We start from the raw sequence: 57671 nt of genomic DNA on the forward strand, positions 1-57671 counted from the left end.
GTGGAGGCGCATTATAGGGAGTTATTTCAGGCTGACAAGGGGAAAATACAAAAAACTTATCAACCGATTACTTTTGCATCAAAACCAGTAATGGAAAGTTATTTTCGCCTGGTTTTTAAACAAAAACGGGCCCTGCAGGGCCCGTTTTTAGTATTTTGTGACTTACTGCACTGCCACAATGCGATCGTCATTCACTTCCAGACGAATCGTTTTGCCAGGAACCAGCTCACCCGACAGGATTTGCTGGGCCAGCGGGTTTTCGATCTGTTGCTGGATAGCACGTTTCAATGGACGCGCCCCGTAGACAGGATCGTACCCATTCGCGCTCAGCAGTTTAAGCGCCTCGTCAGAGATGTGGATTTCATAGCCACGATCTTCCAGACGTTTGTACAGACGCTGCAGCTGGATCTGGGCAATAGACGCAATGTGTTGTTCACCCAACGGATGGAAGACAACAACTTCATCTATACGGTTAATGAATTCCGGACGGAAGTTTTGACTGACCACGCCCAGCACCATGTCTTTCATGTGTCCGTAGTCCAGGTCGCCAAAACGTTCCTGAATGAGATCGGACCCCAGGTTAGAAGTCATGATGACCACCGTATTACGGAAGTCGACCGTTCTCCCCTGCCCGTCAGTCAGTCGACCGTCATCCAGCACCTGCAACAGAATGTTGAACACATCCGGATGCGCCTTTTCCACTTCATCCAGCAGGATGACGGAATAAGGGCGACGACGCACCGCTTCTGTCAGGTAGCCGCCCTCTTCATAGCCAACGTATCCCGGGGGCGCACCGACCAGACGAGAGACAGAGTGTTTCTCCATAAACTCAGACATATCGATACGAACCATCGCGTCGTCGCTGTCGAACATAAAGTTAGCCAGCGCTTTACACAGTTCGGTTTTACCGACACCGGTTGGCCCAAGGAACAAGAACGAACCGATCGGACGATTCGGATCGGACAACCCTGCACGGCTACGGCGAATCGCGTTGGATACCGCTTCCACCGCTTCGTTCTGACCAATGACGCGGTTATGCAGATCCTGCTCCATACGCAGCAGTTTTTCACGCTCGCCTTCCAGCATGCGGGCAACAGGGATCCCCGTCCAACGTGCCAGTACTTCGGCGATTTCCGCATCCGTCACTTTATTACGCAACAGGCGCATGGTTTTGCCTTCAGACTGAGTGGCTGCTTCCAGCTGTTTTTCCAGCTCAGGAATTTTGCCGTACTGCAGCTCAGACATCCGCGCCAGATCACCCACCCGACGAGCCTGTTCGATAGCGATTTTCGCCTGCTCCAGTTCAGCCTTAATCGTCTGCGTGCCGGAAAGTGACGCTTTTTCCGCTTTCCACTCTTCTTCGAGCTCAGAATACTGACGCTCTTTGTCATCCAGCTCTTCATTAAGCATATCGAGGCGCTTTTTACTCGCCTCGTCAGACTCTTTCATTAACGCCTGCTGTTCCAGTTTGAGCTGGATGATTCGGCGATCGAGTCGGTCCAGTTCTTCCGGCTTGGAGTCAATCTGCATACGAATGCTGGACGCCGCTTCATCGATAAGATCGATGGCTTTGTCCGGTAACTGACGGTCAGCAATGTAACGATGAGATAGCGTCGCTGCCGCGACAATTGCCGGGTCAGTGATCTGCACGTGGTGGTGCAGCTCATAGCGTTCTTTCAACCCACGCAAAATGGCGATGGTGTCTTCCACGCTCGGCTCGGCAACAAACACTTTCTGGAAACGACGTTCCAGTGCCGCATCTTTTTCGATGTACTGGCGGTACTCATCAAGTGTTGTAGCCCCTACACAGTGCAGTTCGCCACGAGCCAGTGCCGGTTTCAACATGTTCCCGGCATCCATGGCACCATCGGCTTTACCTGCGCCAACCATAGTATGCAGCTCATCGATAAACAGAATGACATTGCCTTCCTGTTTCGACAGATCGTTCAGCACACCTTTTAAACGTTCTTCAAATTCACCGCGATATTTCGCCCCGGCCACCAACGCGCCCATATCCAGCGCCAGTACACGGCGGCCTTTTAAACCCTCCGGCACTTCGCCATTAATAATGCGCTGCGCAAGCCCTTCAACAATGGCCGTTTTACCGACACCAGGCTCACCAATTAATACCGGATTGTTTTTAGTACGGCGTTGCAGCACCTGAATGGTGCGACGAATTTCTTCATCACGACCGATAACCGGATCGAGCTTACCCTGCTCGGCACGTTCCGTCAGGTCGACGGTGTATTTTTTCAAGGCCTGACGTTGGTCTTCAGCCCCTTGGTCGTTCACGCTTTCACCTCCACGCATCTGTTCAATTGCCTGAGTGATATTAGCGGTCGTCGCCCCCGCTGATTTTAATAAATCGGTCAGCGTACCGCGTGACTCAAGCGCCGCCAGAACGAACAGTTCCGACGAAATAAAATTGTCCCCACGTTTTTGCGCCAGCTTGTCGCAAAGATTCAGTACACGCACCAGCTCCTGAGAAGGCTGCACATCACCGCCGGTGCCTTCTACCTGCGGCAAGCGGCTCAATGCCTGATCAATGGCTGTGCGTAACTGGCCGGCGTTAATGCCAGCAGACGTTAACAAAGGACGGACCGATCCCCCTTCCTGATTAAGCAGGGCGCTCATTAGATGAAGTGGTTCGATAAACTGGTTGTCGTGCCCCAGTGCGAGTGACTGGGCATCGGCGAGTGCAAGCTGGAATTTATTAGTAAGACGATCCAGACGCATAACTCCTCCCATAACAGGTCAAAATTGCTACTGGAGATTAAATGAGGTCATCCCTCAATTATTCAAGGTGAATGACCTGAATTATGTGAAAAGAAAATTACGCGTACCGGATCGTCTTGATTCTTTAGGTTATATCAGCCAAATAAAACTTGCCATACGACCGGTGGTTTTGTCGCGACGATAAGAGAAGAAAGTCTCACTTTCGCTGAACGTACAGCGGTCACCGCCGTAGAGGTTCTCAACCCCAACATGTGCCAGACGCTGGCGAGCAAGCTGATAAATATCTGCCAGGTACTTTTCACCACGTGGCACAAATGCGCTGTCTGCTTGTGGATCTTTGACCATAAACGCGTCACGCACTTCAGGCCCCACTTCAAATGCACGGGGACCAATTGCCGGGCCTAACCAGGCAATAATGTTTTCGGGTTTATCAGCAAAACACGCAACGGTCTCTTCAAGCACGCCTGCACATAACCCGCGCCAGCCCGCATGAGCCGCCGCGACTTCCGTGCCAGCACGATTACAAAATAACACGGGCAAACAGTCTGCCGTCATCACTGCACACACGGTGCCCGGCGTATTGCTGTAGGACGCATCCGCACGCTTAGAAGAATAAGGCTCGCCGGTAAGTTTCAGAACATCTTTACCGTGCACCTGTTCGAGCCAGACCGGTTTTGAAGGCAGATTGCCCGCAGCAAAGAGTCGTTTGCGGTTCTCTTCAACATGTTCCAGGTTATCGCCGCAATGGGCCCCCAGATTCAGCGAATCGTACGGCGGCAAACTGACGCCACCAATACGGGTAGAACTACAGGCCGCGACGCCTTGCGGCAGCGGCCACTGCGGGACAATTAGCTTACTCATAGCCAGGCCACATCATCCTTATGCTCTTCGAAATCGGCACGCATCACGGCAATCAGATCAACCATATCTTGCGGAATTGGCGCATGCCATTCCATTTCGATACCTGTGATTGGGTGATACAAGCGCAGCATGGTGGCATGCAGCGCCTGGCGGTCGAACTTACGCAGCGTAGAAATAAATTCATCCGACGCGCCTTTCGGTGGACGTGGACGGCCGCCGTAGACCTGGTCGCCCACCAGCGGATGGGTAATATGCGCCATGTGCACACGGATCTGGTGCGTACGTCCGGTTTCCAGACGCAGCCTAAGGCGCGTGTGTACACGGAAGTGCTCCATAATGCGGTAATGCGTCACCGCAGGTTTCCCCATGGGATGCACGGACATATGCGTACGTTTGGTGGGATGACGGCTGATAGGCTCTTCTACAGTGCCACCGGCTGTCATATGACCAATCGCTACGGCTTCGTACTCACGCGTAATTTCACGCAGCTGTAGCGACTCGACCAAACGCGTTTGCGCCGGAACCGTTTTTGCTACCACCATTAATCCGGTGGTGTCTTTATCCAGACGGTGCACGATACCTGCACGAGGAACATCCGCAATCGGCGGGTAGTAATGCAGTAACGCATTCAATACCGTGCCATCAGGATTACCGGCACCCGGATGTACCACGAAATCACGTGGTTTGTTGATGACCAGAATATCGTCATCTTCATAGACGATATCTAGCGGGATATCTTGCGCTTCAAAACGAATTTCTTCGTCAATTTCAGCATTGATGGAGACACGTTCTCCACCCAAAACTTTTTCTTTCGGTTTATCGCAAAGATTCCCGTTTACCAGCACGCGCTGATCGAGGATCCATTCTTTTATGCGAGAACGCGAATAATCAGGGAACAATTCGGCCAAAGCCTGATCTAAGCGTTGACCGAGCTGATTATCGGAGACTGTTGCGGTGAGTTCTACTCGTTGTGCCATAAACTGCTTCTTCGTTTAACGTTGGGTTTTACGGCTTTGCCGTTTAATATAGTGTGCTATTGTAGCTGGTCTTAACCGGGAGCAGGAACAGAGAATCTCCCGTAAAACATTTTGAGGAAAGTCAAAACGTCATGACGCGCATGAAATACCTGGTGGCAGCAGCCACGTTGAGCCTGTTTTTGGCGGGTTGCTCTGGTTCAAAGGAAGAGGTGCCCGATAACCCACCAAATGAAATCTACGCGACTGCTCAGCAAAAGCTGCAGGACGGTAACTGGAAACAGGCAATAACGCAATTGGAAGCGTTGGATAATCGCTATCCATTTGGACCTTATTCTCAGCAGGTGCAATTAGATCTCATCTACGCCTACTACAAAAATGCCGATCTGCCGCTCGCTCAGGCCGCCATCGATCGTTTTATCCGTCTGAACCCGACACACCCTAACATTGATTATGTCATGTATATGCGTGGCCTGACCAATATGGCGTTGGATGATAGCGCACTGCAAGGATTCTTTGGTGTTGATCGCAGCGATCGCGATCCACAGCACGCCCGAGCTGCGTTTAATGACTTTTCCAAACTGGTACGTGGCTACCCGAATAGCCAGTACACAACGGACGCCACCAAGCGCCTGGTATTCCTGAAAGATCGCCTGGCGAAATATGAGTACTCCGTTGCTGAGTACTACACCGCACGCGGCGCGTGGGTTGCTGTGGTGAACCGCGTAGAAGGTATGCTGCGTGACTTCCCGGATACCCAGGCAACACGTGATGCCTTACCGCTGATGGAAAACGCCTATCGCCAGATGCAGATGACTGCACAGGCCGAAAAAGTGGCGAAAATTATTGCCGCCAACAGCAGTAATACCTGATTCCTCGCTGAATGCAAAACGGCAGCCCTCGGGCTGCCGTTTTTTTATCCGTTTACGCCGTAACTGAAGCGGTTTAGCTGCAACGCATCCTATCAAATATGGCCTGCTTTCAGGTATTCCTCAAGTAAAAGATCGCCTGTTCCTGCGGTGCCTCACAAAAAGGTTTTCTTGACAAAAAGCGACAAAATAATGTGATTTAGATCACGCATTTTGACATTAGGAAAGGTATGCTGGAATCACCAAGACGGGAAAGACAAGAGGTAAAATTTATGACAATGAACATTACCAGTAAACAAATGGAAATTACTCCGGCAATTCGCCAGCATGTCGCAGACCGTCTCGCCAAACTTGAAAAATGGCAAACTCATCTGATTAATCCACATATCATTCTGTCCAAGGAGCCACAGGGTTTCACTGCTGACGCCACCATCAATACACCGAACGGACATTTGGTTGCCAGCGCTAAGCACGAAGATATGTACACCGCTATTAACGATTTGATCAACAAGCTGGAACGGCAGCTCAATAAAGTGCAGCACAAAGGCGAAGCCCGTCGTGCAACAACTTCAGTAAAAGACGCCAACTTCGTCGAAGCAGAAGAAGAGTAGTCCCTTACATTGAGTGTATCGCCAACGCGCCTTCGGGCGCGTTTTTTGTTGACAGGGTGAAAACAGTACAGGTACTTTAACTGACGTAGCCAAAGGAAATTGACATGAAACTTATTCCGTTCTTCTTCGCATTCTTTTTTACCTTCCCCTGAATGGGAGGCGTTTCGTCGTGTGATAAATAATGCGAAGACGAACAATAAGGCCTCCCACAACGGGGGGCCTTTTTTATTGATAATAAAAAAGGCAACACTATGACATCGGAAAACCCATTACTGGCGCTGCGCGATAAGATAAGCTCGCTGGATGAAAAATTACTGGCCCTGCTGGCTGAGCGTCGTGGTCTGGCCGTCGAAGTCGGTAAAGCAAAACTGCTTTCTCATCGTCCGGTGCGCGATATTGACCGCGAGCGCGATCTGCTGGACCGACTGATCCAGTTGGGTAAAGTGCATCACCTCGATGCCCACTACATCACACGCCTGTTCCAGCTCATTATCGAAGATTCCGTTCTCACCCAGCAGGCGCTCCTGCAGCAGCATCTGAATAAAATCAATCCGCACTCCGCCCGCGTCGCGTTTCTGGGGCCAAAAGGTTCGTATTCGCACCTCGCTGCGCGTCAGTATGCCGCTCGCCATTTTGAGCAATTTATTGAAAGCGGTTGCGCCAAGTTTGCCGATATCTTTAATCAGGTCGAAACCGGACAGGCGGACTACGCGGTCGTGCCGATTGAGAACACCAGCTCTGGCGCGATCAACGATGTTTACGACTTGCTGCAGCACACCAGCCTCTCCATCGTCGGCGAGATGACCATTATTATCGACCACTGCGTGCTGGTTTCCGGTACTACGGACCTGAATAGCATCGAAACCGTGTACAGCCATCCGCAACCGTTCCAGCAATGCAGCAAATTCCTCAATCGTTATCCGCACTGGAAGATCGAATATACCGAAAGCACCTCGGCGGCAATGGAAAAGGTTGCCCAGGCGAACTCACCGCACGTGGCAGCCTTGGGCAGCGAAGCCGGTGGCGTGCTGCACGGTCTGCAGGTACTTGAACATATTGAAGCGAATCAGACGCAAAACATTACCCGTTTTGTCGTGCTGGCACGCAAGGCTATTAATGTTTCCGACCAGGTTCCGGCGAAAACCACGCTGTTGATAGCGACAGGGCAACAGGCGGGTGCGCTGGTTGAAGCGCTGCTGGTGCTACGCAACCATAATCTGATTATGACCAAGCTGGAATCGCGCCCGATTCACGGTAATCCGTGGGAAGAGATGTTTTATCTCGATATCCAGGCCAACCTGGAATCGCCGGAAATGCAAAAAGCATTGAAGGAGTTGGGTGAAATTACGCGTTCGATGAAGGTACTGGGATGTTACCCAAGTGAGAACGTGGTGCCAGTCGATCCGAGCTAACGTATGACAATACCGGATGGCGTAGGCATCGCCATCCGGTATCGACGCTACTGGCGGCTATCGTTGGCCTGACGCAGTAGCGTACGGCTTTCGCTCTGGAAGCGTTTGGCATAATCGCCAAACCAGTGCTCAACCTTACGGAAGCTGTCGATAAACGCCTGCTTATCGCCCTGCTCCAGTAAACCAATCGCTTCACCAAAACGCTGATAATACCGTTTGATCAACGCGAGATTACTTTCTGACGACATAATAATGTCGGCATACAGCTGCGGATCCTGGGCAAACAGGCGTCCGACCATGGCCAGCTCAAGACGGTAAATCGGCGAAGAGAGCGCCAGTAACTGTTCAAGTTGGACATTCTCTTCTGCTAAGTGCAACCCGTAAGCAAAAGTCGCGAAGTGACGTAATGCCTGGATAAACGCCATGTTCTGATCGTGCTCGACGGCACTGATCCGATGCAGCCGCGCCCCCCAGACCTGAATCTGTTCCAGGAACCATTGATAGGCTTCCGGCTGGCGTCCATCGCACCAGACAACCACCTGCTTTGCCAGACTGCCGCTATCCGGACCAAACATCGGATGCAATCCAACTACCGGGCCATCGTGCGCCGCCAGCATCGCCTGTAATGGGCCGTTTTTCACCGAGGCCAGATCGACCAGGATACAGTCAGCAGGCAAGCGCGGTAATTTCGCGATCACCTGCTCGGTAACGTGAATCGGCACGCTAACGATCACCATTCCGGCATCCGCCACGATCTCCTCGGCACGATCCCAGTCCTGCTGTTCAAGAATACGCACCTGATAACCCGACAGCGTAAGCATCTTCTCGAATAGCCGTCCCATCTGACCGCCACCGCCGACAATCACCACCGGGCGTAACGTTGGACAGAGCGTTTTAAATCCTTTGTCATTCTCGCTAGAGTACGACTCACGCATTACCCGACGTAATACATCTTCAATCAGATCAGGCGGTACGCCCAGCGCTTCCGCCTCTGCACGGCGAGAAGCCAGCATAGACGCCTCCCGCTCAGGCACGTAAATCGGTAACCCAAAGCGGCTTTTTACTTCACCAACCTCGGCAACCAGTTCAAGACGGCGCGCCAGCAAATCCAGCAACGCCTTATCCACTTCATCAATTTGATCGCGTAATGCGGTCAATTCAGCCACCATAACCCACCTCTTAAGCCAGGCGCGTCGCCAGCTGGCCGTTCAAGTCTTTATTAATTTCACGCAACAACGCATCCGTCATTTCCCAGCTAATGCAGGCATCTGTTACGGACACGCCGTATTTCATTGCACTGCGCGGCTGCTCAGAGGACTGGTTGCCTTCGTGAATATTGCTTTCAATCATCAGGCCGATGATTGAACGGTTGCCATCTTTAATTTGTGCAACCACTGACTCTGCCACGGCAGGCTGGCGACGGTAATCTTTGTTGGAGTTACCATGACTGCAATCTACCATCAGTGACGGTCGCAGTCCCGCCTGCTCCATTTCTTTTTCGCACTGAGCGACATCTGCCGGACTGTAATTCGGTGCTTTACCGCCGCGCAGGATCACATGACCGTCCGGATTACCCTGCGTTTGCAGCAGTGCCACCTGTCCTGCCTGGTTAATACCCACAAAGCGGTGAGACTGAGCTGCTGCGCGCATAGCGTTAATCGCTGTCGCCAGGCTGCCGTCAGTGCCATTTTTAAAACCAACCGGCATCGACAGACCCGACGCCATTTCACGGTGAGTCTGCGATTCAGTCGTACGCGCACCGATAGCGGACCAGCTAAACAGATCGCCCAGGTACTGCGGGCTGTTGGGATCCAATGCTTCTGTCGCCAGCGGCAGCCCCATATTCACCAGTTCAAGCAACAGCTGACGCGCAATTTTCAGACCTGCTTCAACATCAAAAGAGCCATCCATATGAGGATCGTTAATTAGCCCTTTCCAGCCGACGGTGGTACGGGGTTTTTCAAAATAGACACGCATCACCAGATAGAGGCTATCGCTGACCTCTGCGGCAAGGGTTTTAAATCGACGGGCATATTCCAGCGCCATTTCAGGATCATGAATAGAGCAAGGACCACACACTACCAGCAAACGCGGATCGCGACCGGCGATGATGTCAGAAATGGTTTTGCGCGACTGCGCAATTTGCGCCTCTTGCGCCAGACTCAACGGGAATTGCATTTTAAGTTGTTCCGGAGTCATCAGAACCTGTTCATCAGTAATGTGTACGTTGTTCAGCGCGTCTTTTTGCATGGTGGTGATCCTGTTTAGCTCGTTTGCGATAGTTGTTCCTCAGCGAGGAGGTAATTACGATAACACAACGGGTAAAGATTTCAATCCAAGTTGCGTAAATTTTTATTTACAGCCAGTATAAACAGGCCTAACTGGCGCGGAATGTCGTAAATTTAAATTTACACACGCCATTTAAGAGATCCGCTATGCTTTAAAAAAACCAGGGAGTATCAGCAATGAAGCGACTTATCAACACGGTACTGGTGTTACTGCTAAGCGGATGTCAGATAGATCCCTATACCCATGCCCCCACCTGGACCGGCACCGACTGGTACGATGCCGGGATCCAGGATGCTATTTCAGGGTATGTCATTAAAGATAATGAAACTCTTGCCGACAACTACAATGACCCCGAAATCGATCGTACGGAATATCTTAAGGGTTACGCTGAAGGACAACGTAAAACCTGCCAGCAGGATTTTGTTTACGCCAGGGGACTGGCCGGGAAAACCTTCCCTCCAAGCTGTGATACCGTTGAAAATGTCGACCAATTACACAGTGCCTGGCAAAAAGGTTCAAATGAAGGCGCAGCCTCTATAAGATTAAATTAAACAAGAAGTTATATCCGATAAATCAATAAGATTTAACTTAAATCGATAATGTTATTCATCCAGATATAATGACGCTCTGATAAAATAATGTTACTTTGTTGCGAACAATCGTGAGTGTATTTCGACGTATTACGGCTAACGCTGGTAGGTACCTTTTCATGAGCTTTTCTTATCGACTCATACTTCTACTGGCACTGCTATTGTCCGGATTACCGCTGTATGCCCAAAACGCTACGGAAGAGGCGAAATCCGTACGCGCCATGGTTTCCGGCATCGTCAGCTATACGCGCTGGCCAGCGCTTTCCGGTCCGCCCAAACTGTGTATCTTCTCTTCATCACGTTTTACCAGTGTGCTGCAGGATACCCATGCCGGAGCGTTACCCTATCTTCCCGTCATCGTTCATACGCAACAAGACAGTGTCGTAGCTCAGTGTGACGGTTTTTATTTTGGCACTGAATCCCCAACATTTCAGGTGGAATTAAAGAGTCAATTTCCAACTAAGGCATTGTTATTAATTGCCGAACAGAATACCGAATGCGTTATTGGTAGCGCTTTTTGCCTCATCATAAATAATGAAGAAGTGAGGTTTTCGGTAAATATGGATTCCCTGTCACGCAGTGGTGTAAGGGTCAGTCCAGACGTATTGATGCTTGCACGGAATAATAAGGATGGATAAGGGTATTTCTCCCATAACACGCCCAACGTTCAAACGGACACTACGGCGTATCAGCATCGTCAGCGTTCTGGTCACTATGACGCTGATCTGGCTGCTGCTGAGCATTTCTTCCGTGCTGGCACTCAAACAATATGCGCAAAAAAACCTCGATCTGACCGCCGCGACCATGACCCGATCGCTTGAAGCCTCGCTGGTGTTTTCTGATAGCGTTGCAGCAAACGAAACGTTGGCTGCGCTAGGGCAACAGGGGCAATTCTCCGTTGCCGAAGTACGCAATAAAAATCAAAAGGTGATCGCCACCTGGCGCTATGACGCCCAGGATACAACAGAAAAGATTAGCGGTCTGATCAGTCACTGGCTATTCCCACAGCCGGTGACAAAGCCTATTTTGCACAATGGCAACGTCATTGGGGAAGTGCGCCTGACAGCCCGCGACAGCGTCATTAGCCATTTCATCTATCTGTCACTGGCTGTGCTTACCGGATGCATTTTACTGGCCTCCGGTATTGCATTAATGCTCACCCGCTATTTGCACAATGGCGTTGTTGAAGCGCTGCAAAATATTACCGAGGTGGTGCACGACGTTCGCACCAACCGCAACTTCTCACGCCGCGTGTCTGAAGAACGCATTGAAGAGTTTCATCTGTTTGCCCAGGACTTTAATAGTCTGCTGGATGAGATGGAAGAGTGGCAACTGCGCCTGCAAGCCAAAAATGCTCAGTTGTTGCGCACCGCGCTGCACGATCCCCTGACCGGACTTGCTAATCGCGCCGCATTTCGTAGCAGCATTAACGCGTTGATGAACGACGAATCCGCTCACAGCAGCTCGGCGTTGTTATTCCTTGATGGCGATAATTTTAAATTTATTAATGATACCTGGGGGCATGCAGCAGGAGACCGGGTATTGATTGAAGTTGCTAAAAGGCTGGCCGAGTTTGGTGGCAATCACCATCAACCGTACCGGCTCGGAGGCGATGAGTTTGCGATGGTGCTATACAGCGTGCATTCGGAGAATGAAGTTCAGCGTATCTGCGCGGCACTATCGCAAGAGTTTAACCGTCCATTTGACCTTCACAATGGTCATCTGGCAAGCATGACGCTAAGCATTGGGTTTGCGCTGACGTGGGAACATGCCTCTGCCGAGAAATTACAAGAACTCGCCGATCACAATATGTATCAGGCTAAACATTTGCGTTCTGAACGCATTATTAAAAAATAAGGAATTACACACATGCTGAAACGTCTATTATCGCCATTTATTCTTATCATACTGATTCTGGCTGGCTGTCAGGCCCCTCAGGGTAAATTCACCCCTGAGCAAGTTGCAGCCATGAAATCATACGGCTTTACCGAAGCATCTGGCGACTGGTCGCTGGGTCTGTCTGATACCATTTTGTTTGATAAAAATGACTATAAGCTGCGTCCTGAAAGTGAAAAACAGATCCAAGAAATGGCAGCTAAACTGGCGGCTACCGGCCTGAATCATGCGCGTCTGGATGGTCACACCGATAACTACGGCGAAGACAGCTATAACGAAGCACTGTCGCTTAAGCGAGCTAACGTCGTGGCAGATGCCTGGGCTCAAGGTGCCAACATCCCACGCACCAATCTGACAACTCAGGGATTAGGCAAAAAATACCCGATTGCCAGTAACCAGAGCTCAAAAGGCCGTGCCGAAAACCGCCGCGTTGCGGTCGTCATCAGCACGCCTTAATGTCTTACTCGGCTGACTGCGCCAACAGATTTTGCGACATTTTGTACCAGCGCAGCCAGTCAATCATCATAAACAGCAGCAGGCTTACGCCCGCTACCGGCATCGCCATCCCCAGCACGCCAGCCACTACCAGCACCGCACATCGCCCCTTCCCACGTATCGCCAATATCATAACAAAGCAGACCTGCACGACGACACATAGGTATCTGATACAGTTAAGGGAAGTAGTGTTAGACGAATACCGTCAGGCACAACCGCATTTTTACTACAGCAACAACACGCCATACATCCAAAAGATCAGTGTAATAACACGAGCCATGCCTTGGCGTTGATTATCTGGCTGAGAAATAGCATTATTCTCCACTGTTTCTCCAGCTATAATTAACAATTGTGAATTAATAGTTAATAATTAATAATTAATAATTAATAATTAATAATTAATAATTAATAATTAATAATTAATAATAGAAGCATTTACTTACCACAAAGATTCCCAAGTATACGCGTTTTTTGAAGCACACATTGAGTCGACATGAAAGGGGAGGACGGGCTAATCGACTAGAGAAAAAAGTGATAACGCGAAAATCTCTCCACAGAAGAGATATACAAAACTGCATAACAAAAAACGACGAGATACATCTGACAACCGACATAAACATCTATTGGGGGTGGTTTGCCGTCCAAGAAAGTAACGATGCTGCTATGGATATTTTGCTAAGGCCAATTAAACGATGAGCATCAATGTAGTGCTACAGTATAAAATTTACTAACACATCAATTTATAATATAATAACCAGACATTTAACTATAGAGCAAAAAACCATGATTAACTTGAAAAGTAAAAAAAGAAATTTATGTATGAAGTTATTCTTTATCGCATCCTCATTTATATTTTCAGGATGTGGTGAGCAGCACTCAGAAAAATTCAACTCGCTACCAGACAATTATAAAAGTATAGATTGTGCCGGAGGAATAGAAACAATTAACGCTAAGAGAATTTCATCATCTACATCAATAGGTAACAATGAAAACTTAGTTATAAATGGTTGGGCTGTTTTAAATACCAATGAGGGAATTACTTTTGATAAAGTACAAATAGCAATTACGGACTCACAAGGTAATGTTGCAAGATATAGCACTTTTAAAACAAAACGAGATGATGTATCTGCTTATTTTAAGCAAGGGCTTGATGACTCTGGATTTACAACGTTTATCCAAGCCTCCTCAGTTAAAGGGATTATTGACCTTGATGTGATAGGAATCAAGGGACAACAATATTATTTATGCAAAAACCTTCAACAACAAACCAATATACATTGAATTAAATGGGTGATAAATATATATCACCCTTTAAACTTAATACACTATTATTTTTTTTGATATCTAGATGACGATACCATCATCAATGTTGCAATAACCACAGATAATATTTGCCATATTGAATATCTAAAATCAGCTGCTGTTGCTAAGAAAAACAATGATAGATTACTCATTAATCCACTTATGCAGATTGTTGAAATTGCTATATTTGTGTAAGCATTTCCTTTAGCTGTCACCGCATTATACACACACCGAACTATAATTAAAATTGAAATAATATAATAAATATAGACCTTAAACGGTATAGTGTCCGCAACTAACGTAAAGAATCCAATCAACGTATTGGCAGTATCTTCATTAATGTGCTTAAAGTAAAAACCCTGATCATTGCTTTGTATCCCTGGATGGAATGGATAATAGGTGTGTCCATTCACCGACTTACCAGATAATACAGAAAAAACATACCATCTATGTTTAAAGTATGCCTCAGGGTTCTCTATAATGATCCGTATCCAGTCATATTTAAGTTTTCCCTGGTCCTCTGCATCAATATATGTGGAAATTACAGAAAAGACAGGAAAATTAGCCTCTCTACTGTTAGCAAGCTTCATTTCCTGAAGGAGGGTTTCTTTATTTTTCCCTTTAATCATATAATCTGGAATGACAATTTTATTTTCGTCGATGGAAATACAGGCAAAATCCCAACCAACTAGAGAACCTAAACTGGGTGTTTTTACTGCGCTACTATTAATTGCAAAAACGAATAGAATTGATGTTATTAAAAACAGCATTGCGCATATCATAGACTTTATAATACTTTTAAGGAAATTATTTTTATTTTCTATAAAGAATATTAAAAAAAGGCCCATTGAAATAAATACTGATGGAATAAATCCATTAACTCTAACTGCTGTGGCTATTAATAGAGAAATTAAGCAAAGTATTATCCAAAATCGCTTAGGCGTCCGCGAATAAGCATATATAGATATTCCAGATATTGATAATGCACACATCATTACTACATCTTTCCAGACGTTTAATGAAATTAGAAACAATGGTGGCCAAAACCCGACAAAAAATATAATAATAAGTCTTTTAGATATTTTTTTTGTTAGTACATTTGCAAGCAATGCTACTGAGCTCCAGTACAAGAACTGGAATAGGAGGAATAGTAATTCAGGCCTATCTGTCAGCTTAATAAGAAGCATCCAAAAATATGACATTATTACCGGATGGGCGGTATATACTGGAATTATTCCTGCAGCTTGCTTGTATTGTTCAAGGGTATCATACGAAATAAATCCAGGGCATAAAATATAATACACGGAGTAGGCTATAACCACGGCAACCATGTACGAAAATAGATTATTCAACTTTGCGTCGTTATCGGCGGACATCTTTATACCAATGTTCATTGACACTCCTTTTTACAATATCAACTAGTGCAATTACTTATTAAACAATTCAGTTATTGAGTTTTTTGGCTGACGTTCAATATCGGCCTGAATAAAACCCAATAAAAGCTGCATACCTAAAATAATAGGTAGCGCAGATAACATTACGGTACCACCACTAGCTAATTCATTAAATAACAGAGATTTATACCAGCCAACTAATCCATATAATATACCAAACATTGATAATAAAATGCCGAAAAAAAGCTCAATTGAGGCAACTGAAAAATCCCTCAAAAAATAATTATAAATAATTCTTTTGGTTGCATTTTTCAAATGTCCTTTCAAAAAAGGAAATATTATTTTTTTGATATGAAGGTTTGATTCCTCATCTTCATAAATAGCATCCATTGGAACATCAACAACTTTTGCGTTAATTAAATTCAATCTAAATAGCATATCTGATTCAAAAAAATATCGCTTATTTAACTTATCAAGGTTCAATTTTTTTAATGCGAATGATGAAATGGCAGTATAACCATTTGTCGGATCAAAAATATTATAATATCCAGATGAAAACTTAGTCATAAAAGAAAGTACAGTATTACCAAAAAGTCTTATCTTTGGCATAGGCTTCAAACTTTCTACATCATAAAACCGATTACCCTTAGTATAATCAGCAAGCTCCTTTGAGATAGGATTTATAAAATTACCAATTAATGATGGATCCATTTGCCCATCACCATCTAACTTGACAACAATATCTACATTATCTTCAAGGCTAGCTAGGTAGCCACTTATTACAGCCCCACCAACCCCTTGGTTCTCATGATTAAATATCACTTTAACCCTAGGGTCTGTACAATTTTTCTGTACATACTCCCCTGACAGCTCTGGACATTTATCATCTACAACATAAATAAGACACACCTCATCCCCGATGTTACTTATTACATCAAAAATATGTTTTTTAACTTTATAGCAGGGTATAACAACAGCTACTTTAATCTCTTTATGCATTGTTTTCATTAGTAAAAACCATTTTTTTTGCAAGAATAAAACTGATAAAAAACAAAATTAATTCTACCAGAACCTTACTTATAAATGTAAAACTAACATTTTCCACTCCGCTGTATATTTCTTTCGAAACCCAAAGAAAACAGCTACTTAGCGCTGTCATGAAGAGCCAGTAAATACAAAACTTAATAAAAGTCCCTGCAGATGGATTTTTATCAAAGGTATATTTTCCATTAACGAAATAGCCTATCAATGCGGCACTTCCTCTTGATAAAATATTAGCCAAAATAATATTTACACCTACTGTTGATAATATTGTGTAAATAAAGGAATCAACAGCGAACTGCAAAACTCCAAACAAGAAAAACAACCCGATTTTTTTCATTGACTATCACCAAAAACATTAACTTTTGATAATACTATATGTTACTGTTTTTTACTATAATTTTATTGATACACTCATGATAGTTAGGATGTCTGATTTTAGCCAAAATGACAATTTATCTTATCAAAAAGTGCAAAACATTTATAACCTATGTCAAAACCCGACACTTCAGCGGAGAGATAGGGTAATTTTTCTCTTAACTGATAGATGATTCACTAAGTACGATCGTTTGCTTGTAGTGTATTTACTTGACAACAACTCAACATTTTCGGATTAATTATAGACCTGAAATACAAGATGTAGTTGTTCACTTTGAAGTAAGTTAGTACAAGTAGTATGAAATGATCAATCACAAAAATATACCTGATTGTGCAATGTTGTCAGAAAAATAAGCTACGTTATTTGTATGTTTACCGATGGATTATGGAGAAATAACATAAAAAAGGGGCCAGCCTTATTGGCCAGCCCCTTCTGACAGGATGTCGCCTGAGCGATATCTTAGTTAAGACGCTCTTTGATACGAGCAGACTTACCAGTGCGCTCACGCAGGTAGTACAGTTTAGCTTTACGAACAGCACCACGACGTTTAACAGCAATGCTGTCAACTACCGGAGAGTGAGTCTGGAAGACACGCTCAACGCCTTCGCCGTTGGAGATTTTACGAACAGTGAATGCAGAGTGCAGACCGCGGTTACGAATAGCGATAACCACGCCCTCGAATGCCTGCAGACGTTTTTTGGAACCTTCAACAACCCATACTTTCACTTCCACGGTATCACCCGGACGGAAGGAAGGTACGTCCTGCTTCATCTGTTCTTGTTCAAGTTGCTTAATAATGTTGCTCATAATTTAATCTCTTATCCTGGGTAAACTGATATTGGGGGCTTACGCCTGCCCATCATGTTTATGTTGCTGTTGTGCGTGTTCCTTTTTGAACTCCGCCAGCAACCTTGCTTGCTCTTCAGTCAGAGCCAGGTTTTCCAGAAGTTCAGGTCTTCTAAGCCAGGTACGGCCCAGCGACTGCTTCAAACGCCAGCGACGTATCTCAGCGTGGTTCCCCGACAGCAAAACTGCCGGTACTTCCATCTGCTCTAACACTTCAGGTCGGGTATAGTGCGGGCAGTCCAGCAACCCATCGGCAAAGGAATCCTCCGTTGCCGATGCTTCATGACCCAGTACCCCCGGAATAAACCGGGAGACGGAATCAATCAGCGTCATCGCTGCTAATTCTCCACCGCTGAGAACGTAATCGCCGATTGACCATTCTTCATCAATTTCGGTTTGAATTACGCGCTCATCTATTCCTTCATAGCGACCGCACACCAGAATCAACTTTTGATTCGTTGCCAGTTCGCAAACGCCCGCTTGATCAAGCTTGCGTCCTTGAGGTGACAGATAAATCACCTTTGCGCCTTCACCAGCCGCAGCTTTTGCTGCATGAATGGCGTCCCGTAAAGGTTNTTACGCGCTCATCTACGCCTTCATAGCGACCACACACCAGAATCAGCTTTTGATTCGTTGCCAGTTCGCTCACGCCCGCTTGATCAAGCTTGCGTCCCTGAGGTGACAGATAAATCACCTTCGCGCCTTCACCTGCCGCGTCTTTTGCTGCATGAATGGCATCCCGTAAAGGTTGCACCATCATTAACATCCCCGGTCCGCCGCCGTAAGGACGATCGTCCACGGTACGGTGCCGGTCATGAGCAAAGTCACGAGGACTCCAGCTCTGGATGTTCAGCAGGCCATTTTTTACTGCCCGGCCAGTTACCCCGTAATCGGTAATTGCGCGGAACATTTCTGGAAACAGGCTAACGATACCTATAAACACAAGCCAATCCCCATCACGCCGACTTTTACCGTTTATCCGGTGGTTTAAAAACCAGGATCCCAATCTACTTCGATAGTACGAGTAGTGAGATCGACTTTCTTGATAACCTGCCCATCGAGGAACGGTACTAAACGTTCCTTGATACCAAACGCATCTTTCAGGTTTGCCTTGATGACGATGACGTCATTCGATCCGGTTTCCATCATATCGACGACTTTACCGAGTTCGTAGCCTTCAGTGGTCACTACCTGGCAACCCATAAGGTCTTTCCAGTAGTAAGTGCCATCATCCAGCGCTGGCAACTGCGAGGAATCTACGACAATTTCACAATTCGTCAGTACATTCGCCGCATCCCGATCCTCAATACCTTTCAGCTTGATGATCAGATCCTGATTGTGGTGCTTCCAGCTTTCCAGCTGTACTTGCTGCCACTGACCCGCCTTCTGGATAAACCAGGGCTGATAGTCAAAAATGCTTTCGGCGTCTTCAGTGGAAGAAAACACTCTGAGCCAACCACGGATACCGTAAGGAGACCCCATTTTCCCCAGAACTATGGGTTCTACGGGCGCCTGTGCGGCGAGTTGCTTGCTCATCATGACCACCGTGACAGATTAAGCTGCTTTGTTTGCTGCTTTGATCAGCGTAGCTACGCGATCAGAAATAGTCGCGCCCTGGCCAACCCAGTGAGCGATGCGATCCAGATCCAGGCGAGTGCCTTCTTCTTTTTCGCTAGCGATTGGGTTAAAGAAGCCAACGCGCTCGATGAAGCGACCGTTGCGTGCATTACGGCTGTCAGTAACAACAACCTGGTAGAACGGACGCTTTTTAGCGCCGTGACGTGCTAAACGAATAGTAACCATAACATCCTCTTGTGTGAATAAAACACCGGGCCCCATCGAGGGAAGGGACCCGGTGTCATATTAAAAGCCCGAAAATTTTACTGATTTCTGAGAAAAAAGCAATCAACATGTGATGAAGCTTGATACCAGGGCGTTACCGTTGCAGCCAGTTTGGCGTCGGCGTGCGCGCAGAAAGCGGAGCGTACACGCAGTACGTGAGCATTTCGAGCACACTCCGGCGTCAAAATGGCAAATAAGGTAGCCCGATATATTTATCTACCAGGGAATCCTGGCGGCATCATGCCCTTCATATTGCGCATCATCTTGGCCATCCCGCCCTTCTTCATTTTCTTCATCATGCGCTGCATGTCGTCGAACTGTTTCAGAAGGCGGTTAACGTCCTGTACCTGCATACCGCAGCCCTGAGCGATACGGCGCTTACGCGAACCTTTGATGATTTCCGGCTTGGCACGTTCTTTCAACGTCATCGAATTGATGATCGCTTCCATACGCACCAGCACTTTGTCATCCATCTGCGATTTCACGTTGTCAGGAATCTGACCCATGCCCGGCAGCTTGCCCATCAGGCTTGCCATGCCGCCCATGTTTTTCATTTGATTAAGCTGTTCTAAGAAGTCGTTCAGGTCAAAACCATCGCCCTTCTTCAGCTTGGTCGCCAGCTTCTCAGCCTGCGCGCGGTCAACCTTGCTTTCGATATCTTCGATCAGCGACAGTACGTCGCCCATGCCGAGGATACGCGAAGCAATCCTGTCCGGATGGAATGGCTCCAGCGCTTCGGTTTTCTCGCCAACACCGAGGAACTTAATCGGCTTACCAGTGATATGACGAATAGAGAGTGCGGCACCGCCGCGGGCATCACCGTCGACTTTCGTCAGCACGACACCGGTTAACGGCAGCGCTTCGTTGAAGGCTTTTGCGGTATTCGCGGCATCCTGACCGGTCATGGCATCGACAACAAACAGCGTTTCTACCGGATTGATAGACGCGTGGACCTGTTTGATTTCGTCCATCATCGCTTCGTCAACGTGCAGACGACCGGCGGTATCCACCAGCAGCACGTCGTAGAATTTCAGCTTCGCTTCTTTCAGCGCAGCGTTAACGATATCGACCGGCTTTTGGCCGACGTCAGACGGGAAGAAGTCGACTTCAACCTGCTCAGCCAGCGTTTCCAGCTGTTTGATCGCCGCCGGACGATAAACGTCGGCAGAGACGACCAGCACTTTCTTCTTGTGCTTCTCGCGCAGGAACTTACCCAGTTTCGCCACGCTGGTCGTTTTACCGGCACCCTGCAGACCCGCCATCAGCACCACGGCCGGTGGCTGAGCGGCCAGATTCAGGGTCTGGTTCTCTTCGCCCATCGCCGCAACCAGTTCACTGCGAACGATTTTGACGAATTCCTGACCCGGGGTCAGGCTTTTGTTAACTTCATGACCAACCGCTTTCTCTTTTACGCGATTGATAAACTCACGCACTACCGGCAGCGCAACGTCAGCTTCCAGCAGCGCCATGCGCACTTCGCGCAGCGTTTCTTTAACGTTGTCTTCAGTAAGGCGTCCACGGCCACTGATATTGCGCAGCGTGCGCGACAAACGATCGGTTAAATTATCAAACATTGTCTCTCGCCTGGGGTGGAAACGGTCGGTCGCTTGCACGACACATCAACAGAATTTTGTCGCAGTATAACATGAAGCCGCCTTTGTTGTTATGCAACGGTTGGAGCAGCGGTCACGTAACGCTATACTGCTTTTCTTTATCACTGGTCAACTGTCGACACCTATATGCCCGTTTTTGCTTTGTTCGCCCTTGTCGCCTATTCCGTCAGCCTTGCGCTGATCGTTCCCGCTCTGCTGCAAAAAAACAGCGGCTGGCGGCGTATGGCTATCCTTTCTGCGGTTATCGCGCTGGTGTGCCACGCTTTTGCCCTGGAAGCACGTATTTTGCCCGGTGGCGAGAATGGACAAAACCTGAGCCTGCTGAACGTCGGTTCTCTGGTTAGCCTGATGATCTGTACGGTAATGACCATTGTGGCCTCGCGCAATCGCGGCTGGCTGCTGCTGCCGATCGTGTATGCGTTTGCATTAATCAATCTGGCCTGCGCCACGTTTATGCCCAACGAGTACATCACCCACCTTGAAGCCACACCGGGCATGATGATCCACATCGGGCTCTCGCTGTTGTCCTATGCCACGCTGATCATTGCCGCCCTGTACGCACTGCAGCTGGCATGGATCGATTATCAGCTGAAAAACAAAAAACTGGCGTTCAACAATGAAATGCCGCCGCTGATGAGCATTGAACGCAAAATGTTTCACATCACTCAGATAGGCGTGGTTCTGCTGACGCTGACCCTGTGCACTGGCCTGTTTTACATGCACAACCTGTTCAGTACCGAAAATATTGATAAAGCCGTGCTCTCTATCGTGGCATGGTTTGTCTATATCGTTCTGCTATGGGGACATTACCATGAGGGCTGGCGCGGACGTCGTGTCGTCTGGTTTAACGTCGCAGGTGCAGGCATTCTGACGCTGGCCTATTTCGGTAGTCGCATACTGCAACAGCTTGTGAGTTAAGTCTTTAAGGAACCCTACGTGGAACACATCTCCACCACCACGCTCATTGTTACGCTTCTCATCATGGTGGTTATTTCAGCCTATTTTTCCGGTTCCGAAACCGGAATGATGACCCTGAACCGCTACCGCCTGCGCCACCGGGCCAAGCAGGGGAATCGTCAGGCAAAGCGCGTTGAAAAACTCCTGCGCAAACCGGACCGCCTGATAAGCCTGGTGCTTATCGGCAATAACCTGGTCAACATTCTCGCCTCCGCGCTTGGCACCATCGTCGGTATGCGTCTGTATGGCGATGCGGGTGTGGCGATTGCCACCGGGGTGCTGACCTTTGTGGTGCTGGTTTTTGCTGAAGTACTGCCAAAAACCATCGCCGCGCTGTATCCCGAAAAAGTCGCCTATCCCAGCAGTTTCTTACTGGCACCACTCCAAATTCTGATGATGCCGCTGGTGTGGTTACTGAACACCATTACCCGTCTGCTGATGCGTATGATGGGCATCAAAACGGATATCGTGATAAGCAGTTCCCTGAGTAAAGACGAACTGCGAACGCTGGTGAATGAATCGCGCTCGCAAATCTCGCGCCGTAATCAGGATATGCTGCTGTCGGTGTTGGATCTGGAAAAAATCAGCGTCGACGACATCATGGTGCCGCGAAACGAAATCATCGGGATTGATATCAACGACGACTGGAAATCAATCGTGCGTCAACTGTCGCACTCCCCGCACGGCCGCATTGTGCTTTACCGCGACTCGCTGGACGATACCATTAGTATGCTGCGCGTACGCGAAGCCTGGCGCCTGATGGCAGAGAAAAAAGAATTCACCAAAGAGACCATGCTGCGCGCCGCTGATGAGATCTATTACGTCCCGGAAGGCACGCCGCTCAGCACCCAGCTAATCAAATTTCAGCGCAACAAAAAGAAAGTTGGCCTGGTGGTTAACGAATATGGCGACGTTCAGGGCCTGGTGACGGTCGAAGATATCCTGGAAGAGATTGTCGGCGACTTCACCACCTCCATGTCACCTACGCTTGCCGAGGAAGTCACCCCGCAAAATGACGGTTCAGTGATAATTGACGGCAGCGCCAACGTTCGCGAAATCAACAAAGCCTTTAACTGGCACCTGCCGGAAGACGATGCGCGAACCGTAAACGGGATTATTCTTGAAGCGCTGGAAGAGATCCCGGTGGCCGGTACGCGGGTGCGTATTGGCCAGTACGATATCGATATTCTCGACGTACAGGATAATATGATTAAACAGGTGCAGGTCTTGCCGGTAAAACCGCTGCGGGAGAGCGTGGCGGACCAGGGATGATAATATCGCGGCGGGTAACGCATCTGCATTACCCGCCGCGACAGGCTGATTAGCCCTTGGCTTTCGCCACAGACACCATCGCCGCGCGGATGGTACGTCCGTTCAGGGTATAACCTTTCTGCATCACCATCAGTACGTTACCGGCCGCAACGTCGTCAGACTCAACCATGGCAATCGCCTGATGCACGTTCGGGTCCATCGGCACATCGATATCCGCAACCACCTGCACGCCAAACTTCGCCACCACATCCAGCATCGATTTACGGGTCAGTTCGATACCCTCGATCATCGCCGACATGGCATCGTTGTCTTTGTCCGCTACTTCCAGCGCACGGTCCAGGCTATCGAGCACCGGCAGCAGTTCGTTAACGAATTTTTCCAGCGCGAACTTATGCGCCTTTTCTACGTCCAGTTCGGTACGACGACGCAGGTTTTCCATTTCAGCTTTCATGCGCAACACGCTGTCACGCTCGCGCGTTTCGGCTTCAGTAAGCTGAGCTTCCAGATTCGCAATTTTTTCATCGCGCGGATCCACCTGCTCAGCAGAAGCGTCTGGTTCAACCGCCTCAACTTCTTCGTGCTGATCCATGATAATTTCTTCCGGGGCTTGCCCCTCAGGCGTTTTCTGTTCTTTACTACTCATGAATTTCTCCGCGTTTTTTCGCATTCATCTCGCTAACTTGGCTTATTATGGGGATAAGATTCAGGGATTCAAGGGAAGTACTCACATTGTCACTCATCTTCGCTACAAGGACCTCGAGAAAATGAATAAACATTTCAAGTGTATTGGCATTGTGGGGCATCCACGCCACCCCACTGCACTGACCACACATGAAATGCTTTACCGCTGGCTGTGCACCAAAGGGTATCAGGTTATCGTGGAGCAACAAATCGCCCGCGAACTGCAGCTGAAAAATGTGCAAACCGGCACGCTGGCAGAAATTGGTCAGCAGGCGGACCTCGCGGTAGTGGTGGGCGGAGATGGCAATATGCTCGGTGCTGCGCGCACTCTGGCACGCTATGACATTAAGGTCATCGGGATCAACCGTGGCAACCTGGGCTTTCTCACCGACCTTGACCCGGACAATGCCCATCAGCAGTTAGCCGATGTGCTGGAAGGCCATTACATCAGTGAAAAGCGCTTTTTACTTGAAGCCCAGGTGTGCCAGCAAGATTGCCAGAAGCGTATCAGTACCGCGATCAATGAAGTGGTGCTGCACCCGGGTAAAGTCGCGCACATGATTGAATTTGAAGTCTATATTGATGAGGTCTTTGCGTTTTCCCAGCGTTCAGACGGACTGATTATTTCCACGCCAACCGGTTCTACTGCCTACTCGCTCTCTGCCGGCGGCCCAATCCTGACGCCTTCTCTGGATGCCATTACGCTGGTACCAATGTTCCCGCACACGCTCTCAGCGCGACCGCTGGTGATCAACAGTAGCAGCACCATTCGCCTGCGCTTCTCACACCGCCGTAGCGATCTCGAAATTAGCTGCGACAGCCAGATTGCCCTGCCTATACAGGAAGGTGAAGACGTGTTGATTCGCCGCTGTGATTATCATTTAAACCTGATTCACCCTAAAGACTACAGCTATTTCAATACATTAAGCACCAAGCTCGGCTGGTCAAAAAAATTATTTTAATTTACCCCCAGCCTCTTTACTGTATAAAAAACCAGTTTATACTGTATGTAATTACAGTTATGGTTTTTCATACAGGAAAACAGCTATGTTGGCACAACTGACCATCAGCAATTTTGCTATCGTTCGTGAACTTGAGATCGATTTTCAGAGCGGAATGACCGTCATCACCGGTGAGACCGGGGCGGGTAAGTCCATTGCCATTGATGCCCTCGGTTTGTGCCTTGGCGGACGTGCCGATGCCGACATGGTGCGCGCTGGCGCTACGCGTGCCGATCTGTGTGCCCGCTTCTCCCTGAAGGACACGCCAGCGGCGCTGCAATGGCTCGAAGAAAACCAGCTTGAAGAAGGCCGTGAATGCTTGCTACGCCGCGTTATCAGTAGCGATGGGCGTTCCCGTGGCTTTATCAACGGCACCGCGGTACCACTGTCGCAGCTTCGCGAGCTCGGCCAGTTGTTAATTCAAATCCACGGCCAGCACGCGCATCAACTGCTGACGAAATCTGAACACCAAAAATCCCTGCTGGACGGCTATGCCAATGAGGCATCTCTTATTCAGGAAATGGCGACGCGCTATCAACTGTGGCATCAGAGCTGCCGCGACCTGGCACATCATCAGCAGCAAAGCCAGGAACGCGCTGCCCGGGCAGAGCTGTTGCAGTATCAGTTGAAAGAGCTAAACGAATTTAGCCCGCAGGCGGGTGAGTTTGAGCAGATCGATGAAGAGTACAAGCGCCTGGCTAACAGCGGGCAGTTGCTAACCACCAGCCAACAGGCGCTGGCTATCATGGCAGATGGCGAAGACGCTAATCTGCAAAGCCAGCTGTACACGGCAAAGCAGTTGGTCAGCGAACTGGCGGGTATGGACAATAAGCTTTCCGGTATTCTGGACATGCTTGAAGAGGCAACCATTCAACTCAGCGAAGCCAGCGACGAGCTGCGCCACTATTGTGACCGGCTGGATCTGGACCCTAACCGGTTATTCGAGCTTGAGCAGCGCATCGCAAAACAAATCTCTCTGGCGCGTAAACACCATGTCGCACCTGAAGCGCTCCCGCAGTTCTATCAGTCCCTGCTGGACGAACAGCAGCAACTTGACGATCAGGCAGATTCACTCGAAACCCTCACTCTGGCGGTGAACACTCATCACAAGCTGGCACTGGAAACAGCAAAGACGCTGCACCACCAGCGCCAACACTATGCTCAGGAGTTAGGGCAGCTCATTACAGAGAGCATGCACGCACTTTCTATGCCGCACGGACTCTTTTGCATTGAGGTGAAGTTTGATGAACACCATCTGAGTGTAGACGGTGCCGATCGCATTGAATTTAAGGTCACCACCAACCCAGGCCAGCCGTTACAGCCTATAGCAAAAGTCGCATCTGGGGGGGAACTGTCGCGTATCGCACTGGCTATTCAGGTGATCACCGCACGTAAAATGGAAACCCCGGCGCTGATTTTCGATGAGGTTGACGTCGGTATTAGCGGTCCAACAGCCGCGGTCGTCGGCAAACTACTGCGCCAGCTCGGTGAATCCACGCAGGTTATGTGCGTCACGCATCTGCCGCAGGTTGCCGGTTGCGGACATCAACACTTCTACGTCAGCAAAGAAACCGACGGCGCGATGACAGAAACACATATGCAACCACTGGATAAACGCGCGCGCCTGCAGGAGCTCGCCCGCTTACTTGGCGGTAGCGAAGTGACGCGCAATACCCTCGCAAATGCAAAAGAACTGCTGGCAGCATAAACTTTTTTCTCTTGTAACGGTCTGAGTTCAACATAAAATCGCCGTCCGACCCGACAGCAAAAGGTTTTAAAGTGGTGAAAGGTCTATTATCATCGGCATATTACATATGAGCCGCGTACTGCTCGGGCCCGAAAAGGAATCAAATCACTATGCGCTGTAAAACGCTGACTGCTGCTGCAGCAGTACTACTGATGTTGACCGCAGGCTGTTCCACTCTGGAGCGAGTGGTTTACCGTCCTGACATCAACCAGGGAAACTATCTGACCGCTAACGATGTGTCCAAAGTTCGTGTCGGTATGACGCAACAGCAGGTTGCTTATGCTCTGGGTACACCGATGATGTCCGATCCTTTTGGCACCAACACCTGGTTCTATGTGTTCCGTCAGCAACCAGGACACGAAGGCGTAACGCAGCAAACGCTGACGCTGACCTTTAACAGCAATGGCGTGTTGACCAATATTGATAACAAGCCCGCATTGACCGGTAATCAATAAGTAGGTCTTCAGATAGCAAAAAAGGTGCTCGCTGAGCACCTTTTTATTGCCTGCTATTTGTTGGCAGACTTCTCCGCCCGCTTCCTGCGCAACTCTTTTGGATCGGCAATCAATGGCCGGTAAATTTCTACCCGATCCCCATCATGCACAGCATCAGCAAGTTTTACCGGGCGGCTGTAGATCCCCACTTTGTTTTTGCTGAGGTCGATATCAGGGCGCAATTCCAGTAATCCAGACGCGCGAATGGCCTCTTCAACCGTCGCGCCCTCTTGCAGCGTCACGCGCTGTAAATATTGCTTTTCGGGTAGCGCATACGCGACTTCGACGACCATTTTAGCTGACACTGACACTGTAAACCTCTTTCGCACGCACCGTGAAGGCTTGCACCATGTTCGACGCCAGCTCTTTAAAGATACGGCCAAACGCCAGCTCAATGAGCTTATTAGTGAACTCAAAATCAAGCTGAAACTCAATACGGCACGCTTCATGACTGAGCGGCGTAAACTTCCACCCGCCAATGAGTTTTTTGAAGGGGCCATCGACCAGATGCATCAGAATGCTCTGGTTATTAGTCAACTGGTTGCGCGTGGTGAACGTTTTGCTGATCCCTGCTTTAGACACATCCACCGCTGCCGTCATCTGTCCAGGAGTCGACTCCAGTACGCGGCTTCCGGTGCAACCCGGTAAAAACTGGGGATAGGATTTCACATCATTCACTAGCTGATACATCTGTTCCGCACTGTAAGGTACTAAAGCGGTCCGGCTAATCTGAGGCATAACAATTTCCATCTATATCAATCGAGCAAATAATACCATTTATCATCCGCTAAAAAAAACGCTATAGCCCAACTCGTGCTAAGATAGCGCCTTGCGCCCCGCTGGATGAAATGGGGTGTTTTTCGATTCCAGATTACCTATACTGAGCGGCATTATGACGAAGAAAAAAGCACACAAACCTGGCTCAGCCACAATCGCGCTTAACAAGCGCGCACGACACGAATACTTTATTGAAGAAGAGTTCGAAGCTGGACTCGCTCTGCAAGGCTGGGAAGTCAAATCCCTGCGCGCGGGTAAAGCCAACATCAGCGACAGCTATGTCATTCTTAAAGACGGTGAAGCTTACCTGTTTGGTGCCAACTTTATCCCGATGGCAGTTGCCTCAACGCATGTGGTCTGCGATCCCACTCGTACCCGTAAACTGCTGTTAAACCAGCGCGAGCTCGATTCGCTGTATGGCCGAATGAACCGCGAAGGTTACACCGTCGTGGCACTGTCTCTGTACTGGAAAAACGCCTGGTGCAAAGTGAAAATTGGCGTCGCTAAAGGTAAGAAACAGCACGATAAACGTTCCGATGTGAAAGAGCGTGAGTGGCAGGTGGATAAAGCACGTATTATGAAAAATGCTGGCAGATAACACCTTTGTTTTGTGACCAGTCTCTCATTATGGGACTGGTCCTTATTATTTAGTTATTGAATCCCCCTCAATATATTCATCACACTTATAGTTTAATACTGCTGAATCGTTCAAATATCAAGTAAATCACCGTGTTATTTCATGATGTCTGTAGTCCAATAAAAATAAAACTTCAAGATTTACCTCCATCTATTTCACTTCATTTTAATAACATTATTATCACTGATGTTTATTATAAAATCATGCTGCACGCCAAAAATAAATCACTTAAAATACAATAGCATAATAAAACACATATATTTTATGTGGCGTTTACACTAACCCACCTGAAATATCGCCGTATATTTTTAACAGACAGAAGTTGCGGAATACTTTCTTTCTGACTATATCATCTAATACGAAAGAACTATTCAACGCCGAGGCCAATTTTTATTTACTAACCAAACAGACATCTCTGTGACCTAATCAATGAAACTACATGTGTAAATTCATCTTCACGATGAACGGGGCAGCTGTCTGCTCATTTTCCCAGAACGCTGTTGCGGATTAATTCCCCCGGCAAGCCATCAGGAGTGAACATATGCGTCATCTCGCCGTTGTATCAAAATTGACTGGTGTATCTACGAATGTTGAAGCCTCTGAAGTGACGCTCAGTACACCGTCCATCGTGAAATTATCCGTTTCGCGTGAAGACATCAGCCAACTGACCCGTATTAACCAGGATCTAGTGGTCACACTCCGCTCAGGTGACGTAATTACGATTAAAAACTTCTATGTCGCAAACGGCAGTGATAAAAGCCAACTCGTTCTCGAAGACAGCAACGGTGCACTGTGGTGGGTTCAGGATACTGATGGCGCATTCCACTTCCAGCATCTGGACGATCTCACACCGCTGATGGCGGCTGAAGGCAGTCATGACGGTGGCGCAGTCTGGCCGTGGGTTCTAGGCGGCGTGGCGGCGGCGGGCGGAATTGCCCTCGCGGCGGGTGGTGGTGGTGGTGGTGGTGGCGGTGGCGGTGGCGGTGGCGGTGGCGGTGGTGATAATCCCGGGAACGGGAATGGAAACGGGAATAATCCGGGAAACGGCAACGGTAATAACCCCGGCGGTGGAAATGGCGATGGCGACGGTGGAACCCCACCAACAACGCCAGCGCTCCCCGGCGTTCCCGTCATCACCAGCGTAGTCGATAACCAGGAGCTGATTACTGGCATTGTCAATCAACAGGAGTCCACCAACGACAATACCCCTACGCTTCAAGGGACGGGAACGGCTAATACCACGTTGCATATTTTCGATAATGGCAAAGAGATTGGCCAGATCACCATCGATGCCAGTGGTAACTGGTCATTTACACCATCTCCCCCTCTCGCGGATGGTACCCACCAGTTTACAGTCAGCGCGTCGAACAGCGCGGGCAGCAGTGGCATGTCAAACAGTTGGGTTATTATCATTGATACCCTCGCCCCTGATGCGCCTGCTCTCTCTCAGGAACTCGATGATGTCGGATCCATTCAAGGTTTTATCGCCAGTAACGCCGTGATCGACGATGACACGCCGACGCTCTCTGGTATCGGTGTTGCCGGCAATTTCATCAGCGTCTACGACAACGGTATCCTGATTGGCATGACGCAGGTTGATGAGAATGGTAACTGGACATTCACACCGGATACGCCGTTGAGCGAAGGCGTTCACAATCTGACGCTGACGCAAACCGACCCTGCAGGTAACGTCAGTGCAGAAACCACAGTGCCCACCTTCACTGTCGATATCACCCCGCCTCCGGCGGCAGCGATTACCAACGTCAACCCGGAAGGGACAACGGTCACCGGCAGCGCAGAGCCAGGCAGCACGGTCAGTATTATCGGCAGTAGTAATCTGCTGCTGGGTTCGGCCGTTGTAGGCCAGGACGGCACTTTCAGCATCGCGATTTCACCGTCGCAGACCCACGGTGAATCACTTACCGCAAAAATTCATGACGAAGCGGGCAACGTCGGGCCAGACACCCCATTCAACGCTCAGAACTCAGGCTATCCTGGCGTACCGGTTATCGTCAGCGTGATGGATGACGTCGCCCCGTCAACCGGGTCGTTGAGCAATAATCAGGCGACTAACGATAACAAGCCCACGCTTTCCGGTACCGCTGACGCCAACAGCACAGTGAATATTTACGACAACGGCGTAGCAGTCGACAGCGTACAGGCTGACGGCAACGGCAACTGGAGCTGGACATCAAGCTCACCGCTGGATGACGGCCCGAACGCCTTTACCGTCACCGCAACCAACCAGTCGGGTACCGGGGGAGTGTCGACCGCATTCAACATTAATATTGATACTCTGCCGCCGTCTGCGCCTGACGATCTCAACGTCTCGGCAGATGGTGCTGTCGTAACCGGGAAAACCGAGCCCGGCAATACCGTGGTGATCACCGACAGTAAAAATATCCCCATTGGCAGCGGCGTCGCCGGGCCGGATGGTTCATTTACCATTACCATCAAGCCGCCGCAGACCAATGGCGAAACGCTTACAGCCATCTCGACCGATCCCGCAGGAAACTCAAGCCCGCCAGAAACGGCAGTTGCGCCGGACATCACCGCCCCACAACCGCCCACAAACCTGGTGATTAATGGCGCGGGTAACGAGGTCACCGGCAAGGCCGAGCCTGACAGTACGGTCAATATTCTGGATCCACGCGGCAATATCATTGGCACAACGACAGCCACTGCAGATGGGGACTTCACCGCAGCGCTGGTACCGCCGCAGACGAATGGTGAGATCCTGACGGCAAACGCGACCGATGCAGCAGGTAACAAAGGGGGCAATGCCTCCGTCACCGCGCCGGATACCACGGCACCGGATGCACCGACAGATGTTATCGTCGCTGGAAATGGAGGGTCGGTGAGCGGCCACGCCGAGGCCGGAAGTACCGTCACCGTCAAAGACAGCGATGGTCATATTATTGGCAAGGGCCAGGCGGACAGCGGCGGCAACTTCACCGTGTCAATCGCACCGGCGCAAATCAACAGTGAGACGGTTACCGTCACCGCCACGGACGGCAAAGGCAACGAAAGTCTGCCAACTTCAGCAATAGCACCAGATCTTTCTGCACCCGAACAGCCGATTATTATCGCCGTCACAGACGATGTTGCGGATTACACTGGCCGCATTGATGACAATGGATTGACCAACGACGATAAACCCAAAATTGAAGGCACTGCCGAGGCCAACTCTCAGGTTAAGATTTACGATAACGGTAACCTGATCGCGACCGTCACCGCCGATCTCAACGGCAACTGGAACTATACGCCCACCACCGCGCTGGCGCAGGGTGCGCACGTTTTTACGGTGACGGCTACCGATGCCGCCAGTAACACCAGCAGTGCCGCCAGCTGGAAAATCATTGTCGACAGTATCGCCCCCACCGTACCGGCCATTACGCTTATCAACGATGACGTCGGCAGCATCACCGGTAACGTCGCGAACAACGGGGTCACCAATGACAAAACCCCCACGTTCTCGGGAACCGGCGAACCCGGCTCGCTGGTGACGCTGTATGATAATGGCCTGCAGATGATGGTTATTCTTATCGACAGAACAGGCACCTGGAGCCATAGCGTGCCAGCCAATGAGGCCCTTAGCGAAGGCACCCACCGTTTTACGCTGACCGCAACGGATGCCGCCGGTAACGTCGTCACCGCTCCCCCTGTCATCATAACGGTCGACACCAAAGCGCCCGATGCCCCCATTATTTCGAGCGCCACGGACGACGTAGGCAGTTTGCAAAGCGACCTGGCCAATGGCGGACGTTCAGACGATACCCTGCCGCTGCTGAAAGGCACCGGAGTCGCAGATTCCACGATCACAATTTACGATGGGGCTACCCCCATAGGCACTGCTACAGTGACGCCGGAAGGAAGCTGGAGTTTTCAGGTCACTCAACCGCTGAGTGAGGGTCCACACGCGCTGTCAGCTATTGCGACAGATAAAGCGGGTAACGCCAGCAGTGCCGGTAATTTCACGCTGACGATTGATACCACGCCGCCAGCCGCCCCTGTTATCACCTCGGCGGAAGGACTTATTGGCAGTGAGACAAAACTGCTTGCTAACGGCGGAAGCACCAAAAGCGACAACCCCAAGCTGTCAGGCACCGGCGAGCCGGGTGCGACAATTACCGTTTTTGATAATGACGTCCGTCTGGGTACGGCCACCGTGCAGCCAAACGGCACCTGGACCTTTACTCCAACGTTGCTTACAGACGGTCCACACAAATTCACCGCCACAGCGACAGACGTGGCTGGCAACACGGGGATCCCGTCCGCCGGCTTTACGCTGACGGTAGATAACCTGCCGCCCGCGAAGCCTGAGTCGCCAACCATAACCGATGATGCCAATCCGATAACGGGAATTATCACCAACGGCATCACCAACGATACCACGCCAACCTTCAGCGGTACCGGGAGTGCCGGAGATGTTATCGCCATCTATCTTGACGGCAGAACCGAACCGCTAGGCACGGCGACGGTCGGGGCGGATGGCACCTGGAGCTTTACGCCAACCGACCCGATTAATCCGGACAGCTATCAAGTCACCCTCACCGCCACCGATCCGGCGGGCAACGTCAGCCCGCGTTCGGATGCCGTCACCCTGGGCATCGATACGACGCCGTCCGCGCCGCCGGTTATCACCGCGGTTAATGATGACGTCGGCGACGTCAGAGGCGATCTCGCCGCCGGCGCGGTGACGGATGACACCACGCCGACCATCCGCGGAACCGGCTCCAACGGTGACATCATCACCCTGTACAATGGCAGTACGGTAATTGGCACGGCTACCGTTGCAGGCGGCGTCTGGAGTATCACGCCCAACCCGGCGCTGACCAACGGCAGCTACACGCTGACCGCCATCGCCACCGATGCGGCAGGAAATGCCAGCGACGCCTCAAACAGCGTCTCGTTTACGGTGAACAGCACAGCATTGAAGTTGCCCCAGGTCACGGATATTGAAGATGACGCTGGGGTTATTATCGGTTCGCTAACCAACAACAGCGTCACGGACGATACCACCCCGACGATCAGTGGGACCGGTACACCGGGCAGTACAGTGTTAATTTTCGATGGCAGCAATCCCGTAGCGATTGCCACGGCCACCGTCGCGGCGAACGGCAGTTGGAGTATAGATGTTCCCCTGACACCCAACGTCACTCACACGCTGACTTTCGGTGCCCAGGACGCTGCCGGTAACGTGCTGGCAGCAGGAAACCCCGTGACGTTAATCGTCGATACCTTGCCACCTGCAATGCCAACCGTCAGTGGCGTAGATCCAAACGGGACGCTGGTTAGCGGCACGGCCGAACCGGGCAGCACCGTTATCATTCGCCGCGACAACACGATTCTCGGTCAGGGTATTGCCGACGACGAGGGAAATTATTCCGTTACCCTCTCACCGGCGCAAACAACCGGTCAGGCACTGGACGCTATCGCCCAGGACCCGGCAGGTAATCAGAGCGATCCCACGCCGTTTAACGCCGCGACGTCCAGCATCCCCCACCCGCCGACGCTGGAAATTGTGGACGATGTGGCCCCGGTCATGGGCGTGATTGGCAACGGTAAAACCACCAATGACACCTTACCGCTGCTGCAAGGAACCGCCACTCCGGGGGCTACGGTAAACATTTACCAAAATGGGACCCTACTCGACACAGTGACCGCCGACGCCACCTCCGGCGCATGGAGCTATCAACTGTCCACGCCACTGACAAACGGTACCGCGTATAACTTCACCGTGTCGCAAACGGTAGGTAGTGCAGAGAGCGGTCAATCACCTAATTACACCATCACTATTGATACCGTCGCCCCGCAGGCGCCGATCATTACCAGCATTATTGACGATGTCACGCCCGGTACGGGCACGTTAGACAAAGGACAACTTACCAACGATTCCCGACCAACCTTTAACGGTACCGGCGAAGCGGGCGCAACCATCACTCTCTACGATGGCAACGGTGTCTATGCCACTACCACCGTCAACAGCAGCGGATTCTGGAGCTATACCCCAACCAATGCCCTGGGCGAAGGCCCGCATGACTTCACCGTGCGCGCGACGGACGCCGCAGGCAACCAGGGCTCTGCCTCCGACAGTTTCCGCATTATTGTCGATACCTTAGTCCCGGACGCGCCGTCCATTGTGACGGTGAAGGACAACGTCGGCACGGACCAGACGCTCACCTCCGGGCAGTCGACCAACGACAACACCCCAACACTGGAAGGCGTGACCGAGGCGAATTCGGTCGTCACTATTCTTGATAAAGGGACGGTAATCGGCACCACCACCAGCGACGCAGACGGTAACTGGAGCTTTACACCTGCCCCAGCGCTCGGTGAAGGCAATCACGCGTTAACCGCTACCGTCACCGATGGTGCGGGCAACATCAGTCCGGCAACGCCGCCGTTCTTGCTGGTTGTCGATACACTGGCGCCAGCCGCGCCAATCATCACCTCGGTGATTGACGACCAACCGGGAAATACCTCACTGACGAACGGGCAACTGACTAACGACGCGCAGCCAACGCTGAACGGCAAAGGGGAAGCCGGGGCGACTATCACGATAAAAGATAAGGGTGTCGAAATAGGTACCGCGCGGGTAGACGAATCCGGCAACTGGACCTTCACACCGGAAAACGCGCTGGGTCAGGGGCAGCATGTCTTCACCGCAACAGCCACAGACCAGGCCGGTAATACGGGTGGGGCCTCCTCCGCCTTTACCCTTGAACTGGATTCCGTTGCCCCGCTGGCGCCGGTCATCGGTAACGTACAGGACAACACGGCCCCCACCACCGGGCCAATAGGTAACGGTCAGACGACCAACGAAACCCGTCCAGCGCTGAGTGGAACGGGTGAAATCGGCGCAACGATTACTATCCTGAGCGACGGTTTACCCATTGGCACCACCACCGTCGGTGCAGGCGGCACCTGGAGCTTTACGCCAACGGACGCTCTGAGTAACGGTCCGCATACGCTGACCGCCACCGCCACCGACAGCGCGGGCAATACCAGCCCGGCCTCCAGCGGCTTTACGTTCACGGTTGATACGGTATCACCGAACACGCCGGTTATTACCCAGGTCAGCGATGATGTCGGCCCACTAACAGGAAATCTAAACAACGGTCAGGCGACAAACGATGCGCGCCCTACCCTTAACGGTACGGCGGAGGCCAATTCGACGGTCAAAATCTATGACAACGGCACGCTTATCGACACGGTTTCTGCAGACGGAAACGGCGTATGGAATTTTACACCGGGGAGTGCGCTGGGTAACGGCAATCACGTGTTGACGGTGACATCCACCGACGCGGCCGGCAACGTCAGCGTGTCGTCTGCCGGGTTTGCCCTGATTGTGGATACCGTCGCCCCGCTGGCACCCACCATTATCCAGGTCTTTGATGACGTACAACCGGGCACCGGCACGCTGTCGAGCGGTGCCTGGACCAACGATACCCGCCCCGTGCTGAGCGGTTCTGCGGAGGCCAACGCCCGGATTGCCATTTACGACAACGGCACGCTGCTGACGACAGTTACCGCAACAATAGACGGCACCTGGGAGTTTCTGTCCACTACGCTGGGTAACGGCCAGCATGTCTTTACCGCCATCGCCACGGATGCGGCCGGAAACGTCGGCCCGGCGTCAAGCGGATTTATTCTCAACGTTGATACCGTTGCGCCATCAACGCCGATCCTGACCTCGGTGGTGGATGACATCACTGGCGGCGTGTTTAATGCCGCACTGAGCAACGGGCAACTGACCAATGACGCCCGCCCTACGCTTAACGGTACCGCCGAAGCGGGCAGCACCGTCAGTATTTACGACGGCAGCACGCTGCTCGGCACCGCCGTCGCGCAAAGTAACAACAGCTGGTCGTTTACCCCAACGGCACCGTTGGGGAATGGTTCGCACACCTTTACCGTCACCGCCACCGACCCCGCGGGCAACACCAGCGGTGCAACGGCGGGCTTTACGATTAACGTGGACACCACCGCCCCCACGCTGCCGTCAATTAGCAGCATTGTTGATGATGTCGGTCCCAATACCGGGTCGATTGGCAACAACCAGCCCACCAATGACGCGCGCCCCACGTTAAACGGCACCACGGAAGCCAATGCCCGGGTTGATATTTATGACAACGGCAACTTTGTCACCAGCGTAACGGCGGATGGCAGCGGCAACTGGAACTACACCCCGTCTACCGCACTGGGTCAGGGCCCCCATTCATTTACTATTACCGCAACGGACAGCGCGGGCAATACCAGCGGCATGTCGGCTGCCGCGTCGATTGTGGTCGATACCGTCGCTCCGGGTATTCCCACCGCTCTGGCGGTTAACGCCAACGGTACTGTGCTGACCGGCGTTGCGGAAGCCAACAGCACGGTGATCGTCACGACAAGCAGCGGCACCGTGCTCGGCACCGCCACGGCCAACGCCGCCGGCAACTTCACCTTTACCCTCAACCCGCCGCAGATCAGCGGACAAACGCTGCAGGTTAGCGCGCAGGATGCCGCCGGGAATACCGGCACGCCTGGCAACGCGCTGGCCCCGTTTACCGGGGTACCACCCGCACCGATTATCGCCAGCGTTTTTGATGACATTGGTACGGTCACTGGCAATGTCGCCGCCGGAAAAACCACCAATGACACCCGTCCGATGCTCAGCGGCACGGCACAGGCTAACGCCGTCGTCAGCCTGTACAACAACGGAACATTGATGGGCACCACAACCGCGGACGGCAACGGACTGTGGAGCTTTACCCCTTCCGGCGCGCTCAGTGAAGGCAACCACGCGTTTACCGCCAGTGCGGCTAACGCCAACGGTTCCGGCGTATTGTCTGGCGCGTTTAACGTCATTGTCGATACCACGCCACCGCCGCCGCCATCAGTGCTGATCAGCGCCGATGGCGGTACGGTCAGCGGCATCGCCGAAGCAGGCAGTACGGTCACTATCTCCCTGCCCGGCGGCGGCAGCATCACGGCGGTCGCCAACAGCAGCGGGGTCTACAGCGTCACCCTGCCGGTACGCCAGATTGAGGGCCAGTCGTTGTCCGCTACTGCGACCGACGCGGCAGGCAACACCTCAACGCCGACCAGCATCCTCGCGCCAGTCTTACCGCTGCTGGCTGAAGACAACGTCACTCGTCTGGCGCTACAAACCGACTTCACGGTCACCAACGAGCACAAAAGCGATTATGGCTTCCTGCTGGTCGGTGCAGTGGATAATGTGCTGAAGGTACTGGGAGACAACACTGCACTCGTCAACTTCAACATTCAGACCGGCGGCAGCGGCACCATCACCATCAACGCGGCAGCAACCGGCATTGTGCTGTCGCTGCTGAGTACCATGGAGATTGTTATCCAGCGCTTTGACTCCACGCTCAACGCCTGGGTGACGGTGGTCGATACCGGTCAAGCCGATTTTGCCGACTTGCTGACGCTCAGCGCCTCCGGCGTGACGCTCAACTATGGCGGGCTTACTGGTGGGGACTACCGTGTCGTCAGCTACAACACCAGCCTGCTGGCGACCGGAGCCTTCACCAGTCTGGACGTGGCGGTGGTCAAAACCAGCGCCGGATCGATCACTGGTGGCACCAGCGAATCCGGCAATATCATCACCGATACCGACCCCACCAACGGGCAGGATAACGCCCCATCCGGCACGCGGGTGACGTCGATTACCGATGGCAACGGCAATGTGGTGAACATTCCGCTGGGCGGGGCTGATGTGCAGGGTAAATACGGCACCCTGCATATTAATCAGGACGGGAGTTATACCTACACCCTCACCGATAAATCCGCCTCGGTATACGGTCGCTCCGAAAGCTTCACCTATACGCTGACGCACGGTAACGACCACTCTTCGGCAAAACTGGTGGTGGCGCTGGGCCAGGGTCCGACGACCAGTACGGTAACAGCGGCAGACGATGTCGCCTCACTGACCTACGGCACCGAGGTCAGCGTGGTCGACCACGGACCATCAAAACAAACCGGCTTTACGCTCGCCAGCGTAGGCCTGGGGAATGTGCTGGACGTCAGTCTGGTCGACGGGTTAACCAACCCCATCAAATTCAACGTTGAAGATGGCGCCACCCGCACGCTGACGATTCAGGCCGACGTTCTCGGCGTAACGCTCGGCGGCTTTGATCTGTACGTCTACCGTTTTAATGACGCTATTCAGCAATACGAGCAGTATCGGGTACAACCCAACTGGGTCACGGCAGTATTGGGTGGAAAATCAAAAGATTTCACCATCACGCTGCCGGGCGGTGACTACCTGTTCCTGCTGAACGCCGGCGGCGGTCTGGCGCTGTTGACCAGCTACACCCTGAATATTCAGGCCGATCACACCTATGCGGTGGACAGTCTGAGTGCCTCAACCAACGGCAATATTCTGGCCAATGATTCCGCACCCGCCGATACGGTTATCACCGACGTGAACGGCGTCGCAGTCAATTTAACAGGCACAACCCGTATTGAGGGACAGTACGGCACACTCACTATCGATGCGAAGGGGAACTACAGCTACACGCTGAAAAGCGGACTGGGCGCGGACAGCATCAATACGCCGGACAGCTTTGTGTACACGGTCAAGGCGCCAAACGGCGATATCGGCAGCGCGTCGCTGAACATCAAGGCGACTCCGCAAGTGCTGGACGCGGTGAACGACACCAGCAGCCAGATGGCGGTCACGACGTTGCAGGATACGTCTCAGCCCTTTAGTGATACCAGCGTGGGATCGGCCAGTTGGACCACTGTGCTGGGACCCAGCTCGAAAAGTGGTACCGGAACAGTTGAAGTCGCAGCGGGTACAGCGGTGCAAAACGTGGTGCTGCATTTTAACGTGGCATCAGGGCTGACGCTGGGTGGACTAAACGTAACCTGGGCGCTGTACGACAGCAATGGCGTTAAAGTTGCCGGGGATACTTTCAACGGCGGGCTCCTGATCGGCGGCAATCTTGATATTGCCCTGAACGGACTGGTGCTGCACGCCGGGAACTATCGCCTCGACTATACCGGCAACGCGGGTGCGCTGGGGCTAGGCACCATCACCATTACCCCCAGCGTGAAAGGAACAATAGTCGATCTCGATAACTTCGAAACCGCGGGCGTCAATAGCGTAACCGGCAACATCTATGACGGTGACCATATTGCCAGCGTCCATACCCTGCTGACGGTAAACGGCGCGGGCGGCAGTACCGCCACGCTGGATCCGCTGGGCAGCAGCACCGCCAGCGCCACGATCAATGGACTGTACGGCAAACTGACAATGGGCATTGATGGGCATTACACCTATACCCTCAACAGCGATGTCTCACTGGAATCCATCAAGACCAAAGAGACATTCAACTACACCCTTAACGACCAAAAAGGACATACCGATAGCGCCACGTTGACCATCGATATGAATCCACAGGTGATCAGCACCGCGGAGGCCGATCGGGTTATCGGCAGCGCGTACGGCGATACGCTGATTTACCACCTGCTCAGCGCCAATAACGCAACCGGCGGCAACGGAACCGCGGACACCTGGAGCAACTTCTCGCTGGCGCAGGGTGACAAAATCGATATCGGCGACCTGCTGGTGGGCTGGAACGGGCAGAACGCCACGCTCGGCAATTATCTCACCGTATCCACCAGCGGTAACAACACCGTGGTGTCCATCGACCGCGACGGTACGGGCGCCACCTATCAATCAACCAGCCTTGTGACACTGGAGAACGTCCACACCACGCTCGATGAGCTGATCCAACAAAATCATATTGTGACCTGACGTGAGCACCAAAACGCCATAACAACAGCCCCGGATGCCACGACATCCGGGGCAATAACAGTCGTCACTGCCGTATTTTGAAAGGGATATACGATGAGAAATGTCGCCTCTGTTACGTTGCTGCTGGCATTCACGCTCTGTTCCTTACAGGTGAATGCCGAAGATGAACCGCAAATCATTACGCCGGAAGGGCTGGCCACCAGCCAGATGCTCCCCTCTCTGGATGGGTCGGTGGCCGAACTCCCGCTGAGCGCCGCCGCGCCCGGCAACCTGACGCTTAACGATGCGGTAAGCCGCGCCGTAAGCTGGCATCCTGCGATCCGTGAATCGATCGGCAAACTGCTCTCGCAAAATGAGCAGATCGACGTGGCGAAATCGAAATATTATCCGCAGGTCACGGCCGGGGTGAACAACGGCTACAGCAATACCTATAACGATCATGGCTTCAGCCCGTCGCTGGTGATCTCGGTCTCGCAAATGCTGTATGACTTTGGCAAAGTCGCCAGTCAGGTACGCGCCGAGACTGCGGGGGCCGCCCAGCAGCAGGCTAACGTCTTACTCAGCATTGACACCGTCGCCCACGAAACGGCCAACGCCATTGTGCAGGTACAGTCCTGGCAGCAAATGGTCGACGCCGCCGAAGCGCAACTCTCCGCCCTGAACGGCATTGGCAGGCTGACCCGACAACGTAACGATGAAGGAGCCACGTCGCTCTCTGACGTTGTACAAACCGATGCGCGTATCGAATCCGCTCGTTCGCAGCTGGCGCAGTATCAGGCGAACCTCGACAGCAGCAAGGCGACACTGATGAGCTTTCTTGGCTGGAATTCGCTCAACGGCGTCAGCAACGCGTTCCCGGTGAAACTGGACAGCAGCTGCGACATCACCAAGCCTGATGACAGGCTGGTACCTGCCGTGCTGGCAGCCTGGGCGCAGGCTAATGTCGCACAGGCCAATCTGGATTACGCCAACGCGCAGATGACGCCCACTATCTCTCTTGAACCTTCCGTGCAGCACTATCTCAATGACAAATATCCCAGCCATGAGGTGCTCGACAAAACGCAGTACTCCACGTGGGTAAAAGTCGAGATGCCGCTGTATCAAGGAGGCGGACTCACCGCCCGACGCAACGCCGCTGGTCATGCGGTAGACTCGGCACAGTATTCCATCCAGCGTACCCGCCTTGACGTGCGCCAGAAACTGCTCGAATCCCGCAGCCAGGCGATGAGTCTTGCCACCGCCCTGCAGATCCTGCGCCGCCAGCAACGACTGAGCGAACGCACGCGCGAACTGTATCAACAGCAATATCTGGATCTCGGCTCTCGTCCGCTGCTCGACGTGCTTAACGCCGAGCAGGAGGTGTATCAGGCCCGCTTTGCCGAACTGCAAACCCAAAGCCAGCTTCGTCAACTCCAGCTGAACTGCCTCTACAATACCGGCACGCTGCGCCAGGCGTTCGCCCTCAACAATCGCAGCATCCAGTCAGTGGAGATCCAGCTATGAGCCACGTCGAGCCGGGTGCAGAAGAGACGATTAGCGAGTCCGCCCTGAACCTGTGGGCGCAGGCCATTAGCCACATTGCCAGCCACTATCGCGTCACCTGCTCGCCCGGCGCGATTCAGGCCAACGCTCCGTGGTTTGCCGGAAAAAATAAACCCCTCGCCCTGACGCAGCTCGCGCGCCAGGCGGGGCTGTCGTTTCATGCGCTGGATACCACAAAACATCTGTTCAGCCAGTGGCGTTTACCGGTTGTGGCGGAGCTACGCGACGGCCAAATTATGGTAATAGAGCACTTCAACGGTGAAGATGCGCTGGATGTGTTTATCATCGCCGAAGAAGGTCAGCGCAACCGGCTGGCGATTGCCGAGCTGCTGCCGGAGATCCACACCATTACCGCGCTGCGCCCGCTGTCGGCGCTCAAAGACAGTCGGGTCGACCGCTATGTTTCGCGCTTTAAGCCGGACTGGATGCGCGACCTGGTGCTACAGGACATCCGGCCTTACCTGCCGGTGATGGTAGCCGCGTTCCTGATTAACGTTCTGTCGCTCGCCGGGATTATCTTCTCGATGCAGGTTTACGACCGGGTGATCCCGGCCCAATCGTATCCCACGCTGTATGTGCTCTCGACCGGCGTGCTGGTGGCGGTGCTGTTCGGCTTTTTACTGCGCGAAGCCCGTACCCATATCATGGATGTGCTCGGCAAGCGCGCCGACATGCGCATTTCCGATCGCGTGTTCAGCCACGCACTGCGCCTGCGTAACAGCGCCATCCCCCGCTCCACCGGCAGCTTTATTTCCCAGCTCCGCGAACTGGAGCAGGTACGGGAGATGATCACCTCCTCAACCCTGTCGACCCTTGTCGATCTGCCCTTTTTCTTTTTGTTTATCGTCGTGATGGCCTGCATCGCCCCGCAGCTGGCGTGGATAGCGCCCGTCGCTGCGATCCTGATGATCCTGCCTGGCCTTCTGTTACAGAAGAAGCTGGCTGTGCTCGCCAACCAGGCTGCACACGAGTCCACGCTGCGTAACGCGGTGCTGGTCGAAAGCGTCCAGGGGCTGGAAGACATCAAGCTGATGCAGGCGGAGAACCGCTTTTTGCAGCAGTGGAACAGCTACATCCGCATTACCGGCGAGTCCGGACTGCGCACGCGCAAGCTGACTCAAGGGCTGATTGGCTGGGGCATGTCGGTACAAAGTCTGGTCTACGCTGCGATTATTATGTTCGGTGCGCCGATGGTCATCGAAGGCACCATGACCACCGGCGCGGTCGTGGCGGCCTCAATGCTCGGCTCAAGAATGATTGCCCCGATGGCAAATCTATGCGGCGTTTTGGCGCGCTGGCAGCAGGTCAAGGCAGCGAAGACGGGGCTGGATAGCATTATGCAGCTCCCCACCGAAACCCAGCACAATGAGAACCGGGTACATCAGGAAATCTTTCGCGGGCACTATCTGTTTGAGAACGCCCACTTTCGCTACCACAGCGACGATCAACAGGTGCCGCTGCGCATCGCCCGCCTCGAGGTGATGCCAGGGGAACGCATCGCCATCCTCGGGCGTAACGGCGCGGGGAAATCCACCCTACTACAGGCCATGGCGGGCGGTGTGGAGCTGATTCAGGGCGACGTCCGGCTCGATAACCTGAGCCTGGCGCAGATCGACATGGCCGATTTACGCCGCAACATCGGCTTTCTCAGCCAAAATGCACGCCTGTTTTTTGGCACGCTGCGTGAGAACCTGACCCTCGGCGCCCCGCATGTCAGCGATGCTCAGATATTCGACGCGCTGGAAGTCAGCGGCGCAGCCACCTTTGTTAAACACCTCGCCAAAGGGCTGGGACACCCGATTATGGAAGGCGGTAACGGCCTCTCCGGCGGGCAGCGGCAATCCATTCTGCTGGCAAGAATGCTGCTGCGCTCGCCCAATATTGTGCTGCTCGACGAACCCAGCGCCTCGCTGGATGAACATACCGAGCGGGAGTTTATTCAACGGCTAAACCAATGGCTCGGCAACCGCACGCTGATCGTCGCCACCCACCGCGTACCGGTTCTGGAACTGGTCGAGCGCGTGGTGGTGTTAAAAGAAGGTCAACTGGTGATGGATGCCCCGAAAGCACAGGCGCTGAACGCGAGTCGCGCGCCTGCACAGACTCACGGTCGGGAGTGGAAAAATGAAAACCAATCCGCATGATGCCGCCATGGACGACCTCGACATCCGCCACGAACAGCGCTTTTCCGGTGCCAGCCGTATTATCCTGCTCAGCACGCTGCTGTTTGCCATCCTGGGCATCTGGGCATACTTCGGGACGCTGGATGAAGTCTCCACCGGCAGCGGCAAAGTGATCCCCAGCTCGCGCGAACAGGTGTTGCAGTCGCTTGACGGCGGGATCCTCGCCGAACTGACGGTGCGCGAAGGAGACAAAGTACAGGCCAATCAGGTAGTGGCCCGTCTCGACCCGACCCGCTCGGAATCTAACGTCGGCGAAAGCGCCGCCCGATACCGCGCCTCGCTGGCCTCCAGCGCGCGACTCAATGCCGAAGTCAACGATCTGCCGCTGACCTTTCCCGATGCACTGAACGCCTGGCCCGACCTTATCGCCTCCGAAACCCGGCTGTATAAAAGCCGTCGGGCGCAGCTTGCCGACGCGATGGTCGAACTCCAGGATGCGCTGGTCTCGGTAAATAAAGAGCTGGCAATCACCCAGCGGCTGGAGAAAAGCGGCGCCGCCAGCCATGTGGAAGTGCTGCGCCTGCAGCGACAAAAAAGCGACCTCGGACTAAAAATCACCGACCTGCGCTCGCAGTATTACGTGCAGGCGCGGGAAGCACTGTCAAAAGCCAACGCCGAAGTAGATATGCTGGCGGCCATTTTGAAAGGGCGTGAAGATTCCGTCACCCGTCTGACCGTCCGCGCCCCGATGCGCGGCATCGTGAAAAACATCCAGGTCACCACCATTGGCGGCGTGATCCCGCCCAACGGCGAGATGATGGAGATTGTACCGGTCGACGATCACCTGCTGATAGAAACGCGCCTGTCACCGCGCGATATCGCCTTTATTCACCCCGGACAGCGAGCGCTGGTGAAAATCACCGCCTACGACTACGCCATCTACGGTGGGCTGGAAGGCGTGGTCGAAACCATCTCACCGGACACCATTCAGGACAAAGTAAAGCCAGAAGTCTTCTACTACCGCGTGTTTATCCGTACCCATCAGGACTATTTGCAGAACAAACTGGGGCGTCATTTCTCCATCGTTCCGGGCATGATTGCCAGCGTGGATATCAAAACCGGTGAAAAAACCATCGTCGACTATTTAATCAAACCGTTTAATCGCGCAAAAGAAGCGCTACGGGAGCGCTAAATCGTTGAGGATAAGGGGTTGCAGGGGCTGGTCACGCGTGTCACAAGTCTGGTATACTTGCCATAACACATTGGGGCTGATTCTGGATTCGACGGGATTTGCGAAACCCAAGGTGCATGCCGAGGGGCGGTTGGCCTCGTAAAAAGCCGCAAAAAAATAGTCGCAAACGACGAAAACTACGCTTTAGCAGCTTAATAACCTGCTAAGAGCCCTCTCTCCCTAGCTTCCGCTCTTAAGACGGGGATAAAGAGAGGTCAAACCCAAAAGAGATCGCGCGGATGTCCTGCCTGGGGCTGAAGTGCTAAAACTAATCAGGCTAGTTCGTTAGTGGCGTGTCTGTCCGCAGCTGGCGTGCGAATGTAAAGACTGACTAAGCATGTAGTGCCGAGGATGTAGGAATTTCGGACGCGGGTTCAACTCCCGCCAGCTCCACCAAAATTCTCCATCGGTGATTACCAGAGTCATCCGATGAAGTCCTAAGAGCCCGCACGGCGCAAGCCCTGCGGGCTTTTTTGTGCCCTCAAATTGTCCCGCGAAGTCCGAAGAGAACTAATTAAATCCGAACCTTTTAGGCACCTTGTTAGGCACCTCATAAAGCTTTATTGTTTTTGAGGTGCCTAAAACTATGGAAACCCGGCAATGGCAAGACAAACCAAACCTCTATCCGTTAAAGAAATCGAATCCGCCAACCCCAAAGAAGCGGACTACGTTCTCTATGATGGTGATGGCCTTGAGCTACTCATCAAATCCAGCGGAAGTAAAATCTGGCAGTTTCGCTACATTCGCCCTGTCACTAAGAAACGTGCGAAGAAGAGCATAGGTCCCTACCCGTCAGTTACCCTTGCCGATGCCCGAAACTATCGGGCAGAGTCCCGCTCTCTTCTGGCGAAACAAATTGATCCCCAGGAACATCAGCAGGAACAACTGCGCAGTTCAATTGAAGCCAAAACCAATACTTTCCAGCTCGTAGCTGAACGTTGGTGGAATGTGAAGAAAGCAAGCGTGACAGCGGACTATGCAGAAGATATCTGGCGCTCTCTTGAGAGAGATGTCTTTCCTGCAATTGGGGACGTTAGCGTTACAGATATTAAAGCTCACACACTGGTTCAGGCCGTTCAACCTGTTCAGGCCAGAGGAGCACTGGAAACCGTTCGTCGACTGTGCCAACGCATTAATGAGGTCATGATCTATGCCCAAAACACAGGGCTGATTGATGCTGTTCCCAGCGTTAATATCGGTAAAGCCTTCGAGAAGCCTCAGAAAAAGAACATGCCCAGCATTCGACCGGACCAGCTACCTCAACTGATGCAGACAATGCGAACAGCCAGCATTAGCCTTTCCACACGCTGCCTGTTCATGTGGCAACTTCTTACTATTACCCGCCCTGCCGAAGCGGCTGAAGCTCGCTGGGAAGAGGTAGACATAGAAGCGCGAGAGTGGAAGATTCCTGCAGCACGCATGAAAATGAACCGCGACCATACTGTTCCATTGTCAGATGAAGCAATTGCGATACTGGAGATGATGAAGCCGTTAAGTGGTAATCGAGAATTTATCTTTCCCAGTCGCATTAAGCCTACCCAGCCGATGAACAGCCAGACAGTGAATGCTGCACTCAAGCGTGCTGGCTTAGGAGGCATACTCGTATCACACGGTTTACGTTCTATCGCTAGTACGGCACTCAATGAGGAAGGATTTCTGCCTGATGTCATTGAAGCAGCACTGGCTCATGTAGACAAAAATGAGGTACGTCGCGCTTATAACCGCAGTGATTACCTTGAGCAACGGCGACCGATGATGCAATGGTGGGCTGATTTTGTTATGGCTGCTGATCGCGGAAGTATGATTGAGGGAGGTATGAGGGGAGAGCGTTTAGCGGGATGACGGATAATTAATGACAGTTCCCACTTTAGTAGTGGGCCAGATGAGAATTTATATTTCAAGCGAAAGCTAATAGTTTTAGAAATAAAGCTAATTAGCATAATATCTCTTAATTGAAGGGATATGGAGCCGCAGAAATAAATGAAGACACGGCAGTATGCGCAAAAATCAATCTTCGATCTGGAAGCAATCTTCGAGCAGTCCAGCAACAATGTTAGCGAACTTGAACAGTTGTTGAGCGAGCTGACCTTTCGCAACACTGCCAGGGCGCGGACGCTGACGGCTAAAATCGAGCAATCTCTATTTGCACTTAGCGGCCACAGCGTGGTCGCCATGTCGGCTTCCAGCCCATCAACACGCCATCCCGATTCGGTGTCCATTCAATCTTCTCGAGTTGTGCCCCACAATTCGCCTGCTGCGGAAGAGCAACTGCAACTGAAGGCCATCCCAGACTCTGCCATACGAGAGCAATTCGACAAAGACCAAATCGACCTTGGTCCGATCCCGTCTTTTTCTCCATCAGGTAAGGCGAATGATGCGCGAGCAATACTGGCAGCATGGACAGCCCTCGAAGCACTGTCGCCTCAAGGTTATAAACGCCCAGAGGATATGGCAACCGGCGACCGCTCTAGGGTTGCTCTATTGGAGCGAGGTGTTCCATGGGGACCAAATGCCCGCAGCAAGCCCAGTTATAAGCTTTATTTCGAGGTCGTCCTCGGCTCCATCGCTCTCGACAAGGCGACGGACGAGCTGGTCAAGGTTTTTGGCGAGGATGAGGAGCGTTCACGCCCGGACGGTAAGAAAGCGGCCATCGGCTCGATCCTGATCGACAAAGAAGGCTATGTGCTTGAGGAAAAAGGCGTTGCCGTGTCCAGTTTTGCCTGGGCACTCAAGCCGGCTCTCGATCTGAAGCTTGGGAGTTTAGGGAATTGGCCGAATGTTGAGCCGCGCATTATCGAGCATCTGGATCGAATGATTCGCCACCACAACAAAGATGGAGAACCCATACCGATCGATCTGAATGTTGTTCATAACGCTTATAAATGGCTTGTATCGCAGTTCAGTGTACCCGAGCATTTGGTTGAGCCACCCACATTCGCGATTAAGGTGTTTCATCATTTCAAGGCTAAGGCGCCGCCTGAACCTTCGTTACTGAATTCCTTCTATCTTGAAGATCTCGGTGAAGCAACCAAATTGCTCGAGACGGGCAAAGCCGGAACCGGTTTGCGCCGCTACATGGGAATTGGCAGACCTGACCAGAAAATCGACGTGCTATCGCCCATTTCCGCAGTTGAGCCGTTCGTCGCACCGTCGCTCATGCCGCAGGCTCGTTGGCCTTCGAAAGGCGGCCATCCACTGGTGTTGCTTCAACAGGCTGCCGTGAATGCGGCGCGTGCTGAGCTGAATGATGCTCCAGGTATCATCGGCGTCAATGGGCCTCCGGGAACCGGTAAGACCACTCTTCTCCGGGATATCGTCGTTGGATGCATTCTCGATCGGGCCACGGCGATGTCCGGCTTCAACAAACCGCAGGATGCCTTTTCCACAACAGGCGAGAAGCTGGCATTCGGTTCCAATGCATTCCTGCACTTCTACAAGTTACATGCATCCTTGAGGGGCCATGAGATCGTCGTAGCCTCCTCCAATAACAAAGCGGTCGAAAACGTCAGTAAAGAGCTTCCTCTCAAGGAAGCCAATGGTCGCCATGAACAGATCGCCTACTTCCGGTCCATCAGCGACCTGATTGCGAATCCCAAACGCGCCGGCTATTTCGAAGCCGAGGCCGAGGGGGACATCCCCTCCGACACTGTCGAAACCTGGGGGCTGATCGCCGCTGCTCTCGGCAAGAGCAGCAACCGAGGCGCGTTTCAGCAAGGTTTCTGGTGGAATGAAGACGGTGGTTTCCTTACCTACCTGAAAGCAGCTCGCGGCATAAATGTCATGCGTGAGATCAAGGACGAGCGAACTGGCGAAACCATCGATCGTGTGATGCCCAGCGTGGTTGTCAATGAGCGGCCCAGCACCAACGAAGCGGATGCTGCTGCGGCCTGGCTGAAAGCGCGAACCGCCTTTCTTAAACTTAAGGAGACGGTAGACGCCGAAATCGCCAGCATCGAAGAGATGCGACGGGATATCCAGGCGCTCAAGGGAGCGATCACCGAACTTCAAAGGGCTGAACAGCGTCGACCGAGTCTGAATGAAGCCGTCGAAGAGGCACACAAGACTGCTGAATCCTGCCAACGAGAGCATGAGAAGGCAAAATCGCAGATCGAGCAGGACAAGATCATGCTCGACAGCCATCTTGCTTGCCGTCCAGGTTTCTTCTCCCGTTTGTTTGCGACTGCGGCCTGGAAGTCGTGGAGATCGACACTGCAGAAGCTCTCGACGACCTTGCAGCAATCAGTCATACGGGCGCAGGGGACGGACGGTGCCCTAGAGCTTGCAAGGGCTGAGTGGAGCAATACTGAGTCCCAGTTACAGCAACTCGACCAGGAAATTTCCAGCAAATGTCAGGCTGTCTCGAAATTGAAGGCAACCGAGGCACAGGCACGAAACCGTATGGGAGACAGGGTCGTTGATGAGAGGTTCTTCGAGCGCGAGCACGAGGCTATCCACCTCACTGCGCCATGGCTTCCCGATGAGGTTCATCGCCTGCGGGAGGATCTTTTCGCCGCTGCCCTGACTGTGCATAAAACGTTCATCGATGCTTCGGCCAGCCGCTTGCAACACAATCTTGGGTTATTGATGTCAGGCATGGTAGCTGGTGCCTTCCAGTCTTCCGCTCACCGTGAACTTCTCCCCGACCTTTGGTCAAGCCTTTTCGTGGTTGTGCCGACCGTGTCCACGACATTCGCCTCTGTTCGGACGATGTTCGGGGATCTGCCACCAGAGAGCATTGGTTGGCTTCTGGTAGATGAAGCGGGCCAAGCCGTTCCTCAGGCAGCAGTTGGAGCTATCATGCGGGCAAAGCGCTCCATTGTGGTAGGTGACCCGTTGCAAATCCCACCTGTAGTTTCACTTCCTGAAAAGCTGAACGCCGAAATCTGCAAGTTCTTTGACATTGACCAAGTCGAATGGTCTGCCCCCGCAGCATCTACGCAGACCCTTGCTGATCAGGCATCGCGCTTCAAATCCACCTTCGTCATGGACGTAGGTGATCGAGAAGTCGGGCTGCCATTGCTCGTTCACAGGCGTTGCCAGAACCCAATGTTTGATGTTTCTAACTCCATCGCCTATGCCGGGCAGATGGTCCATGCTGTCGGGCCTAAAAAACCCGGATCTATAGGCTCGGCTTTGGGGAGATCTCACTGGGTGGATATCAATGGCGATGCTGAGACGAAGTGGTGTCCCGACGAGGGCGAAGCGGTTGTGCGAATGCTCAAAGAGCTGGCAGCATCGGGCATTACAAATCCGGACGTATTTATCATCACACCATTCAAGATCGTAGAGCAGAACATGCGTCGGCGTCTCGACAGTGAAACTGATCTGCTGCGAACGTTCGGCGTAAAGCTGGATGAATGGTGCCGTGATCGTGTAGGCACAATCCACACGTTCCAGGGCCGAGAGGCGGACACGGTAATCCTGTTGCTGGGTGCGCCGAAAGCGAGTCAGCAAAGAGCACGTCAGTGGGCGGCAAGCCCACCAAACATAATCAATGTAGCCGTCTCACGCGCCAAGCAAAACCTGTATGTGGTCGGCTCGGCTGCTGCATGGACAGGGGCGGGAACTAGCCTTCAGGTCCTGCATCGGCAATTGGCGAAATCAGCCTAACAATCTCCGAGGTGGCCCTCATTATTGAGGGCTCATCGCGACTCATTTTTGGCTAACTTCAGTAATGGGCTGGCCGCTATGTGTTAAAATCTGACATTGCTCACATAATAATCAAGCAGTCACTTTTCACCGCCCATCCAAGCTTGATAATTCTTACCGCTCCCCTTATATCCACACTGAGGAATAACCTCTGACATGGCTAAGGAGTATGATTATGGGGCTTAAACCTGGTCCAAAACCAATCGCAAAATCAACAGGAAAACCCGATCAACGCAGACGTGATAATAAGGATACACCCGGCAATACCCCAGGACTGAAACCAAGCAAATCAACTGGGAAGTAATCGTTCAAGGGTATGGAGAATTCATCTATACCCTTATCTCATCAAATCAGTCTGCTTTAGCCCGTTTAGTGCCAAGTGCGGACATTAGTGACATCACGATGTATTAATCTTCGGGGGGTAGGTCAAACCCATGCGACGAACTTACTTTCCCATTAAAATTATAAACATACAAGTTAACACTGCGGATACCAACATGGCTAATCATATTCAAGGACATGGCAGGCATCAGATGGCATTGCATCCCTGATGCCCTAGACGATTTTGTCACTGAAGATAACCCAGTCAGAATGGTTGATATATTGTTTGGCTACTTGGAACTATGAGTTTTCACACTGCCTGTGCTCAAATCCACCTGTCACACCTGCTTAAAAAACAAGCTTAATGTAGGATATTTCCGTTTTCCAAGCAGCCCCTAATACCCGGCAAAGAAGTAAAAAATTAGGCGAAAGCGGCAGGTACAAATCCGTAGATGCTCCGGGCAATGTTTTTAGCCAAATCCTTCCTGATATTATCCGTGTTGATGATTTTTTTATAAAGAATGACATTATGGTGATAAAAATCAGCCCCTGTTTTCTCTAAGAGTTCTTTGTAGTTATCGAGTTCTTTTTTATGTACGGATGCAGTAGAACTACCGATATTTCTAATCTCAGCAGCCAGATCCAGCACGGGAATGCCATACTTACGAGCATACTCACGGAATTCATATTCATTATAACGCCAGGAATTAACCTCCATATCAACTTCTGCGTGGTCAAAATATCCACTCCTGAGGGCAATTCCCGTAATAACCGCATCTGTTCCCGGCCTTTCCAACACTAAATCTTTTACGTGATTGAGAGTCTGATTTTTTTTACCATACATCTTTCGTATCTCGGTGATCATTCTGATGGTATCAACCTGAGTCTCTAAATTTACATCTCTTTTTTTGGTGAAATCGATGTCCTCCTGAGTAGCCTCACGAACAGCTTCAGGCACCTCATCAAACAGCTTCGGGTTGTCAAAGTTGGCTGGCGAGCAATAATTTTTGTCCTTAACCAGACTTATCCCGGCTTTGTAATAGCACTGCGCTACCAACCGTGAACAGAATTGACGCTCACTTAAAGGGAGTCTGAATGGAATGACCACGGCTGCCGCTTCAACCGTTGAGTACACTGATAAAACTAACGTTCTGGCATGACTATTAATAGCGGTTATTTGACGTTGTTTTAATTTTTTCCTGAGCCTCAGTACTTTAACCTGCGACCTTTTATCAAAAAGAATTCGTTGCGGATTTTTTGAGTATACGCCCCCGCTATCAGAATGAATGAGCGTGTCGTTAATCCACAGCATGGCATGTGAAAACCGGCTGAAAGTGGAAATTTTGACCAGCGTCCCTACGAATGATTTACCACCGGTGAGAATGATATCCCCCACCTCTAATTTCTTATGGTCAACTAAATACATATTTTATTGTTATACCTGTGTATAAAAAACAAGAACTACGCTTGGGTGCGTGGTCCGCATTGAAAAATCTTTAACGGGAAAGGGAAATAAGGTTCCGCACCTGAAAAAACAGCCCGAATACGCTGCATATCTTCGCCCTTTTTCCTTGAAATGTCCTGTGTATCTGACATCGTTATCTAGGATAAATAAGTATTCCGTTAACCGCAATAACATTGCTAAACGGCAGCTGAGCGGCAAGTGATCATCTGCCACACAATGTCTGACGGGTTCTGTTTATTTCTGATTTATCACTCCTCCGCCACCCGCACTATATCGCGCCCAAGTGTTCTCCAGCGCTCCGGACAGCCTCACAGTTCCGGATACTTACTGTACAAGCTTCAGGCGTGTGTTTATCTGCCTTCATTACGGGGTATAGGTCGGGTAAGGTGACGCTCAGTAGGCTTCCAGATACTGTTGCAGCCAGACAACCTTACGTCCGGACACCGGTGTTGCCTGCATACACTCCGGATCCCAGATGGCCCTCCGAGACAGGGGCTCATGGAGTTGCGCCGGCAGAATACAGCAGAGCAGGCAGAACCTATGTTTCCGCACAACCAGTGCAGTGAAAAAGCGGAACAGGTGTTTGAGATTGCGCCTGCATAGCTCTTAGTTCTAGCACTGAAACTCCCCGGTTGCGAACCGACTGAAGTTTACGCCATTCATCGCATCGCGGCACTTCAGAACAAAGCCGAGTTTCCACGCTTTCACCGGTACCGTAAGATCAAAATCTTGGCCAAAATAAATTGCTATCGTGCTGTCCAGCTCGTATACGTTGATATCTTTCATACTAAGGCCATCAGGTTAGCAACAATGATGAGATAAAGTTTACGGTTTCAGTATTCAAATTTGCAGGTCATGCGAAACTTATAACAGCCGATATTCTACCAGTCGATTGATTCATCGTGATGTAAGCGTGCACAAAACTTTGAAGGTCCGTTCCTCGCTCAAAGCAGACCTTATGACCTCGATTTCTGGCAGATCCGAGCCAAGAGCAAAAATTGATATCATCAATCGGCCTCAAGCTTAAGGGGGAACATCTCCCCCTTTTTATGTAACCAGTTTACTGAAGATGTTCTTTCAGCCAGGTACACGCGCCTTCAATGTCATACGCTTTTTCCCCAAAACCTTTCGCAAGCAGAAACTCTGGTAAATATTCATCATATTTATCTAAGTACTTTTCTGGAACATTTACAGCAAGATCAAACGCTGAGGGCAAGCCTGACAGCAGCAGGTCTTTAAGGGCCTGTTGAACAGAAGTGATACTTGAGCCGTCAATTTCTATAACTCCAGCCAATGAATTAGCTTTAAAGCCACAACGTATGAGCAAGGCTGTAATCGTATTGACAACCTTATCTCCCATCCATGGGAGGATGTAACAGTATTGGCCGCTCGTAAGAAAATACTCATTTTGCAGGTTATAACTCTGGAAGTTACGACTGCCTTCCGCAAATAGGCTTCTGGCGGCAGAATCGGCATAATCTACTCTCTTGCTACCTATTGCTATGCGGTAATCACCTTCCCTATAGATAGCGAGCATTTCCTGACGAACGGCATCATGAACAGACATTCCCCCCCCACTAAATTGTGGTGGCTGACCGCCTTTGGTCGCCTCTACATAGATAACTTTTTTCTCTGTCTCGATCTCTGTCACTCTCCAGCGCCGCCCACCGAAGATGATGTGTTGATCTGGTAGCAGTGGGGAATCCACAGGCACTGTTCCAAGGGTTCTGTTTCCGGTGACAATGCGGAACTCTTCTGGTGTGTTGAACACGGCATAAAACGTGTAATGGTTAGTCAGTTTCTCCCCCTCTGCCCCAACAACCATTTCTCCACTAGCGAGTTGAGTGAGCAAGCCACATGCCCCCATATGTTTAAGCAGGCTTTTGAAATCGCCTATATCCACATTACGGAACGGGCCTGTTTGACATAGCTGTGACCAGAGTTGATCAGCACGAACTCCGCCCCATTGCGCGGTAATTGCAAGAATCTGGTGTAGCAGCGTGGAGTAATGCATCTGCTGGGAATCGGCAGGCTCAAACCATTGTTTAGAGATCATCAATCTGATCATTGCCATCGACTGGACCAAATGCAGCCGTAGGTGGTCAACGATACTGCCAGTCACAGTGAGCTCATTTTCTGTAATTAGCATTCTTAGAACTGATGGGGAGTCGCGTCGCCCAGAACGTCCCATACGCTGACGCAGACTGGAAACAGTATGCGGAGGCGTAACTTGGATAACCGACTTAACCTTACCGATATCAATTCCCAACTCAAGCGTCATTGTACAAACAGCTGTTGTGGGCAAATTTCCTTTCTGAAGACGAGTTTCAAGCGCTTCCCGCAATTCCTTGGCAAGGGAACCATGGTGGGGAAAGAATTCATTGGGAACAATATGTTCCTCACACATGTCGCTCAGCGTGGCAGCAATGCTTTCAGTCCGCTTTCGACTGTTTGCAAAGACCAAATGAGAATCGCCACGGCAAAGTCTAAAAATGTCAGCGCAAACGTCATGTTCAGCTGAACTCTGAAGTTCTTCTTCTTTTTGGAGCACTCGCTCCAGATAACCTTTGACCTGTACCTGAAGAGTGGCCTCGCTCTTACTATCTGTAACAGTTACGCAGGGTAGTCGTTTGTCCGGGCGCAAAAGTTCGGGTACTTTCTCCAGTTCCCCCAGCGTGGCACTCAACGCAACGCGGGGAATTGGATTTACCAGGCGTCCTAACACATGGTCAATTCTATTGAGCAGAGAAAGCAGCTGTACACCACGCTCTGAGCCAATGAAAGCATGAAACTCATCAATAACGATGTATGCGACTGACGAAAACGCCTGTTTGAGCCAGCCCATTGAATTTATGAGCAAAGACTCAAGTGACTCAGGTGTAATCAGTAAAATGCCAGCAGGGTTTGTCCGAGCCTTCTTCTTTTTGCTTTGTGGTACATCCCCGTGCCAAGGAGTCACTGGCATTTCCAATGCATCTCCAAGGCTCTCAAGACGACGGTACTGATCGTTAATCAATGCCTTCAACGGACTGATATAGACGATGCCAAATCCATTAGTGAGATCTGCAACTGCCGAACAGGCAGGAAGAAAGAAAGCCTCTGTTTTACCCGCTGCTGTGCCTGCACTGATTAGCACGTCTCGATCACGGGCTAAAATTGCCGGGATAGAACTCTCCTGCAAGGGCCTTAATGTAGACCACCCCTGCTTGTAAACCCACTTACGGACGCGGGGATCGAGACTATCATAGGCACTGCTCATAATTTGAAGTTCGCCAGTCCGTCGTCGTCATCGCTTTCCTCTATAATGGCGTCATCCATTCCGCTGGGCCTGTCCTCTTCAATCGCCACACCCTCGATTAGTGTTTGCCAGTTCATCGTTCTGTTTTGTTCCAGCACGGCCAGCATGTCCAGGAAACCTTTTATGGTATTACGGGGGGTACGGAAGTAAGCGTCTCCAATGGTTTTACTACAGTGATGCAGAAATCCAGTCAGTGCCTCATCTGGAACCAGATAATTCTCTGGATCTCCGCCTGCATAAACATGACGAAGATTTCTCAGTAAAATATACAGTTCCTCAGGGGTGAGGCTGGCAAGATGCAAAGTGGGAGACGAGTAGTCAATCACTCCTGCTTTTTGCGCGAACCGATTTTCCGCCAGACGTGATTGGAGCGCCTGATAGCTGTAAAGACCTTTGCGAGGATCGAAAAGGAACTCTGGCGTCCCCCCGAGGATAAAACCAATATTCTCGGCTGAGCCTTGCAGGCAGTCATTCAGGATCCGCAAAACCTGTTCGTAGTTCGCTGTTCTTGCTTGCGTATTATTCAGTTTAAAGAGGTTCACCATTTCGTCGAGGCTGACCAAAAGACCGGCATAGCCTGCCTGGCGGACAAAAAGGCTCATCAGCTTCAAAGAGTCATAGAATGAAGCGTCTGAGATAATAGTCCGAACGTCGAGATCGTTACGGGCATCAGTTTTAGTGGTGTATTCTCCCCGCAACCAGCGAATAGCATTGGATTTTAGTGTTTCGTTATCCTGCTCATGCCCGCGCCAGAATGCATCAATGACCTTCGCAAAGTCATATCCGCCGACCATATCTGATAGTGCTGCCAAGCGTTTATGAATAACTGATGAAACCTCGGAGCCGTTCGTGTCAGCTTCCTTCCTTGCCTCCGTAACGAATCTTTCAACAACGCTAAGTAACGCATTACCATCCGGCTTGTTTCTGGTGGACATGTTTTTCATAAGCTCAGAATAGAGATTACGAGCCTGACCTCCCGATGAGTGAATGCGTCTGTCAGGAGAAAGGTCTGCACTGATTGACACCAGCTTCTTCTCTAGCGCAATAGAGCGCACAACACTCAGAAAGAACGTTTTACCAGAACCATATTCACCGATGATAAGTCTGAAGCTTGCACCACCGTCAGCAATCCTCTCAATATCCTGGTGGAGAGCGGTGATCTCATTCACGCGGCCAACCTGGATATGCTGAATGCCTATCCTTGGCGTTACACCTGACTTAAGTGACTGAATAATAGCGTCGCGTTCTTTCACTCTTATACGTGTTACAGACATTCACTATCCCTCTAATTCTTTGGCAATTTCCAGGTCAACCCAGATATCATCATCGGCATCGTCCAGTACCGGAGCATCAACCACCGCATAGGACCAGTCATTAATCACCTCAAGCGCACCGCCGAGCATCAAATTCAAATTTCCGCACAATTCTGTCGCCTCTTTCCGGGACCACTGTTCTTTCTCCAGCAAACTGCGATAAAGCTGGCTATGTGCGGAGTCTAGCCCCCCCGCCTCCGTTAATGAGGCTGGAGCGCTTTCTGGCTCTTCCGGTTCTTCTTC

Annotated in this window: 42 protein-coding genes, 1 other RNA gene, 1 pseudogene and 1 other annotated feature (1 of these 45 running past the window's edge); of the genes and pseudogenes, 22 read left to right on the top strand and 22 right to left on the bottom strand. The window is 51.4% G+C overall.

Annotated elements, in window-relative coordinates; translation table 11 throughout:
* Positions 1-162 precede the first annotated feature (162 nt).
* The 3 genes from clpB to rluD all read right to left on the bottom strand — a co-directional run bounded on the left by clpB (position 163) and on the right by rluD (position 4574).
* Positions 163-2736 (bottom strand): ATP-dependent chaperone ClpB, encoded by a 2574-nt coding sequence (gene clpB / locus FDX22_RS13525; RefSeq protein ID WP_096756110.1) that lies wholly within the window; start codon positions 2734-2736, stop codon positions 163-165.
* A 129-nt stretch (positions 2737-2865) separates the two neighbouring features.
* The gene (gene yfiH, locus FDX22_RS13530) at positions 2866-3597 is read right to left on the bottom strand and encodes a purine nucleoside phosphorylase YfiH (RefSeq protein WP_117343909.1); all 732 of its coding nucleotides are present in this window, start codon (positions 3595-3597) and stop codon (positions 2866-2868) included.
* A complete protein-coding gene (rluD, locus tag FDX22_RS13535; RefSeq protein WP_096756108.1) occupies positions 3594-4574 on the bottom strand; it encodes a 23S rRNA pseudouridine(1911/1915/1917) synthase RluD in 981 nt (326 codons plus the stop codon). Before rluD ends, yfiH begins: the two co-directional genes overlap by 4 nt.
* A gap of 131 nt (positions 4575-4705) precedes the next feature.
* Between rluD and bamD the strand changes: the two genes are divergently transcribed.
* The 4 genes from bamD to pheA all read left to right on the top strand — a co-directional run bounded on the left by bamD (position 4706) and on the right by pheA (position 7463).
* Positions 4706-5443 carry an outer membrane protein assembly factor BamD gene (gene bamD, locus FDX22_RS13540; RefSeq protein ID WP_096756107.1) on the top strand — a complete coding sequence of 246 codons (738 nt, stop codon included), beginning with the start codon at positions 4706-4708 and terminating at the stop codon, positions 5441-5443.
* A gap of 269 nt (positions 5444-5712) precedes the next feature.
* Positions 5713-6051, top strand: a complete 339-nt coding sequence (gene raiA / locus FDX22_RS13545; protein ID WP_096756105.1) for a ribosome-associated translation inhibitor RaiA — start codon at positions 5713-5715, stop codon at positions 6049-6051.
* Between the two features lie 103 nt (positions 6052-6154).
* Positions 6155-6280: a sequence feature (Phe leader region), on the top strand.
* Positions 6156-6203, top strand: a complete 48-nt coding sequence (gene pheL, locus FDX22_RS13550) for a pheA operon leader peptide PheL (RefSeq protein WP_101706155.1) — start codon at positions 6156-6158, stop codon at positions 6201-6203. Its footprint overlaps the feature before it by 48 nt.
* 22 nt (positions 6281-6302) lie before the next feature.
* Positions 6303-7463, top strand: coding sequence for a bifunctional chorismate mutase/prephenate dehydratase (pheA, locus tag FDX22_RS13555; RefSeq protein ID WP_096756104.1), 1161 nt, complete (start codon positions 6303-6305; stop codon positions 7461-7463).
* Positions 7464-7510: 47 nt separating this feature from the next.
* Here pheA and tyrA read toward each other — a convergent pair whose 3' ends face one another.
* Together tyrA and aroF are read right to left on the bottom strand one after the other, a co-directional pair.
* The gene (tyrA, locus tag FDX22_RS13560) at positions 7511-8632 is read right to left on the bottom strand and encodes a bifunctional chorismate mutase/prephenate dehydrogenase (protein ID WP_115257741.1); all 1122 of its coding nucleotides are present in this window, start codon (positions 8630-8632) and stop codon (positions 7511-7513) included.
* Between the two features lie 10 nt (positions 8633-8642).
* Positions 8643-9713: a 3-deoxy-7-phosphoheptulonate synthase AroF gene (aroF, locus tag FDX22_RS13565; protein ID WP_096756102.1), complete on the bottom strand. Its 1071-nt coding sequence runs from the start codon at positions 9711-9713 to the stop codon at positions 8643-8645.
* A 215-nt stretch (positions 9714-9928) separates the two neighbouring features.
* Between aroF and FDX22_RS13570 the strand changes: the two genes are divergently transcribed.
* The 4 genes from FDX22_RS13570 to FDX22_RS13585 all read left to right on the top strand — a co-directional run bounded on the left by FDX22_RS13570 (position 9929) and on the right by FDX22_RS13585 (position 12694).
* Positions 9929-10303 (top strand): DUF2799 domain-containing protein, encoded by a 375-nt coding sequence (locus tag FDX22_RS13570; protein WP_096756101.1) that lies wholly within the window; start codon positions 9929-9931, stop codon positions 10301-10303.
* A 158-nt stretch (positions 10304-10461) separates the two neighbouring features.
* Positions 10462-10980, top strand: coding sequence for a YfiR family protein (locus FDX22_RS13575; RefSeq protein WP_096756100.1), 519 nt, complete (start codon positions 10462-10464; stop codon positions 10978-10980).
* On the top strand, positions 10973-12199 hold the full coding sequence (dgcN, locus tag FDX22_RS13580) for a diguanylate cyclase DgcN (RefSeq protein ID WP_115257739.1): 1227 nt from the start codon (positions 10973-10975) through the stop codon (positions 12197-12199). The genes FDX22_RS13575 and dgcN overlap by 8 nt, the downstream gene beginning before the upstream one ends.
* A gap of 12 nt (positions 12200-12211) precedes the next feature.
* Positions 12212-12694: an OmpA family protein gene (locus FDX22_RS13585; protein WP_096756098.1), complete on the top strand. Its 483-nt coding sequence runs from the start codon at positions 12212-12214 to the stop codon at positions 12692-12694.
* Positions 12695-12698: 4 nt separating this feature from the next.
* On the opposite strand, the gene FDX22_RS31065 is transcribed toward FDX22_RS13585, so the two are convergent.
* Entirely contained in the window at positions 12699-12830 is a 132-nt protein-coding gene (locus FDX22_RS31065; RefSeq protein ID WP_255432917.1) for a hypothetical protein, read from the bottom strand.
* A 686-nt stretch (positions 12831-13516) separates the two neighbouring features.
* Here FDX22_RS31065 and FDX22_RS13590 point away from each other — a divergent pair.
* A complete protein-coding gene (locus FDX22_RS13590; protein WP_146717328.1) occupies positions 13517-14014 on the top strand; it encodes a hypothetical protein in 498 nt (165 codons plus the stop codon).
* Positions 14015-14061: 47 nt separating this feature from the next.
* On the opposite strand, the gene FDX22_RS13595 is transcribed toward FDX22_RS13590, so the two are convergent.
* From FDX22_RS13595 to ffh, 9 genes and pseudogenes are all read right to left on the bottom strand, one after another.
* Entirely contained in the window at positions 14062-15429 is a 1368-nt protein-coding gene (locus FDX22_RS13595; protein WP_146717329.1) for a hypothetical protein, read from the bottom strand.
* 33 nt (positions 15430-15462) lie between these two features.
* A complete protein-coding gene (locus tag FDX22_RS13600) occupies positions 15463-16437 on the bottom strand; it encodes a glycosyltransferase family 2 protein (RefSeq protein WP_146717330.1) in 975 nt (324 codons plus the stop codon).
* A complete protein-coding gene (locus tag FDX22_RS13605) occupies positions 16421-16810 on the bottom strand; it encodes a GtrA family protein (RefSeq protein WP_146717331.1) in 390 nt (129 codons plus the stop codon). Before FDX22_RS13605 ends, FDX22_RS13600 begins: the two co-directional genes overlap by 17 nt.
* Positions 16811-17308: 498 nt before the next feature.
* On the bottom strand, positions 17309-17656 hold the full coding sequence (gene rplS, locus FDX22_RS13610) for a 50S ribosomal protein L19 (RefSeq protein WP_002914145.1): 348 nt from the start codon (positions 17654-17656) through the stop codon (positions 17309-17311).
* 39 nt (positions 17657-17695) lie between these two features.
* A pseudogene (gene trmD / locus FDX22_RS13615) lies at positions 17696-18268 on the bottom strand (tRNA (guanosine(37)-N1)-methyltransferase TrmD); the annotation flags it as partial.
* The gene (locus tag FDX22_RS13620) at positions 18225-18638 is read right to left on the bottom strand and encodes a hypothetical protein (RefSeq protein WP_370317245.1); all 414 of its coding nucleotides are present in this window, start codon (positions 18636-18638) and stop codon (positions 18225-18227) included. The pseudogene trmD and the gene FDX22_RS13620, both read right to left, overlap by 44 nt.
* A gap of 44 nt (positions 18639-18682) precedes the next feature.
* Positions 18683-19231, bottom strand: a complete 549-nt coding sequence (rimM, locus tag FDX22_RS13625) for a ribosome maturation factor RimM (protein WP_096756095.1) — start codon at positions 19229-19231, stop codon at positions 18683-18685.
* An 18-nt stretch (positions 19232-19249) separates the two neighbouring features.
* Positions 19250-19498, bottom strand: a complete 249-nt coding sequence (gene rpsP / locus FDX22_RS13630) for a 30S ribosomal protein S16 (protein ID WP_003031228.1) — start codon at positions 19496-19498, stop codon at positions 19250-19252.
* A 251-nt stretch (positions 19499-19749) separates the two neighbouring features.
* Complete coding sequence (gene ffh / locus FDX22_RS13635; protein ID WP_096756094.1) at positions 19750-21111, bottom strand: signal recognition particle protein; 1362 nt, start codon at positions 21109-21111, stop codon at positions 19750-19752.
* Between the two features lie 165 nt (positions 21112-21276).
* Here ffh and FDX22_RS13645 point away from each other — a divergent pair, with 165 nt between their 5' ends.
* Both FDX22_RS13645 and FDX22_RS13650 read left to right on the top strand, forming a co-directional pair.
* Positions 21277-22068 carry an inner membrane protein YpjD gene (locus tag FDX22_RS13645; protein ID WP_096756093.1) on the top strand — a complete coding sequence of 264 codons (792 nt, stop codon included), beginning with the start codon at positions 21277-21279 and terminating at the stop codon, positions 22066-22068.
* An 18-nt stretch (positions 22069-22086) separates the two neighbouring features.
* Complete coding sequence (locus tag FDX22_RS13650; protein ID WP_135911576.1) at positions 22087-23379, top strand: HlyC/CorC family transporter; 1293 nt, start codon at positions 22087-22089, stop codon at positions 23377-23379.
* A 49-nt stretch (positions 23380-23428) separates the two neighbouring features.
* Here the strand turns inward: FDX22_RS13650 and grpE are convergent, their stop codons facing one another.
* Complete coding sequence (grpE, locus tag FDX22_RS13655; protein WP_096756092.1) at positions 23429-24022, bottom strand: nucleotide exchange factor GrpE; 594 nt, start codon at positions 24020-24022, stop codon at positions 23429-23431.
* A 121-nt stretch (positions 24023-24143) separates the two neighbouring features.
* On the opposite strand from grpE, the gene nadK reads away from it, so the two are divergent.
* From nadK to bamE, 3 genes are all read left to right on the top strand, one after another.
* On the top strand, positions 24144-25022 hold the full coding sequence (nadK, locus tag FDX22_RS13660; RefSeq protein ID WP_096756091.1) for an NAD(+) kinase: 879 nt from the start codon (positions 24144-24146) through the stop codon (positions 25020-25022).
* Positions 25023-25107: 85 nt separating this feature from the next.
* Complete coding sequence (recN, locus tag FDX22_RS13665; protein ID WP_146717332.1) at positions 25108-26769, top strand: DNA repair protein RecN; 1662 nt, start codon at positions 25108-25110, stop codon at positions 26767-26769.
* A 149-nt stretch (positions 26770-26918) separates the two neighbouring features.
* Entirely contained in the window at positions 26919-27263 is a 345-nt protein-coding gene (gene bamE / locus FDX22_RS13670) for an outer membrane protein assembly factor BamE (protein WP_115257734.1), read from the top strand.
* Positions 27264-27316: 53 nt separating this feature from the next.
* Here the strand turns inward: bamE and FDX22_RS13675 are convergent, their stop codons facing one another.
* Both FDX22_RS13675 and ratA read right to left on the bottom strand, forming a co-directional pair.
* Complete coding sequence (locus FDX22_RS13675; protein WP_217439082.1) at positions 27317-27595, bottom strand: RnfH family protein; 279 nt, start codon at positions 27593-27595, stop codon at positions 27317-27319.
* A gap of 1 nt (position 27596) precedes the next feature.
* The gene (gene ratA / locus FDX22_RS13680; protein WP_115257733.1) at positions 27597-28040 is read right to left on the bottom strand and encodes a type II toxin-antitoxin system toxin RatA; all 444 of its coding nucleotides are present in this window, start codon (positions 28038-28040) and stop codon (positions 27597-27599) included.
* Positions 28041-28194: 154 nt separating this feature from the next.
* Here ratA and smpB point away from each other — a divergent pair, with 154 nt between their 5' ends.
* The 8 genes from smpB (at position 28195) to FDX22_RS13720 (ending at position 50992) form a co-directional block, all read left to right on the top strand.
* A complete protein-coding gene (smpB, locus tag FDX22_RS13685) occupies positions 28195-28677 on the top strand; it encodes an SsrA-binding protein SmpB (RefSeq protein WP_096759347.1) in 483 nt (160 codons plus the stop codon).
* Positions 28678-29257: 580 nt separating this feature from the next.
* Positions 29258-40486, top strand: a complete 11229-nt coding sequence (locus FDX22_RS13690; protein WP_146717333.1) for a BapA/Bap/LapF family large adhesin — start codon at positions 29258-29260, stop codon at positions 40484-40486.
* A gap of 93 nt (positions 40487-40579) precedes the next feature.
* Positions 40580-41989, top strand: a complete 1410-nt coding sequence (locus tag FDX22_RS13695; RefSeq protein WP_135911571.1) for a TolC family outer membrane protein — start codon at positions 40580-40582, stop codon at positions 41987-41989.
* Complete coding sequence (locus tag FDX22_RS13700; protein ID WP_146717334.1) at positions 41986-44172, top strand: type I secretion system permease/ATPase; 2187 nt, start codon at positions 41986-41988, stop codon at positions 44170-44172. Before FDX22_RS13695 ends, FDX22_RS13700 begins: the two co-directional genes overlap by 4 nt.
* Positions 44173-44179: 7 nt before the next feature.
* Positions 44180-45343, top strand: coding sequence for an HlyD family efflux transporter periplasmic adaptor subunit (locus tag FDX22_RS13705; RefSeq protein ID WP_137400253.1), 1164 nt, complete (start codon positions 44180-44182; stop codon positions 45341-45343).
* 72 nt (positions 45344-45415) lie between these two features.
* Positions 45416-45778: a transfer-messenger RNA gene (ssrA, locus tag FDX22_RS13710) on the top strand.
* Positions 45779-45982: 204 nt separating this feature from the next.
* Positions 45983-47224, top strand: coding sequence for an integrase (locus FDX22_RS13715; protein WP_146717335.1), 1242 nt, complete (start codon positions 45983-45985; stop codon positions 47222-47224).
* Between the two features lie 138 nt (positions 47225-47362).
* Positions 47363-50992: an ATP-binding protein gene (locus FDX22_RS13720; RefSeq protein WP_146717336.1), complete on the top strand. Its 3630-nt coding sequence runs from the start codon at positions 47363-47365 to the stop codon at positions 50990-50992.
* A 781-nt stretch (positions 50993-51773) separates the two neighbouring features.
* On the opposite strand, the gene FDX22_RS13730 is transcribed toward FDX22_RS13720, so the two are convergent.
* The 4 genes from FDX22_RS13730 to FDX22_RS13745 all read right to left on the bottom strand — a co-directional run.
* Positions 51774-52778 carry a YiiX/YebB-like N1pC/P60 family cysteine hydrolase gene (locus tag FDX22_RS13730; RefSeq protein ID WP_146717338.1) on the bottom strand — a complete coding sequence of 335 codons (1005 nt, stop codon included), beginning with the start codon at positions 52776-52778 and terminating at the stop codon, positions 51774-51776.
* Between the two features lie 1099 nt (positions 52779-53877).
* Positions 53878-56076 (bottom strand): DEAD/DEAH box helicase, encoded by a 2199-nt coding sequence (locus FDX22_RS13735; protein ID WP_146717339.1) that lies wholly within the window; start codon positions 56074-56076, stop codon positions 53878-53880.
* Positions 56073-57389, bottom strand: a complete 1317-nt coding sequence (locus FDX22_RS13740) for an ATP-binding protein (RefSeq protein WP_146717340.1) — start codon at positions 57387-57389, stop codon at positions 56073-56075. Before FDX22_RS13740 ends, FDX22_RS13735 begins: the two co-directional genes overlap by 4 nt.
* Before the next feature lie 3 nt (positions 57390-57392).
* Positions 57393-57671 carry the final stretch of a TerB N-terminal domain-containing protein gene (locus FDX22_RS13745; RefSeq protein WP_146717341.1) on the bottom strand. It continues 2031 nt past the right edge of the window, so the window shows 279 of its 2310 coding nt (coding positions 2032-2310); the start codon falls outside the window, past its right edge — the gene reads right to left on this strand; its stop codon occupies positions 57393-57395.

Source organism: Citrobacter sp. TBCS-14, assembly GCF_005280805.1.
Taxonomy (GTDB): Bacteria; Pseudomonadota; Gammaproteobacteria; order Enterobacterales; family Enterobacteriaceae; genus Citrobacter; species Citrobacter gillenii.

What these genes read in the sequence shown, in the direction of transcription:
- clpB (WP_096756110.1), bottom strand. Translation starts at nt 2,736, where the DNA reads ATGCGTCTGGATCGTCTTACTAATAAATTCCAGCTTGCACTCGCCGAT.
- yfiH (WP_117343909.1), bottom strand. Translation starts at nt 3,597, where the DNA reads ATGAGTAAGCTAATTGTCCCGCAGTGGCCGCTGCCGCAAGGCGTCGCG.
- rluD (WP_096756108.1), bottom strand. Translation starts at nt 4,574, where the DNA reads ATGGCACAACGAGTAGAACTCACCGCAACAGTCTCCGATAATCAGCTC.
- bamD (WP_096756107.1), top strand. Translation starts at nt 4,706, where the DNA reads ATGACGCGCATGAAATACCTGGTGGCAGCAGCCACGTTGAGCCTGTTT.
- raiA (WP_096756105.1), top strand. Translation starts at nt 5,713, where the DNA reads ATGACAATGAACATTACCAGTAAACAAATGGAAATTACTCCGGCAATT.
- pheA (WP_096756104.1), top strand. Translation starts at nt 6,303, where the DNA reads ATGACATCGGAAAACCCATTACTGGCGCTGCGCGATAAGATAAGCTCG.
- tyrA (WP_115257741.1), bottom strand. Translation starts at nt 8,632, where the DNA reads ATGGTGGCTGAATTGACCGCATTACGCGATCAAATTGATGAAGTGGAT.
- aroF (WP_096756102.1), bottom strand. Translation starts at nt 9,713, where the DNA reads ATGCAAAAAGACGCGCTGAACAACGTACACATTACTGATGAACAGGTT.
- FDX22_RS13570 (WP_096756101.1), top strand. Translation starts at nt 9,929, where the DNA reads ATGAAGCGACTTATCAACACGGTACTGGTGTTACTGCTAAGCGGATGT.
- FDX22_RS13575 (WP_096756100.1), top strand. Translation starts at nt 10,462, where the DNA reads ATGAGCTTTTCTTATCGACTCATACTTCTACTGGCACTGCTATTGTCC.
- dgcN (WP_115257739.1), top strand. Translation starts at nt 10,973, where the DNA reads ATGGATAAGGGTATTTCTCCCATAACACGCCCAACGTTCAAACGGACA.
- FDX22_RS13585 (WP_096756098.1), top strand. Translation starts at nt 12,212, where the DNA reads ATGCTGAAACGTCTATTATCGCCATTTATTCTTATCATACTGATTCTG.
- FDX22_RS13590 (WP_146717328.1), top strand. Translation starts at nt 13,517, where the DNA reads ATGATTAACTTGAAAAGTAAAAAAAGAAATTTATGTATGAAGTTATTC.
- FDX22_RS13595 (WP_146717329.1), bottom strand. Translation starts at nt 15,429, where the DNA reads ATGAACATTGGTATAAAGATGTCCGCCGATAACGACGCAAAGTTGAAT.
- FDX22_RS13600 (WP_146717330.1), bottom strand. Translation starts at nt 16,437, where the DNA reads ATGAAAACAATGCATAAAGAGATTAAAGTAGCTGTTGTTATACCCTGC.
- FDX22_RS13605 (WP_146717331.1), bottom strand. Translation starts at nt 16,810, where the DNA reads ATGAAAAAAATCGGGTTGTTTTTCTTGTTTGGAGTTTTGCAGTTCGCT.
- rplS (WP_002914145.1), bottom strand. Translation starts at nt 17,656, where the DNA reads ATGAGCAACATTATTAAGCAACTTGAACAAGAACAGATGAAGCAGGAC.
- rimM (WP_096756095.1), bottom strand. Translation starts at nt 19,231, where the DNA reads ATGAGCAAGCAACTCGCCGCACAGGCGCCCGTAGAACCCATAGTTCTG.
- rpsP (WP_003031228.1), bottom strand. Translation starts at nt 19,498, where the DNA reads ATGGTTACTATTCGTTTAGCACGTCACGGCGCTAAAAAGCGTCCGTTC.
- ffh (WP_096756094.1), bottom strand. Translation starts at nt 21,111, where the DNA reads ATGTTTGATAATTTAACCGATCGTTTGTCGCGCACGCTGCGCAATATC.
- FDX22_RS13645 (WP_096756093.1), top strand. Translation starts at nt 21,277, where the DNA reads ATGCCCGTTTTTGCTTTGTTCGCCCTTGTCGCCTATTCCGTCAGCCTT.
- grpE (WP_096756092.1), bottom strand. Translation starts at nt 24,022, where the DNA reads ATGAGTAGTAAAGAACAGAAAACGCCTGAGGGGCAAGCCCCGGAAGAA.
- nadK (WP_096756091.1), top strand. Translation starts at nt 24,144, where the DNA reads ATGAATAAACATTTCAAGTGTATTGGCATTGTGGGGCATCCACGCCAC.
- recN (WP_146717332.1), top strand. Translation starts at nt 25,108, where the DNA reads ATGTTGGCACAACTGACCATCAGCAATTTTGCTATCGTTCGTGAACTT.
- bamE (WP_115257734.1), top strand. Translation starts at nt 26,919, where the DNA reads ATGCGCTGTAAAACGCTGACTGCTGCTGCAGCAGTACTACTGATGTTG.
- FDX22_RS13675 (WP_217439082.1), bottom strand. Translation starts at nt 27,595, where the DNA reads ATGGTCGTCGAAGTCGCGTATGCGCTACCCGAAAAGCAATATTTACAG.
- ratA (WP_115257733.1), bottom strand. Translation starts at nt 28,040, where the DNA reads ATGCCTCAGATTAGCCGGACCGCTTTAGTACCTTACAGTGCGGAACAG.
- smpB (WP_096759347.1), top strand. Translation starts at nt 28,195, where the DNA reads ATGACGAAGAAAAAAGCACACAAACCTGGCTCAGCCACAATCGCGCTT.
- FDX22_RS13690 (WP_146717333.1), top strand. Translation starts at nt 29,258, where the DNA reads ATGCGTCATCTCGCCGTTGTATCAAAATTGACTGGTGTATCTACGAAT.
- FDX22_RS13695 (WP_135911571.1), top strand. Translation starts at nt 40,580, where the DNA reads ATGAGAAATGTCGCCTCTGTTACGTTGCTGCTGGCATTCACGCTCTGT.
- FDX22_RS13700 (WP_146717334.1), top strand. Translation starts at nt 41,986, where the DNA reads ATGAGCCACGTCGAGCCGGGTGCAGAAGAGACGATTAGCGAGTCCGCC.
- FDX22_RS13705 (WP_137400253.1), top strand. Translation starts at nt 44,180, where the DNA reads ATGGACGACCTCGACATCCGCCACGAACAGCGCTTTTCCGGTGCCAGC.
- FDX22_RS13715 (WP_146717335.1), top strand. Translation starts at nt 45,983, where the DNA reads ATGGCAAGACAAACCAAACCTCTATCCGTTAAAGAAATCGAATCCGCC.
- FDX22_RS13720 (WP_146717336.1), top strand. Translation starts at nt 47,363, where the DNA reads ATGAAGACACGGCAGTATGCGCAAAAATCAATCTTCGATCTGGAAGCA.
- FDX22_RS13730 (WP_146717338.1), bottom strand. Translation starts at nt 52,778, where the DNA reads ATGTATTTAGTTGACCATAAGAAATTAGAGGTGGGGGATATCATTCTC.
- FDX22_RS13735 (WP_146717339.1), bottom strand. Translation starts at nt 56,076, where the DNA reads ATGAGCAGTGCCTATGATAGTCTCGATCCCCGCGTCCGTAAGTGGGTT.
- FDX22_RS13740 (WP_146717340.1), bottom strand. Translation starts at nt 57,389, where the DNA reads ATGTCTGTAACACGTATAAGAGTGAAAGAACGCGACGCTATTATTCAG.